Source organism: Pseudomonas sp. TH07 (genome assembly GCF_016651285.1).
Lineage (GTDB): Bacteria > Pseudomonadota > Gammaproteobacteria > Pseudomonadales > Pseudomonadaceae > Aquipseudomonas.
Window position 1 is genome coordinate 6528694 of the sequence record NZ_JAEKED010000001.1, and the last position, 57173, is coordinate 6585866.

At 62.8% G+C, this 57173-nt stretch carries 51 protein-coding genes (2 of these 51 only partly in view); 23 read left to right on the top strand and 28 right to left on the bottom strand.

Translation table 11 applies throughout. From position 1 onward, the window contains the following. On the top strand, nucleotides 1-2019 hold the 3' portion of the coding sequence (locus JFU57_RS29870; RefSeq protein WP_242487445.1) for a TonB-dependent siderophore receptor. 360 nt of this gene lie to the left of the window's left edge; only the last 2019 of its 2379 coding nucleotides appear in the window; its start codon lies off the left edge, out of view; its stop codon occupies nucleotides 2017-2019. 265 nt (nucleotides 2020-2284) lie between these two features. After that, nucleotides 2285-2677 carry a VOC family protein gene (locus JFU57_RS29875; RefSeq protein ID WP_201131746.1) on the top strand — a complete coding sequence of 131 codons (393 nt, stop codon included), beginning with the start codon at nucleotides 2285-2287 and terminating at the stop codon, nucleotides 2675-2677. Between the two features lie 10 nt (nucleotides 2678-2687). Here the strand turns inward: JFU57_RS29875 and JFU57_RS29880 are convergent, their stop codons facing one another. From JFU57_RS29880 to JFU57_RS29890, 3 genes are read right to left on the bottom strand one after another with little or no spacing between them, the layout of a single operon-like run. Further along, entirely contained in the window at nucleotides 2688-3428 is a 741-nt protein-coding gene (locus tag JFU57_RS29880; protein ID WP_242487443.1) for a hypothetical protein, read from the bottom strand. A 9-nt stretch (nucleotides 3429-3437) separates the two neighbouring features. Then, on the bottom strand, nucleotides 3438-3809 hold the full coding sequence (locus JFU57_RS29885) for a DUF1801 domain-containing protein (RefSeq protein WP_201131747.1): 372 nt from the start codon (nucleotides 3807-3809) through the stop codon (nucleotides 3438-3440). After that, on the bottom strand, nucleotides 3806-5362 hold the full coding sequence (locus JFU57_RS29890; RefSeq protein ID WP_078473366.1) for a hypothetical protein: 1557 nt from the start codon (nucleotides 5360-5362) through the stop codon (nucleotides 3806-3808). Before JFU57_RS29890 ends, JFU57_RS29885 begins: the two co-directional genes overlap by 4 nt. Nucleotides 5363-5541: 179 nt before the next feature. Between JFU57_RS29890 and JFU57_RS29895 the strand changes: the two genes are divergently transcribed. Together JFU57_RS29895 and JFU57_RS29900 are read left to right on the top strand one after the other, a co-directional pair. After that, nucleotides 5542-5940: a hypothetical protein gene (locus JFU57_RS29895; protein ID WP_201131748.1), complete on the top strand. Its 399-nt coding sequence runs from the start codon at nucleotides 5542-5544 to the stop codon at nucleotides 5938-5940. Further along, nucleotides 5937-6557, top strand: a complete 621-nt coding sequence (locus JFU57_RS29900) for a LysE family translocator (protein ID WP_201131749.1) — start codon at nucleotides 5937-5939, stop codon at nucleotides 6555-6557. Before JFU57_RS29895 ends, JFU57_RS29900 begins: the two co-directional genes overlap by 4 nt. A gap of 24 nt (nucleotides 6558-6581) precedes the next feature. On the opposite strand, the gene JFU57_RS29905 is transcribed toward JFU57_RS29900, so the two are convergent. Then, a complete protein-coding gene (locus JFU57_RS29905) occupies nucleotides 6582-9038 on the bottom strand; it encodes a hybrid sensor histidine kinase/response regulator (protein WP_201131750.1) in 2457 nt (818 codons plus the stop codon). Nucleotides 9039-9289: 251 nt separating this feature from the next. Here JFU57_RS29905 and JFU57_RS29910 point away from each other — a divergent pair, with 251 nt between their 5' ends. The 7 genes from JFU57_RS29910 (at nucleotide 9290) to JFU57_RS33390 (ending at nucleotide 19097) form a co-directional block, all read left to right on the top strand. After that, nucleotides 9290-10111 (top strand): 5'-nucleotidase, lipoprotein e(P4) family, encoded by an 822-nt coding sequence (locus JFU57_RS29910; protein ID WP_201131751.1) that lies wholly within the window; start codon nucleotides 9290-9292, stop codon nucleotides 10109-10111. A gap of 262 nt (nucleotides 10112-10373) precedes the next feature. Next, a complete protein-coding gene (locus JFU57_RS29915) occupies nucleotides 10374-12446 on the top strand; it encodes a type VI secretion system Vgr family protein (RefSeq protein ID WP_201131752.1) in 2073 nt (690 codons plus the stop codon). Continuing rightward, a complete protein-coding gene (locus tag JFU57_RS29920; protein ID WP_201131753.1) occupies nucleotides 12443-13387 on the top strand; it encodes a DUF4123 domain-containing protein in 945 nt (314 codons plus the stop codon). The genes JFU57_RS29915 and JFU57_RS29920 overlap by 4 nt, the downstream gene beginning before the upstream one ends. After that, nucleotides 13384-16596 carry a T6SS effector BTH_I2691 family protein gene (locus JFU57_RS29925; protein ID WP_201131754.1) on the top strand — a complete coding sequence of 1071 codons (3213 nt, stop codon included), beginning with the start codon at nucleotides 13384-13386 and terminating at the stop codon, nucleotides 16594-16596. Before JFU57_RS29920 ends, JFU57_RS29925 begins: the two co-directional genes overlap by 4 nt. Nucleotide 16597: 1 nt before the next feature. Further along, complete coding sequence (locus JFU57_RS33385; protein ID WP_242487370.1) at nucleotides 16598-17368, top strand: DUF6708 domain-containing protein; 771 nt, start codon at nucleotides 16598-16600, stop codon at nucleotides 17366-17368. Between the two features lie 275 nt (nucleotides 17369-17643). Then, a complete protein-coding gene (locus JFU57_RS29935) occupies nucleotides 17644-18330 on the top strand; it encodes a DUF6708 domain-containing protein (protein WP_242487371.1) in 687 nt (228 codons plus the stop codon). Next, entirely contained in the window at nucleotides 18327-19097 is a 771-nt protein-coding gene (locus tag JFU57_RS33390) for a DUF6708 domain-containing protein (protein WP_242487372.1), read from the top strand. Before JFU57_RS29935 ends, JFU57_RS33390 begins: the two co-directional genes overlap by 4 nt. A gap of 324 nt (nucleotides 19098-19421) precedes the next feature. On the opposite strand, the gene JFU57_RS29945 is transcribed toward JFU57_RS33390, so the two are convergent. After that, a complete protein-coding gene (locus tag JFU57_RS29945; protein WP_242487373.1) occupies nucleotides 19422-20375 on the bottom strand; it encodes a GlxA family transcriptional regulator in 954 nt (317 codons plus the stop codon). Nucleotides 20376-20473: 98 nt separating this feature from the next. Between JFU57_RS29945 and JFU57_RS29950 the strand changes: the two genes are divergently transcribed. The 4 genes from JFU57_RS29950 (at nucleotide 20474) to JFU57_RS29965 (ending at nucleotide 25388) form a co-directional block, all read left to right on the top strand. Further along, a complete protein-coding gene (locus tag JFU57_RS29950) occupies nucleotides 20474-21268 on the top strand; it encodes an MBL fold metallo-hydrolase (protein ID WP_201131755.1) in 795 nt (264 codons plus the stop codon). A 78-nt stretch (nucleotides 21269-21346) separates the two neighbouring features. After that, nucleotides 21347-21856 carry a sigma-70 family RNA polymerase sigma factor gene (locus JFU57_RS29955; protein ID WP_201131756.1) on the top strand — a complete coding sequence of 170 codons (510 nt, stop codon included), beginning with the start codon at nucleotides 21347-21349 and terminating at the stop codon, nucleotides 21854-21856. Beyond that, entirely contained in the window at nucleotides 21853-22836 is a 984-nt protein-coding gene (locus tag JFU57_RS29960; RefSeq protein ID WP_201131757.1) for a DUF4880 domain-containing protein, read from the top strand. Before JFU57_RS29955 ends, JFU57_RS29960 begins: the two co-directional genes overlap by 4 nt. 134 nt (nucleotides 22837-22970) lie before the next feature. Next, nucleotides 22971-25388: a TonB-dependent siderophore receptor gene (locus JFU57_RS29965; protein WP_201131758.1), complete on the top strand. Its 2418-nt coding sequence runs from the start codon at nucleotides 22971-22973 to the stop codon at nucleotides 25386-25388. Between the two features lie 809 nt (nucleotides 25389-26197). Here JFU57_RS29965 and JFU57_RS29970 read toward each other — a convergent pair. From JFU57_RS29970 to JFU57_RS30075, 22 genes are all read right to left on the bottom strand, one after another. Next, complete coding sequence (locus JFU57_RS29970; protein WP_201131759.1) at nucleotides 26198-26725, bottom strand: fimbrial protein; 528 nt, start codon at nucleotides 26723-26725, stop codon at nucleotides 26198-26200. 8 nt (nucleotides 26726-26733) lie between these two features. Further along, complete coding sequence (locus JFU57_RS29975; protein ID WP_201131760.1) at nucleotides 26734-27228, bottom strand: fimbrial protein; 495 nt, start codon at nucleotides 27226-27228, stop codon at nucleotides 26734-26736. Next, a complete protein-coding gene (locus JFU57_RS29980) occupies nucleotides 27225-27689 on the bottom strand; it encodes a fimbrial protein (RefSeq protein ID WP_201131761.1) in 465 nt (154 codons plus the stop codon). The genes JFU57_RS29975 and JFU57_RS29980 overlap by 4 nt, the downstream gene beginning before the upstream one ends. Before the next feature lie 31 nt (nucleotides 27690-27720). Then, nucleotides 27721-28299 carry a fimbrial protein gene (locus tag JFU57_RS29985; RefSeq protein WP_201131762.1) on the bottom strand — a complete coding sequence of 193 codons (579 nt, stop codon included), beginning with the start codon at nucleotides 28297-28299 and terminating at the stop codon, nucleotides 27721-27723. 35 nt (nucleotides 28300-28334) lie between these two features. Continuing rightward, entirely contained in the window at nucleotides 28335-29090 is a 756-nt protein-coding gene (locus JFU57_RS29990; RefSeq protein ID WP_201131763.1) for a fimbria/pilus periplasmic chaperone, read from the bottom strand. Nucleotides 29091-29112: 22 nt separating this feature from the next. Continuing rightward, entirely contained in the window at nucleotides 29113-31599 is a 2487-nt protein-coding gene (locus JFU57_RS29995) for an outer membrane usher protein (RefSeq protein ID WP_201131764.1), read from the bottom strand. A gap of 41 nt (nucleotides 31600-31640) precedes the next feature. After that, a complete protein-coding gene (locus tag JFU57_RS30000; RefSeq protein WP_201131765.1) occupies nucleotides 31641-32195 on the bottom strand; it encodes a fimbrial protein in 555 nt (184 codons plus the stop codon). A 71-nt stretch (nucleotides 32196-32266) separates the two neighbouring features. Continuing rightward, nucleotides 32267-32821 carry a fimbrial protein gene (locus JFU57_RS30005; protein ID WP_201131766.1) on the bottom strand — a complete coding sequence of 185 codons (555 nt, stop codon included), beginning with the start codon at nucleotides 32819-32821 and terminating at the stop codon, nucleotides 32267-32269. 529 nt (nucleotides 32822-33350) lie between these two features. Next, nucleotides 33351-33974, bottom strand: coding sequence for an NIPSNAP family protein (locus tag JFU57_RS30010; protein ID WP_201131767.1), 624 nt, complete (start codon nucleotides 33972-33974; stop codon nucleotides 33351-33353). Between the two features lie 96 nt (nucleotides 33975-34070). Further along, complete coding sequence (locus tag JFU57_RS30015) at nucleotides 34071-35063, bottom strand: 3-hydroxybutyryl-CoA dehydrogenase (protein WP_078473996.1); 993 nt, start codon at nucleotides 35061-35063, stop codon at nucleotides 34071-34073. Continuing rightward, complete coding sequence (locus JFU57_RS30020; protein ID WP_201131768.1) at nucleotides 35060-36178, bottom strand: NAD/NADP-dependent octopine/nopaline dehydrogenase family protein; 1119 nt, start codon at nucleotides 36176-36178, stop codon at nucleotides 35060-35062. The genes JFU57_RS30015 and JFU57_RS30020 overlap by 4 nt, the downstream gene beginning before the upstream one ends. A gap of 102 nt (nucleotides 36179-36280) precedes the next feature. Further along, nucleotides 36281-37468, bottom strand: coding sequence for an alpha-hydroxy acid oxidase (locus tag JFU57_RS30025; RefSeq protein WP_201131769.1), 1188 nt, complete (start codon nucleotides 37466-37468; stop codon nucleotides 36281-36283). A 105-nt stretch (nucleotides 37469-37573) separates the two neighbouring features. Next, entirely contained in the window at nucleotides 37574-38851 is a 1278-nt protein-coding gene (locus JFU57_RS30030) for an OprD family porin (RefSeq protein ID WP_201131770.1), read from the bottom strand. A gap of 326 nt (nucleotides 38852-39177) precedes the next feature. Then, the gene (locus JFU57_RS30035) at nucleotides 39178-39669 is read right to left on the bottom strand and encodes a flavin reductase (protein WP_078473992.1); all 492 of its coding nucleotides are present in this window, start codon (nucleotides 39667-39669) and stop codon (nucleotides 39178-39180) included. Between the two features lie 19 nt (nucleotides 39670-39688). Next, complete coding sequence (locus tag JFU57_RS30040; protein WP_201131771.1) at nucleotides 39689-40648, bottom strand: PDR/VanB family oxidoreductase; 960 nt, start codon at nucleotides 40646-40648, stop codon at nucleotides 39689-39691. A 76-nt stretch (nucleotides 40649-40724) separates the two neighbouring features. Further along, nucleotides 40725-41465 (bottom strand): SDR family NAD(P)-dependent oxidoreductase, encoded by a 741-nt coding sequence (locus tag JFU57_RS30045; RefSeq protein ID WP_201131772.1) that lies wholly within the window; start codon nucleotides 41463-41465, stop codon nucleotides 40725-40727. 10 nt (nucleotides 41466-41475) lie between these two features. Then, nucleotides 41476-41952: an aromatic-ring-hydroxylating dioxygenase subunit beta gene (locus JFU57_RS30050; RefSeq protein WP_078474010.1), complete on the bottom strand. Its 477-nt coding sequence runs from the start codon at nucleotides 41950-41952 to the stop codon at nucleotides 41476-41478. A gap of 19 nt (nucleotides 41953-41971) precedes the next feature. Further along, nucleotides 41972-43246: an aromatic ring-hydroxylating oxygenase subunit alpha gene (locus tag JFU57_RS30055; protein ID WP_078473989.1), complete on the bottom strand. Its 1275-nt coding sequence runs from the start codon at nucleotides 43244-43246 to the stop codon at nucleotides 41972-41974. A gap of 46 nt (nucleotides 43247-43292) precedes the next feature. Then, complete coding sequence (locus tag JFU57_RS30060) at nucleotides 43293-43817, bottom strand: nuclear transport factor 2 family protein (protein ID WP_078473988.1); 525 nt, start codon at nucleotides 43815-43817, stop codon at nucleotides 43293-43295. Between the two features lie 15 nt (nucleotides 43818-43832). Continuing rightward, the gene (locus JFU57_RS30065; protein ID WP_078473987.1) at nucleotides 43833-44192 is read right to left on the bottom strand and encodes an IacB protein; all 360 of its coding nucleotides are present in this window, start codon (nucleotides 44190-44192) and stop codon (nucleotides 43833-43835) included. A gap of 30 nt (nucleotides 44193-44222) precedes the next feature. Continuing rightward, a complete protein-coding gene (locus JFU57_RS30070) occupies nucleotides 44223-45395 on the bottom strand; it encodes an acyl-CoA dehydrogenase family protein (RefSeq protein WP_078473986.1) in 1173 nt (390 codons plus the stop codon). Between the two features lie 26 nt (nucleotides 45396-45421). Further along, nucleotides 45422-46534, bottom strand: coding sequence for an amidase (locus JFU57_RS30075; protein WP_201131773.1), 1113 nt, complete (start codon nucleotides 46532-46534; stop codon nucleotides 45422-45424). Between the two features lie 792 nt (nucleotides 46535-47326). Between JFU57_RS30075 and JFU57_RS30080 the strand changes: the two genes are divergently transcribed. From JFU57_RS30080 to JFU57_RS30110, 7 genes are all read left to right on the top strand, one after another. Continuing rightward, complete coding sequence (locus tag JFU57_RS30080) at nucleotides 47327-48478, top strand: ABC transporter substrate-binding protein (RefSeq protein WP_201131774.1); 1152 nt, start codon at nucleotides 47327-47329, stop codon at nucleotides 48476-48478. A gap of 107 nt (nucleotides 48479-48585) precedes the next feature. Beyond that, nucleotides 48586-49623: a branched-chain amino acid ABC transporter permease gene (locus tag JFU57_RS30085; protein WP_201131775.1), complete on the top strand. Its 1038-nt coding sequence runs from the start codon at nucleotides 48586-48588 to the stop codon at nucleotides 49621-49623. After that, nucleotides 49620-51422, top strand: coding sequence for a branched-chain amino acid ABC transporter ATP-binding protein/permease (locus JFU57_RS30090; RefSeq protein WP_201131776.1), 1803 nt, complete (start codon nucleotides 49620-49622; stop codon nucleotides 51420-51422). Before JFU57_RS30085 ends, JFU57_RS30090 begins: the two co-directional genes overlap by 4 nt. Before the next feature lie 23 nt (nucleotides 51423-51445). Continuing rightward, complete coding sequence (locus JFU57_RS30095) at nucleotides 51446-52249, top strand: ABC transporter ATP-binding protein (protein ID WP_078474009.1); 804 nt, start codon at nucleotides 51446-51448, stop codon at nucleotides 52247-52249. Nucleotides 52250-52331: 82 nt separating this feature from the next. Next, complete coding sequence (locus JFU57_RS30100; RefSeq protein ID WP_078473981.1) at nucleotides 52332-53318, top strand: ketopantoate reductase family protein; 987 nt, start codon at nucleotides 52332-52334, stop codon at nucleotides 53316-53318. A gap of 25 nt (nucleotides 53319-53343) precedes the next feature. Beyond that, on the top strand, nucleotides 53344-54120 hold the full coding sequence (locus JFU57_RS30105; protein WP_201131777.1) for a class II aldolase/adducin family protein: 777 nt from the start codon (nucleotides 53344-53346) through the stop codon (nucleotides 54118-54120). 13 nt (nucleotides 54121-54133) lie between these two features. Continuing rightward, the gene (locus JFU57_RS30110) at nucleotides 54134-55705 is read left to right on the top strand and encodes a methyl-accepting chemotaxis protein (protein ID WP_201131778.1); all 1572 of its coding nucleotides are present in this window, start codon (nucleotides 54134-54136) and stop codon (nucleotides 55703-55705) included. 20 nt (nucleotides 55706-55725) lie between these two features. Here the strand turns inward: JFU57_RS30110 and JFU57_RS30115 are convergent, their stop codons facing one another. Next, nucleotides 55726-56706 (bottom strand): AraC family transcriptional regulator, encoded by a 981-nt coding sequence (locus JFU57_RS30115; RefSeq protein ID WP_078474008.1) that lies wholly within the window; start codon nucleotides 56704-56706, stop codon nucleotides 55726-55728. Between the two features lie 321 nt (nucleotides 56707-57027). Here JFU57_RS30115 and JFU57_RS30120 point away from each other — a divergent pair, with 321 nt between their 5' ends. After that, nucleotides 57028-57173 carry the 5' portion of a spinster family MFS transporter gene (locus tag JFU57_RS30120; RefSeq protein ID WP_078473978.1) on the top strand. The gene runs 1198 nt beyond the window's last position, so the window shows 146 of its 1344 coding nt (coding positions 1-146); it begins with the start codon at nucleotides 57028-57030; its stop codon lies off the right edge, out of view.

Sequence of the window (57173 nt, forward strand, 5' to 3'; positions counted from 1 at the left end):
ACCCGCAGCGCCACCGGGACCAAGACCGACACCCCGCTGCTGGAAATCCCCCAGGCCATCAACGTGGTCACCGCCGACCAGGTCCAGACCCAGGGCGCGCGCAACCTGACCCAGGCCCTGCGCTATACCCCGGGCCTGGCGGTGAACGGTTTTACCGACCGCAACAACATTGCCGACGAGATCACCAGCCGCGGTTTCGCCCCGACCCCGCTGTACCTCGACGGCGCCTACCTGCCCTACGCCGGCAGCCTCGGCGGTGCGCCGCAGATCGACCCCTATACCCTGGAACGGATCGAAGTGCTCAAGGGCCCGTCATCGGTGCTCTATGGGCAGAACCAGCCCGGCGGCCTGATCAACATGGTGTCCAAGCGCCCCACCAGCGAGCAGCGCAACCAGGTCAAGCTGGGCGTCGGCAGCTACCACCGGGTCAATGGTGCGTTCGACCTCAGCGGCCCGCTGGATGAACAGAAACAGTTTTCCTATCGCCTGGTCGGTCTGAGCAAGAAAGGCAACGACCAACTGGACCACACCAACAGCCAACGCAGCCTGCTGGCGCCGAGCCTGACCTGGAACCCCAACGACGCCACCAGCCTTACGCTGTATGCCCAGGCCCAGCGCGATGACGGCCTGGCCGACTACCAGGCGCTACCGGCCATTGGCTCGCTGACGCGCGGGCCCAACGGCAAGAAAATCGACCGTGACCTGTTTCTCGGCGACTCCCATTACAACAACTACAAGCGCGACCAGTACGTGCTCGGCTATGACTTCAGCCACGCGTTCAGCGACGACCTGAAATACCGCCAGACCGCGCGCTATATCGACACTCGCGACGCTTACCGGGGCTTCTACCTCAGCCGTTTCGTGGTCAACGGCGGCGTCACCGACTACACCCAGGCCACCCGCACCAAACTCGACTGGCAACAGCACAACAGTGCCTACACCCTCGATAACAACCTGGAGTACCACTTCAATACCGGCCCCCTGGAACACACCACGCTGGTGGGCCTGGACTACCGCAACTTCAACCGCAAGTACACCGGCTACAACGCCTACGGTGTGCTGCCGATCAACCTCTACGGACAGAACAACAACTACAACACCGACAGTGTGACCCCAAGCCTGACCACCCAGTGGGACAACACCATCCGCCAGACCGGCCTCTACGCCCAGGACCAGATCAAGCTCGATCAGTGGATCCTCACCGTGGGTGGGCGCAAGGACTGGGCCGAAGTGGAAAACAAGGACCTGCTGGCCCACTCCATCGTCGAGCAGAAGGACCAGAAGTTCACCGGCCGCGTCGGCCTGACCTACCTCACCGACTTTGGCCTGGCGCCCTACGTCAGCTACTCGCAGTCGTTCCTGCCGACCATCGGCACCAGCGCCCCGGACCGCGGCGGCCAGCCCTTCAAGCCGACCGAGGGCGAACAGTATGAAGTCGGGGTGAAATACCAGCCGTACGACAAGACCCTGATGACCGCCTCGGTGTTCCAGATCACCCAGAAAAACGTCAAGACCGGCGACCTCGACTACCCCGAGTACGAGATCCAGGACGGCGAAGTGCGCTCGCGCGGGGTGGAGCTGGAGCTCAAGTCCAGCATCGACAACATCGACATCCTGGCCGCCGCGACCTACATCGACGCGTTCTACACCAAGACCAATTACCCCTCCGACAAGGGCAACCGCAGCGAGGCCCAGGCCCCGGTCTCGGCCACCTTGTGGGGCAACTACCACTTCACCCGGGCGTTGCTCAACGGCCTGACTGTGGGCCTGGGTGCGCGCTACACCGGGAAGAAACCCGCCGACTCGGCCAACAGCTTCACTACCCCGTCCTTTGTGGTCTACGACAGCACCATCAGCTACGACATGGGCAAGCTGACGCCGAGCCTGCGCGGCTTGCAGACCAGCCTTAACGTGCAGAACCTGTTCGACCGCGAGTACATCTCGGACTGCAACTACTCGTTTGGCTGCTACTACGGCCAGGAACGCGTGGCCTCCCTGGAAATGACCTACGACTGGTAAACCACGGGTTTCAACGACGCGGCAAGGGTGTCAGCATGGCCTCCTTGCCTCATGCCAGCCAGTTAAGGGCAAGCACTGTCATTGTGGCGAGGGAGCTTGCTCCCGCTGGGCCGTGTAGCGGCCCCAAAAATGGGACTGCTACGCCCCGGAGCCCCGGCCGGCACCACGGGAGCAAGCTCCCTCGCCACAGGTCATGTTTCGTTCGCTCTAGCGCTTAACTGATCGGCATTAGCCCCCTTGCCGCTGTCATTTCAGGAGAAGCCCCATGCTGTCCCATGTATTTATCGGCGTGAACCAGTTCGAAAGCGCCCTGGCGTTTTATCAGCCACTGATGGCGGCGCTGGGCCTGGAAGTGAAGTTTGTCGATCACCAACACCCCTGGGCCGGCTGGAAACACCCCGAGCACGAGCGGCCACTGTTCGTTATCGGCCGGCCGTTCGACGGTGAACCGGCTGCTCCCGGCAACGGCCAGATGTTTGCCCTGCTGGCCGCCGACCGCGCCACCGTCGACCGCGCACACGCCCTGGCCCTGAGCCTCGGCGCCCACTGCGAAGGCCCGCCGGGCCTGCGCCCGCACTACCACGCCGAGTACTACGGCAGCTATTTGCGCGACCCCGAGGGCAACAAGCTGTGCCTGGTGTGCCACCACGACCGCTGAGGGTTGGCGGCTACTGCGGGAACAACTCGATATGGCCTTCGACCAGGGCCAGCAGCGCCGCGTCCAGGCTTGACCGCAGGCGCTGGTAGGTCTGCTCGCAGGCGGCGAACAGCGGGTCCTGGCTGATGTTTGATACGGGATCAGGCTGCTGCTCCCGCATCTGGCGCTGGCGCAGGTCGGCCTGTTCCAGGGCAGTCGCCAGCTCATCGAGTTGCAACCGACGCAGCTCGGCCAGCACCAGGGGCAGATGGAAGTACAGGGCACAGTCGAAGCCTTCCCACTCTTCGTAACTGAGCCATTCATGCAGGGTCATAAAGCTGCGCAAGGGCACTGGCAGCGCCTGCAACTGATCCAGGCACAACCAGTACTCGCGCTTGAGGCCATGCACCGTTTCGACGGCGCCGGCGATCAGGCCCAGGGCCCGATCCGGGTCGCGGTGATGGGTCCGCAGCATGCGCTGGGTCAGGCTGAAACGCGCTTCCTCCAGGGCCACCAGGGCCCGCGGCAACTCGTAGCCAGCCGCACGCAGGTACGCCTCGGCTTGTGCGGCAGGCAAGCCTGACTGAGCCACCAGATGTTGCACGGTCTCGGCCCGGAAGCGCTCGGCGGCCAAGGCCACATCGCCGGCACAATGTTGCAGCAGGGTCCGTGCATGGCGCACGCCCACCGGCACCGCCTGGCGCAGTTGCTGCAATGCCTGGAGTTGGGTGCTGTCCATCGCTCTGTCGGCCTCGTTATCGGATGCAGTCATGGGCCCGCCCTAGCCCGCCAGTTGCCAGGCCTGGGCCAGGAAGTCGGCCAGCCGTGAGTCCCGGGCGTCATCCAGGGTGCGCACCTTGCGATGCCGGCGAAACTTGCCGCCGCCCTCCAGCAACTGTTCCGGGTCTTGCAACAGATAGCCCTGGCTGAACTCCAGCGTCACATGCTCGCGGTAGGCATAAATGCCGCAGAACGGCTGCGCCTGGCTGAACAGGATGCCGCCGTACTTCACCGTTTCACTGGCCATCGGGCACACCTTCAGCACCTGTTCCCGCAGGCATTCCACCAGGGCCAGCAGCTCGGGCTGGGCCAGGCGCAAGTCATGCAGCAGGGCCTGCAGCGGATCCTGGGGCAAGTCGGTGTCCTTGTTCATCGAGCCCCCGGCTCCACAAAAAGCGGCGCGCCGTAGCGCTTGAACGAGCGCGTGGAAGATTCCCCGACCTGGTGCCACCAACTGAGTTCCATGGCACCCCGGGCGTCCATGCGCGTGGCGATTCTTTCGGCAATCAGCGGCTCGCCGTCGAACTGCCGGACCACCGTCAGCGGCGGGCTCCAGCTCTGCTTGTCGGCGCTGAAGCGGGTGACTTGCACCTCATCCATCGGTGCGCTGCCAGGCCGTGAGCCCGAGGCGTTCCAATACCCGATCAGGTTCCAGACCAGCATGATATTGCCCGCTGCATCGACCTCGGGCGTGGTGAAAAACGGGGTCTGCCAGCGCTGCAGAGACGCCAGGGTCAGGGGCGCGCTCCAGGCCTGGCGCGCCGCCTCATAGCGGGTGACCTGGATGCCCGCTTCCGGGCTGTTCCAGAGCGTCACCGCATTGCCCGCCGGGTCCATGGCCAGGGGTGGAAAACCGTCGAGGTTGCTGCGCTCGCGCTGTGGGTCATCGAGCTGGGTCTGCTGCCATTTGTCCGTACGCGGGGTGTAGTGGGCAGAAAACAGGCCGTCGGTCTGATACCACAGCACCGCCACATCGCCACGCCGGGCGCCCGCCACTACCGGTCGGCCCACCATGTAGTCGGACGTCGCGAGCGATCGCGGGCGGCTCCATTGCTTGGCTTGCGGGTCGTAGCGCGCCACCAGCAACGATGCCTCGAACGAGCGGGAAAACAGAAACGACTTCACACTTTGCTGACGCCAGGCGAGCGTGGCGAAACCGGAATCATCCACCACCAGCCGCTGCGCATCGACGCCGTAGGAGCGACTGCCGATATCGCGATTGACCTTTTGCGGTTCGCTCCAGGTCTGCTGCCGGGCGTCATAGCGGGTACTGCGCAGCTCATGGGGGATGGGCGAACCCGGGGTCGCTGAGCCTCGGGGCTGCTGGTCCCAGGCCACGAACACATTGCCCTGGGCGTCGATGCCGGTCACCGGGCCGATGGACTTGTTGGTCGTGTCCCCCGGGTAGTTTCGATCCAGGCGCAACGGCGCGCCCCAACGCCCGCTGTCGGCCTGGTAGCGCACGCTGAGCACGGTATTGCCGATCTCGCTCTCGGGGCTCCAGACCACGGTCAGGTTGCCTTGCCCGTCGGCCACCAGCGAAGGCGCGAACACATGGAAGCGTTCGTTGCCCTGGGCCAGGATGGTCTGCTCATCGCTCAAGCGGCGGCTGCCGGCCTCATAGCGCGCGGTCTTGAGCAGAAAACGCGCACCGCTTTCAGGGAACTCGAACCAGACCACCATGACCTTGCCATCGCCACCGAGCGGCGACTGGTACTGGAACTGACGCGAATAGTCGCCGTGGCCGACCTGCTCGCTCCAGCCTTGGCCGGCTGTCTGTGCCTGCATGGACACCGGGGTCGGGCGCGGCGCGGGGGGCGACTGTTCACTGGCCTGGAGCGCCGCCGGCAAACAACAGCTCAACAGGCCCAGCAACATCGGCAGGGCGGCTCTGGCCGAGGCCCGGTAGGGTGCGATTCCTTTCACTTGAACATCCTGTCTGAGGGGGGGCACCGATAACGACCGTCATCCGCGCGCCGAGGGATTCTCCTGAAGTCGGGGGCAAGAGGCAACCCGGGACTGTCGACAGCGCAACGCTATAGACGGGCCGAGGGTGCAGCGGCGAGTATTGGCCCTTTCGCCGCACACACCTGGATTGATCCCTTATGAGCAAACTCGCCTGCTGCTGTGGACATGTGATCGTCGACCAGACCGACGACCTGCCGTACAAGGCCAGCCTGCTGCGGAACCAGGAAGAATCCATATTCCAGGAGCGTACCCAGGACAGCGTCAAGCGCTTGCTGAAGGCGGTCGGCAACAATGGACTCGACCAACTGGTCGTCGAGCAGTACGGCAACACGCCCTGGAGGCCCCGACCCGATGAGCTGTTCCAGGATCAATTCACCAGCATCCAGGTCGCCTCGATGACCAGCCTGTATGAGTGCCAGAACTGTGGCCGCCTGTGGGTCCAGCGACCGGGCAGCCAGCAGTTCGCCTCCTTCACGCCCGACAGCGGCCAGTACCTGGCCGTGTTGGCCAACCCCGTGCCCGAGACACCTGAATGAACACCGCCACGCTGCTGCTCTACACCACCAGTTGCCTGATCGGCGCACTGATTCCCGGCCCCACTTCCTTGCTGGCCATGGCCAACGGCACCTCGCGCAATGGCCGGCTGGTGGCGGTGGGCATGGCCGGTGCGGCGCTCTCGGATATCTTGATCATCGCCGCCGTCGGCCTGGGCCTCGGGGCGATGTTGATGGCTTCGCAGAACCTGTTCCTGGCCCTGAAATGGTTTGGCGTGGCGTACCTGGCCTGGCTCGGCATTCAGTTGTGGCGCAGCCAGCCCCGGGCCCTCGACCCCGCGGCCATGGCCGGCGGCAGCCGCGGCGGCGAGGTGTTCTGGCGCAGTTTTTCAGTGGCCCTGACCAACCCCAAGGTGCTGCTGTTTTTCACCGCCTTCCTGCCGCAGTTCATCGACCCCAGCCAACCGACCCTGGTGCAGTACGCGCTGCTGGCGCTGGTCTCGGCAGTGGTGGATATCTTGGTGATGGGGCTCTATGCCGCAGGCGGGGTGCAGGCGGCGAAGGTCCTCACGCAAACCGGCATGCGCCGGCTCAACCGCTGCTGCGGCGCGACCATGCTTTCGCTGGCGGCGTTCCTGGCGGTCTACCGCAGGAGCTGAAAACGCCTGACGGGCCCCTGCGCCTCAGGCGTCCTGGCGCGCCCCGCCGGACTGGATCGCCACGCTCAGCGCCTGGGCCAGGGCGTCCACCGAGTAGGGTTTCTGCAAGAACACGAACTCCCGCGACCCGCCCTGGGCCAGGGCCGGGCTGTAGCCACTGGTGAGGATCACCGGCAGCCCGGGGTACAGCCGGCGAATTTCCTCGGCCAGCTCGATGCCGCTCATGCCGGGCATCAATACATCGGAAAACACCGCTTGAAACGGCGTGGTGCCCTGGGCCAGCAGCTTCAGGGCCTCGGCGGCGCTGGTGGCCCATTGCGCGCGATAGCCCAGTTCAACCAACGCCTGGGCCAGCAAGCCGCCGACCTCGGTATTGTCCTCGACCATCAGCAGGGTCGCGCCCTGGCCGTCGATCCGCTCCGGGCTGGCTGCCCTCGGTAGCGCGGCTTCCGGCGCCTGCAGCGAACGCGGCAGGTACAGGGTAAAACGCGTACCCTGCCCCGGCTGGCTGTCGACCAGCAACTCGCCACCGGACTGCTTGGCGAAACCGAACACCTGGGACAAGCCCAACCCCGTGCCCTTGCCCACTTCCTTGGTGGTGAAAAACGGCTCGAAAATACGCTCGATCTGCGCCGGGTCGATGCCCGAACCGGTGTCGGCCAGGGACACCGCGACAAACTCCCCCACCACCCCGGCATACAACCCCTTGGCCGGGGTGCAGTGCGCCCGCTCGACAGTGATCACCAGCAAGCCCTCGCCCTGCATCGCGTCGCGGGCGTTGACCGCCATATTGATCAGCGCGGTATCGAACTGCCCGGCATCGGCATGAATGAAGCACGGCTCGGCGGGCAGCTCGATCCGCAGCTCGATGCAGGCCCCCAGCAACGGGTTGAGCATATCGGCCACGGCTTGCACGCTGTGACCGACGTCAAATGTGTGAGGTCGCAGGTTCTGCTGCCGGGCATAAGCCAGTAACTGCCCGGTGAGCTTGCTGGCCCGCTCGACGGTGTCGGAGATCGCCTCGATGTAGCTCAGCCGCCGCTGCTCGTTGAGGGTGCGCCGCAGCAGGTCGGTGGAAGACTTGATCACCGTCAGCAGGTTGTTGAAGTCATGGGCCACACCACCGGTGAGCTGCCCCATGGCTTCCATCTTCTGCGCCTGGCGCAGCACGTCTTCGGTCTTGCGCAAGGCTTCGGCGGCTTCGCGCTCGCCCTGGACGTCACGGCCCACGGCATGAATATGGGTGCGGTCCGGCACGGCCGACCAAGACACGCTGCGGTAGGAGCCGTCCTTGTGCCGGTAACGCCCCTCATAGCTGGAAAAACTCACCCCGCGCGCCAGCTCAGCCACCACCTGGGCCGCAGCCACCCGGTCCTCCGGGTGCAGCAGTTCGTAGGCGCTTTGCCCCAGCAACTCGGCCTCGCTCCAGCCCAACAACTGGGTCCAGGCCGGGTTGGCGGCGACAATCGTGCCGTTGAAATCGGCAACGATCATCAGGTCGGCAGACAGGCGCCAGATCCGGTCGCGCTCCTGGGTGCGCTGCTGCACCCGTTGCTCCAGGGAATCGTTGAGTTGCCGCAACTGCTCCTCGGCCTGGCGCGTGGCGCTGATGTCGCGGGAGATGCACAGGATCTTCTCCGGCCGGCCCTCGGCATCGAGCATCGGCGTGACTTGCACGTCCCACCATTTGCGAGTCCCCAGCAGGGTTTCGGCCACGCCCTGGAAGCGCGCCGCGCGGCCTTCCTGGGCCGCCGCAATCGCTGACCGCGCATCGGTGTTGCCCTGGTCCTGCCAGAAGTCGGGCCACGGGCAGCCCCGGATCGCATTGAAGTCACTGACCTCCATGACCCGCATCCCGCCTTCGCTCATAAAGGACAGCTTGCCGTCCAGGTCCAGGACCTTGATGCAGTCATTGCTGCTGGCCAGGACGCGGGTATTGAGTTCACGGGTCTCGCGCAGCGAGGACTCGGTCAGCCGGGCATGCTCGGCCAGCAGCACCTGATCGCTGGTTTCCACGGTGCAGCACAACAGGCCGACCACCGTGTGTTGCTGTTCGTCGTAGACCGGGCTCATGGAGAACGACCACCAGGTCTGATCTTCTCCGGGAAAGCGCTGCATGCGGATCGGCATGTCTTGCAAGCGACAGGACTGGCCGCGATAAACCTGCTCCACCAATGGCTGGACCTGAGGCCAGGCATCGGCCCACAGGGTCTCGATGGTTTGCCCCAGCGCGGTGTCCAGGCGCGGGCCGAGCACCGGTTCATAGGCGTCATTGAACAGGAACATTTTTTCCGGCCCCCAGAGCAGGTACATGCTCTCGGGCGACTCCAGCATCAAACTCAAGGTGCTGCGCAACAGGCTCGGCCATTGCTCGATAGGCCCCAGGGGCGAGGTCGACCAGTCATGGGCACGGATCGCAGCGCCCGCCTTGCCGCCGCGAGGGACTGGGTTGCTGGGGATGGCGGGAGAAGACTCATTCATGGACGGAACACTGCAAAGAAGGAGGTATGGACGCTGTGGACCGCTGGTGCAGCGCAGAATACCCGAGCCGTAGGGCCGACGATAGTTAATGCCGCCGCCTGATGGCCATTGGCTTCGCCATAGCGCCCGCAGCAGATTGCGTCGCGATGTTATGCAAAGGCGACCCGGGCATTGAGTGGCCCGCCCGCTTGCTATAGAACCCATTGGCGGCCCGCGCCGCGCCTGCGCTCATTTGCCCTGAAGGTTCGCCCATGACACTCAATAACAAGAAGATCCTGCCCCTGGCCCTCTCACTCCTGCTGCTTCAAGGCGGCGCCGCATTCGCCGCCGAGGCACCGGCCTCGAACCTGCTGACCGCCGCTGTGGCCTGGAAGCAGACCGCCGCCGAGTTCCAGGCCCTGTATTACCAGGGTTTCAACATCGCCCGCCTGCGCCTGGACCAGGCGTTGCAAGCGCACAAGGCCGGCGACAAACCCCTGGCCATCATCAGCGACATGGACGACACCGTGCTCAGCAGCAACAGCCACTGGGGCTACATGATCAACGCCGACCAGGAGTTTTTCGACGATGCGGCCTGGGATAAATGGGTCGCCGAAAACGGCCCGGTGGCCACCCCGGGCGCCGTGGAGTTTCTCGATTACGCCAAGTCCAAGGGCGTCGAAGTGTTTTACGTCACCAGCCGCGATCAGGGCGAAAAAACCTACGAATACGCCCTGGCCAACCTGCGCAAGAACGGCCTGCCGTTCGCCGACGAGCAGCACCTGACGGTGTACCGCGACAGCTCGAACAAAGAGCCGCGCCAGCAGGAAATCGCCAAGGACCATCAAGTGGTGGTGATGCTCGGCGACAACCTCAACGACTTCAAACGAAAATACTACGTGGCCGACGTCGAACAACGCCGCGCCCTGATGACCGCCGACAAGGCCCAGTTCGGACAGCAATTCATCCTGTTCCCCAACCCCACCGACGGCCATTGGCTGAAAGCGATCTTCGGCGACTCCGAGCCCCCGGCCAGCGCCGAAAACCGCGCCAAGTTCAAGGCCGCGGCGGCGTCTACGGCGTGGAAGCCGTGAGGGGTTAAGCAGCGGCTCTTGGCCAATGCGCCCGTGCGTGGCTCAGGATGACGAAGGGCTAAACAGCAGAGAGTCAGACTAAATATCGCGCGATTTAAGCGACATTTCTCTGTGTTTTTCAGTGACTTCTGATATCCACGAGCCCCGTAAAACCTGCACGCTCCTGCCCGCTAAACCCAAGCACGTCCACTTTGAGTGACGTGCAGTCAAGCACCGATTGTTCTTTCGCTTGATGTGGGTGACAAGTTGCCGGGAGCACACCATGCCAAGCCAATCCGATCTGCGTTTTACCTTCAGCGTTGGCAACGAGTCCTTTGACGTTGTTGAGTTCACCTTGCACGAAGGCTTGTCCGAGACCTTCCACCTCGCGGTTGAACTGACCAGTGCCAATCCGGCCATCGACTTTGGGCAGGTGCTGGATCGGTCCGCGCTGCTGACCCTCTGGCACGGCGAGACGCCCGTGCGCTATGTGCATGGCGCCGTGTCCTCCTTCGTGCAGCACGACAGCGGCTTCAGGCGTACGCGCTATTCGGCGGTGGTCGAACCGCGTCTGGCGCGACTTAAACTCAGCTCCGACTGGCGCATTTTCCAGACCCTTACCGTGCCGCAGATTACCGAGGCGGTGCTCAAGGCCCATGGTCTGACTCACGACTACGAGCAACGTCTCACCACCGAACACCAAGCCCGCGAATACTGCGTGCAGGCCGGCGACACCGACTACCACTTCGTCGAACGCATCATGCGTGAGGAAGGTTTCTTTTATTCCTTTCGGCACAGTGCCGAAGGCCATCAACTGGTCCACAGCGATCGCCTGTTTATCCACGGTCGGGTGGGCGATGAGCCGGTGCAATACAACCCCACGCCCGGCGGTGATCAGCCTCAGCCTGCACTTCGCCGATTCGCCTATAGCGAAAACGTACGCACGGCGCGCCAGACCCAGCGCGATTACACCTTCCACCATCCGCGTTACAGCCATCAGCACAGCCGTGATGGCGTCGATCTGGACCATCAAGGTCGCCAATACGAACGCTACGATTACCCGGCCCGAGCCAAGTTTGACGAGGCCGGCAAACCCTTCGCTGAGAACCGCCTGCGTGGTCACCGCCGTGATGCGCGCATGGCCCTGGTCGAGGGCGATGATCCGCGCCTGCAACCGGGCATTTCCTTCACTCTCGCGGGCCACCCACGGGAAGACATGAACCGAGGCTGGCGCCCGGTGAGCATCGTTCACCATGGCAAACAGCACACCAGCCAGGCTGAAGAAAGTGCCGAGACGCAACTCGGCACTCACTACAGTTATGAAGCCGAACTTGTGCCGGACGATGCCGAATGGCGCGCTGAGCCGCTGCGCAAACCCCGTATCGACGGCCCGCAGAACGCCACGGTAGTCGGCCCAAAAAATGAGGAGATATTTACCGACGAATACGGCCGAGTGAAGGTTCAATTCCCCTGGGATCGAGAAGGGAAAGAGGACGAATACAGCTCCTGCTGGATCCGCGTTTCGCAGAACATTTCGGGCGCCACCTGGGGCCATATGGCCATCCCGCGTATCGGCCAGGAGGTTATCGTCGACCATTTCGACGGCGACCCGGACCAACCGATCATCACCGGCCGCACCTACAACCGCCTGCAACTGCCGCCCTACGAACTGCCCCGGCACAAGACCCGGATGACCCTCAAAAGCAAAACCCACAAGGGCGAAGGCTTCAACGAACTACGTTTCGAGGACGAAAAGGACCAGGAGGAAATCTACGTCCACGGGCAAAAAGACCAGAACATCCACATCAACCACGACGAAACCACCTTCGTTGGCCATGATCGCAGCGAACAAGTCGAACACGACGAAACCATCAGCATCGGTCACGACCGCAAAGAGACGGTCGGCAATGACGAACAAGTGAACATCGGCCAAGACCGCCGCCACGATATCGGCCAGGACGACCACCTGAGCATCGGCCGCAACCACAGCATCCGCACCGGCAAAGACCGCACCGAAGAGGTCGGCAATCACCGCCGCGACAAGACCACCGCCAACCACTGGGTCAGCATCGGCGGGCATCAGGAACTCACCATCGAAGGCCGATCCGAACTGCAAGCAGGCCAGGCGATTCGGCACCGAACCAAGGACTACGAGTTACAGGCCGCAGATGAACTGCTGATCAGGGGGCCGGGGGGCAGCATCCGTATCGACGGCTCCGGCATCACGTTCAATGGCATCAACATCGTGGTCAAGGGGCCGCTAAATCTACAGGGCGGCGCTGGCAGCAACAGCCTGTCCCTGATCAATCAGGTGCTCGATGGGCTCGAAGCCGATTGCGTGGAGCGCAATCGATGACCGCGCGCCCTGTCATACACTTCGCCGAGCAGTATCGAGCGCCCGGTGACTACCTCTATGTGCTGGTCGATGGTTTGGCCGAGTGCGATCAGGAGCACCCGCTCAGCATTCCGTCACTGACTCAGGCGCTGGGTGAGTCGGCTATTGCCCGGGTCCTGCGGCCGGACCTGGCACACTCTCCCGAAGCCTGCCCTGCACTGGTCCAGTTGGCGGCACCGGGTGAAACCCCAGCAGCGCGCTACCTGGAACTGGGAGCCCATTACGCCCTGGACGATCTGACGCGCAACAAGCGCTATGTCTGCGGTTGGTTACTCAGCCCACAACCGCTGGCGGCGGTCGCCGATCACCTTGTCGCCCAATGCCACGCCACTGCGCCCGGTCGAGGCCGGACGCTGTCGCCGTGGTATGAGCCCATCCGGCTGGAGCTCCTGATCGCAGCGTTGCGCAGCCAAATAGCTGAAGTGCTCGGCCCCATCAGTGCCTGGCTCTGCCCCACAAGCTGGGGCAGCTTTACCGTGTTGCGCGGCAGTACCGTTCCTCAGCAACGGGAGCTGCCCCCGTTAGTTCGTGACACCCAGCACCTCGCCCCTTTGATCAGCGACTTTCTGGGCGTGTGGCGCCATGCCCTGAAGCAACCACCGCGCTACGCCCCCTGGCGCTGGAAAGGCACCAGCCTGCTGCCACCACAAGCGGGCACCCACGCCTTCCGGTTGGTCCGCGACGCCAGGGACCGAAAACTCAGCGACAGCCACGACATCATCAGCCTCTGCCTGCACCGGGTATTCATCCATCCCCACCTGCCGCAGCACCCCGACATCCAGCGCGACATCGCCCAAGCCGCCGCCGGCAACCTATCCCTGCAGGCACGCTTCGACGCCTATGACGACGCGGCCTGGGCACGCATCGCAACCTCCTTGCCCCGCGCGGAGAACTACTCATGAGCACCAATACCGCCCTCGGCATTGCCATCAATGAAGCCGCGCCCAACCCCACCGGAGCCTGCAATGCCTGCCAGCGCACCGGCCTGCCGATCCTGCCGCTGCGGGCGGCCTATGCGCCAACGCGTTTCGCCATGCACAAGAAGACGCCCGTGTCCGGCTCGGGGCCGGCGTCGATCCCGATGATCCTCGACCAGCCGCGGATACTTCGTCAGGGCTACCTCTACGTGCTGCTGGACCAAAAAGAATGGCAGGCCTACCAGGTGACGCCGGAAGGTGCGTTGCGCCAGTTCCGCCCTTACCAGGTCCCGCGCGAACAACCAAGGTCGCTGAGCCCTTCCTGCATCGCCCAGGACCACGACTTCAGTGCGTCCTTTATCAATATCGACGCCGACACCTACTCGACTGCGTGGATTGCCTTCGCCAACGATCCATGGCCGGAGAGCGTGCTGGATCAGTACCGGCGTGGCACGGCGGATGACGGTACGGCGCTGGACGGTCGATTCCACAAGCTCGACCTGAAGGCGGCGCGCGACAACCCGAGCAGCGTCGGCATCGTGATGACCGAGCAACACCTCGAGATCACTCAAGTGCTGGAGTACTCGGAGGCCAACCCCGGGGACTTCGTCAGCGTCCACGGCTTCTACAGCCGCCATCACCGAGGTGGGCTCTTTTTACGTCACGTGCGGAACTTGGTTCAGCGGGAAAACCTGCAGGAGGGGGGAGTGCTGGCGGTGGTGCTGCCCGACCCGATTGGCCGGGTGCAGGAATGCAATGCCCAGCGGGTGAGCGGGGTCAGGGCCCTGCAGGAATGGCGCGCCGAGCCGAAGCGGCGTTTCGAGTTCTTCACCTCCCAGGCACTGCTCGGCATCAAGGAGCTGCGCGCTGCCTGGGCGGTTGCCGAGGCCAGCGAAGAGGCCAAGGCCCTGGACGAACACCATCGCCGCTGGAACAACAGCGCGGCAGGGCTCAGGGCACCGCTGCCGCCCATCGATGTCGAGGCCGAAACCCAACGCGGGACCCGACTCAAGCAGACCGAGGCCCGTGAACGGCTCGAAGAGCGGTACGACGAAGCCCAACGGGCGAGTTTCGAGCGGGCCTACCTGGCCGAGCAAAAGGTCTGGCAGCAGGCCATCGACCGCGAGGGCGAGCTGTACGCCCGGGAATACCAGGCCGCGCCTTTCCAGCTCGCCGCCCGGTATGACTACAGCGTGACCTCCACCCGCTCCGTAGAAGGTTTTATTCGCATGATGAGCCTGTGCCTGGTGGGCGGCCCCAGCGAAGTCATTCATCCAGACACCGAGACCCTGGGCGCGACCCAGCGCCTCTGGAAAAACCTGCTCGAAGACCGCCAGAGCCTGCTTTATCAGGCCTTGCTGGCCAAGGACCAGGCGCTGTTCGACCAATTGAAAAGGGCGCTGGCAGGCGATGATCTGGGCAAGCTCTACGACACCCTGAAAAGCATCATTGCCACCCACGAAGGCAAGGAGCTGATGATCGCGCCGGTCAAGCACGCCATCGGCCAGATACTGGCAGCCACCACCAACGCCAGTAATGCCCTGATGCAACAGCTGTCGGCACAGACCCAGACGCTGATCGGCCATGTGCACAGCGCGGCCTTTCTGCGCTACGCCGGCCAGCAGGTGACCCAGGTTGTGGTGTCCCTGAGGCTCGGCGAATACCTGTCCCTGCTCAACGAGGCGATGCAAGAACGCACCGATCAATTCATCACCCAACTCGACCAGAAATTTCGCAAACCCGCAGAACGAAAGATCCGCGCCATGGTGGTGAGCGGCGCCATTGCCATCGCCGTCTCCGGCAACCACGGCAAATTGGTCGACGTCATGCTCTGGTCCCTGGAAAGCGCCCAAGACCTGCAAGCCCGCCTGGAAAAACTGCGGGCCAATGCCAGCACCAACGTTACAGAGGCGCTGCGCAGCGTCAGCATCGGCGCCGCCACGCTCCACAGCGGCAGCACCCGGGTGATGCATACGCTGGCTATTGGTGTGGACGACGCCCAAGCGCTGGCCAGAGGCGCCATGCAACGGATGCGCAATACCGCTATCTCCGCAGCCCCTGCCGGCGCCGACCTGCTGCTGGGCCTGGGCAGCCTCTGGTTCCAGCAAGACAGCCTGCGCAAAAACTTTGAAACCTTCCTCAACACCCCGGGCAGCGGCAATCCCGAAGCGCTGGCGGCGGTGTGGTCGTCGTCCATCGGGGTGATGGGAGTGGGAGTCGAGATTGCGGGTGTAGGGACCCAGCTATTGCGGCCGGGGCTGACGACCACGGTGCGGGTGGCAGGGCAGGTGCAGACGGTGATGATGGGGGCGCGAATTGCGCAGTATGGGGGGGCGATTGCTGCGATTGCGGGGGTGATGGATGGAGTTCAGTATGTTTTTGCTGCTAGCCGCTCTGCCAATCAGGGAGACATCAAAGCATCTAAAGGGTACACACTCGCAGGATTGATCTCCTTAGGAGCTGCCTACTCGGGTGCTGTAGGCGCCCTTGCATTGAATGCGACACTCCTGGGCCCAATTGGAATTGCAATTGCTCTGGGCTTGACAGCATATGCCATAGCATCATTGGCCCAAAAAAATGAATCATCCTCCCTTGAAATGTGGGCCCGTTATAGTCGATGGGGCGTGCCATCGAAGCATAGGCTATGGATAACTGAATTGGATTTCGACACATCCATCGGAGCCCTAAATGCAGCGGTGCTCGGGATGACCGCAAAGTTAGCAATCAATACCAACCTTGATACCAATGGCGATACGCTGGAGGAGTTACCAGTCTTTGCTATCAGAGATGGCTTTTCGGTGCCGGCTGCTAACTATCTGGAGTACAAAATAGTTCTTCCCGGGTATGTCGCACAGACATCTCGTTATGAGTGGATTTTGAGAGTACATCGCCCGGGTCAGGCGCATGGCCAAATTATCGCCGCCGGAAAAAATAATAGCCCACCTGCAGCAACACCAGCGCCTACAAGCTTAAAGAGCCTAGATTACAACCCAAAAACAACAACACCTAATATCTCGCTCAATCCAGCATCGAAAACCCTTACCGTAGAAGGTGCAATTGCATTGCATATGTTCAACAGCATTACTGCAATGGATCTTGAGATTTGTTTTTGGCCTGATAAGAGCGATGAGTCGGGCCATGCCAAAATATCAGTCAAAGAAGACAAATTAGATTATAAAAGTGGCGATCACTAACATGACCAAACCAAAACTTGACCCTCCATGTGCGGCTTGGCAGTCGGACCTGCCGGGGCCTACCTGCTCTCCAAATGCGGCCGCTTTACTCGAACTTCCCGCCAATCACATGGATGAACTCTATTTGGAAGTATCGCGAAAATCATCTCTGGCCAGAGGGGCAACTCTATGGTTTTCTCCGATTCTAGCGGCAGGTGTTGCAATAGCTTTTTATACCTTACTACCAAGCGATGAATCGCCAAATGATTATAACACTCTGTTTATCGGCATCTTCGCACTCACTATAGGTATATATGCTCTCTTGCATTCACTCAGACAAAGTATAAGTCCTCCCCGCGACTTACCTATACGTTTCAATCGAGTCCGGCGTCGCATCTACGCCTACAACTTCAACTACCGCTGGTGGAACCTCTTCGAACGTTGGCGAGTTATCCCCGTAGCCTACGATTGGTCACAAGTCCGCGCCGAACGTTGGAAGCAACGTGGGACTACCGCCCAAGGCGCACTCATCATCAAATGGGGCGTGGTCCTGTCCATCGTCGAACCCGGCACCAATAAGGTCATTGATCGCTTTCCCCTGAGCACCATGGGCGCCGATGAGTTTGCCTGGGCCTATATCTGCACTTACATGCAGCAAGGTCCCTCGGCCCTGCCACCGCCGGGGCCACCGCACGACCATAACGATGTGCCCTGGTACAACTTGGCCCTGCGCCTGGCACCGAAGGTGAAGTGGCCTGCCGAGATGGACCGTGAATCGCGGACGGCGCCGTGAGAAGAAGTTCATACCTTAAAGAAGATGCCAAGTCACACACGTTGAGCATCAGTGGCTCCATTGCTGAAAACCCAGCTCATAACATCCATGCCGTTGAACTACAGGTCTCATCTTGGCCAGATGTAAGTGATGAATCTGGCATGACTCGCATAGTAGTCACAGAAGAGAAAATAGATAATTAAACCAAGGAAAATACAGTGGTATTACCCCGACTAAAACCACCTTGCCCTGGTTGGCAAGAAGACCTTCCCGGGCCAAACGAGCCATCTGCTGCAATGATATATTTTGATACTCCAAACCATCAGAACGATATTTATCTAGAGATTTGTCGTGCCAACTCTAGAGCAAGAGGAATTCTAATATGGTTTGCATTTTTATCTTTCTTTTCGCTCATTGATACAGCAACAACACTACTAACAGGGAGTCGCCCATATCATTCAACTATATCTCTGCTTAGCCTGTGCGTTATCGCACTGACCTTTTGGTCTTCACTTTTATTTTTGCGTTTTGATATTGCACCACCACGAGATGAGCCAATTCGTTTCAATCGAGTCCGCCAACGCATCTATGCCTACAACTTTAAATACCGCTGGTGGAACCCTTTCGAGCGCTGGCGAGTAGTCCCCGTTACCTATGATTGGTCACAAGTCCGTGCTGAACGCTGGAAACTACGCGGAGCCACCGCCCAAGGTGCACTCATCATCAAATGGGGCGTGGTCCTGTCCATCGTCGAGCCCGGTACCAATAAAGTTATCGACCGCTTTCCCTTGAGCACCATGGGCGCCGATGAGTTTGCCTGGGCTTATATCTGCACTTACATGCAGCAAGGTCCTTCAGCCCTGCCACCGCCAGGGCCACCGCACGACCATAACGACGTGCCCTGGTACAACTTGGCCCTGCGCCTGGCACCGAAGGTGAAGTGGCCTGCCGAGATGGACCGTGAATCGCGGACGGCTCCATGACAAAAGCGTTACTTAATCCTCCATGTTCCGGATGGCAAGAGGATCTTCCCCATCCCGTTGCGCGTCCAGTCGTGGTTCCAGATCTCGGATTCGATACACCGAATCATCTGGACGACGTTTTCTTCGAGCTACACCGGGCCTCCTCGCTTGACAGAGGAGTGATGATTCTGTTCGTGCCAGTTATAAGCATTCAACTCATTACCTTATCTATTCTATTTTTGTCAGATTGGAAGGCACTAAGTGCTACGGAATGGATGCTGTTCATCTTCATGCTATTGATTTCAATTTGGTCAGTCTTGTTCGCCCTGAAGATTGATACAGCCTCACCAAGAGATTTACCCATCCGTTTCAACCGCACCCGCCAACGCATCTACGCCTACAACTTCAACTACCGTTGGTGGAACCCTTTCGAACGTTGGCGAGTTATCCCCGTAGCCTACGATTGGTCACAAGTCCGCGCCGAACGCTGGAAAAAGCGCGGCGCCACCGCCCAAGGTGCACTCATCATCAAATGGGGCGTGGTCCTGTCCATCGTCGAGCCCGGCACCAATAAGGTCATCGATCGCTTTCCCTTGAGCACCATGGGCGCCGATGAGTTTGCCTGGGCTTATATCTGCACTTACATGCAGCAAGGCCCTTCAGCCCTGCCACCGCCAGGGCCACCGCACGACCATAACGATGTGCCTTGGTACAACTTGGCCCTGCGCCTGGCGCCGAAGGTGAAGTGGCCGGCCGATATGGACCGTGAGTCGCGGACGGCGCCGTGAATTGAAGGTCATGAGGGTATCGGACAGGCGTTAGTCGGGGCGGTGGTTTCCTGTAGTTCGATGGAGTCTGGCAAAAGCAACAAGCCACTTTGTATGGGTAATGAAGTGCTTATCACACAGTCAAAAAGCAGCGGCCATGGGCTAATGCCAATCAGTTAAGAATGAACAGGGTATTTGTAGTGAGGGAGCTTGCTCCCGCTGGACCGGCCGGTGCGTCGGTGCGTGGCAGTCTCATTGTTGGGGCCGCTACGGGACCCAGCGGGAGCAAGCTCCCTCGTCACAGGTTACTTTGCGTTCGATCTATCGATTAGCATCACCCGCACCCTACTCGCCACCCCCGTATCGCTGCCGATAATCCTGCGGTGCCAGGCCGGTCAAGCGCTTGAACATGCGGCTCAGGTTGGAGTCGCTGCTAAAGCCCAGTTGTTCGCTGATCTGGCCGATGGAGGCGCGGCTGTACAGCAGGCGCTGGCTGACCTGGTTGAGTTTGATCGTGCGCACCCAAGTCGCCAGCGGCTGGCCTTGTTCGGCAGCGACGCGGCGGGCCAGGGTGCGCTCGGCCAGGCCCAGGGCGGCGGCCAGGCGCGCGACCGTGGCCTGTTCGGCCGGGGTGTCTTCGACCCACAGCTGCACCTGGCGCAGCAGCGGGCTGGCGTGTTCGATCAGGCTCAGGCCCTGGAAGGCCGGATGGGCCTGGACCGGGCGTGGCAGGACCATCAGGCGCTGCAAATCCTGGAACACCTCGGCCCCCAGATGCTGCTGGATCAGCTCGCTGGCCAGGGGCAGGTAACCGTTGACCCCGCAGGCGCTGGCCACGTCCTGGTCGATCACCCACAAGCGTTCGTTGCGCCACTGCACCTCGGGGAATTGCCGACTCATGGCGTCCACCAGCCACCAGGTCAGGGTTGCGACCCGGCCCTGCAAGCGACCACTGGCCGCCAGCAAGCAGACCCCGGTGCAATAGCTCCACAGCGGTACCGGCAAGCGTGCCAGTTGCCGCAGCAAGGGCTGATTGTCGGCCAGCAAGGTACTCACCTGCTGCACCGATTCGGCCCAGAAGCTGGGCACCAACAGTGCATCCAGGGCCGCGTCATCCAGTCCTTCGGCAGCGCTCAGCACCACGCCATGGGCGCAGGCGACCGCGCCGGGTTGGCGGGCGACGTAGCACAGGCTGAACGCTTCATGCCCGGCGCGGCGGTTGGCGGCGAGCAGCAGGTCGGCAAACGCCAGCAGGCCGGCGGGCATGCAATCGGGGTAGAGCAACAGGCCGATTTTCATCGCGCCTCCGGCAGAATTTGAATGAGATCTGTCAAAGCTGGCCATTCTGCAAGCCGTCGCCGCTGTCGACAATAGGCGCTCTGCCACGGAGGTCTTTGATGCGTATCCACCAGCTTCGCAATGCCACCCTGATCATTGAGTCCGGCGCCTTTCGGATTCTGGTCGACCCGATGCTTGCCGCGCGCCATGGCCTGCCGCCGCTGTGCCTGCGTGGCGGCTGGCAACGCAACCCGCTGGTGGACCTGCCGCCATCCGCCGCGGCGGCGCTGGACGGGGTCACCCATTGCCTTATCACCCATTGCCGCAAGGGCCATTTCGACCACCTGGACCGGGCCGGCGTGGAGTTTTTGCGGGAACGGCAGATTCCGCTAATATGCACCCCACACGACGCCCCCTACCTGGCCCGACGCGGTTTGCGGGTGCAACCGCTGCCCCGGGATCACCAGCGGCCCAGCGCTTTTCTGGGTGGGCAGATTCGCACCCTGCGCTGCACCCATGGCCGGGGCCTGGTGGGACGGTTGATGGAGCACGGGGTCGGCTACTTTATCCAACTGCCCGGCGAACCCAGCCTGCACCTGTGCGGCGATACCGTGCTCAGCCCGGCTTTGCGCCGGTTCCTGACCGAGCAGCAGCCCGATATCTGCGTGGCCCCGGCCGGTGGCGCGCGCCTGGACCTGGGGGGCGAGATCATCATGGGCCTGGACCAGGTGCTCGAACTCACCACTCTGCTCAAGGGCCAGGTCGTGGCCAACCACTTGCAAGCCCTCAACCACTGCCCGGTAACCCGCAGCGCCCTGCTGGCGGCAGCCCGCGAGGCCGGCCTGAGCCAGCGGTTGTGGGTACCTGAAGATGGCGAGGTGCTGCATTTCGAAGCACGCGAATCAAGGCGCTGAAAAATCCCGAGCGCAACTTAATGAGAAGCATTACCATAAACGCCATTGTCGCTCGCGCTGGTCATGGAATCTTCTTCAATGCTGTCCACCCCTTCCCTGCATCGCGTCGTCGGTGAGCTGTACGCCCAGCACCATAGTTGGGTGGTGCAGTTGCTGCGGCGCAAACTCGGTAATCAGGATCAGGCCCTGGACCTGGCCCAAGACACCTTTGTGCGGATCCTGCGCAGTGAGCAGGTGCCGCTGCTGCGTGAGCCCCGGGCCTACCTCAATACCGTGGCCAGCCGTTTGTGCGGGCAGTACTTCCGGCGCCAGGCCCTGGAGCGGGCGTACCTGGAATCCCTGGCGGCGCTGGAGCCGCAGTACCTGCCCTCGCCGGAAACCCGATTGCTGGTGCTTGAAGCCCTGGACGCCGTGGGCCAGGTGCTCGACGGCCTGGGCGCGCGGGTGCGCGAAGTGTTTTTGCTGTCGCAGCTGGACGGCCTGACCTACCCGCAGATTGCCGAGCGCCTGGACCTGAGCGTCAACGTGGTGCAGAAAGCCATGCTCAAGGCCTTCCGCCATTGCTACACGGCGGTCTACGAAGCATGAAACCCTTCCCGTCGCTGGACCCTCGGCAACGCCTCGATCCGCAGGTGGTGGAGCAGGCGATGCTATGGATTGTGGCCCTGCAATCGGGCACCAGCGACGCATCGGAACACGCCGCCTGCCTGGCCTGGCGCCGCCTGGATGCGCAACACGAACTGGCCTGGCAACGGCTGGCCGGGCTCGGCCATGGCCTGCGCGAGAGCGTCGGGCCCTTGCCGGCCGCCGGCGCACGCAAGCTGCTCCAGGCACGCGGGGCCAGCTCGCGGCGCAACGTGCTCAAGGGCCTGGCCGGCCTGGGCGTGGTGGCGATGGGCGGGCTCAGTGTGCGCGAGCGCCTGTTGTTGCCGGAGCTGTTCAGCGACTACCGCACCGCCACCGGCGAACGCCGCGACCTGCAATTGGCCGCCGATGTGCGCCTGCAACTGGACACCCACACCGCCCTCGATATCCGCGGCGACGCTGCCCAGCGCGAAGTGCTGTTGAGCCTGGGCCGGCTGCTGCTGGAGGTCGGTGCCGGCACCCCGCTCAGGGTCCGTACCGAAGATGGCTGGGTACACCCGGCGCCCCTGTCGAAGTTGATGATCAGCCTCGCCGAGGGCAACCCGTCAGGCACCCGGGTCCAGGTGCTGCTGGGCAGCGCAGCGATCAGCCCTCGCCAGGGCACCAGCGTGCAACTGGCGGCGGGCCGGCAATTGCTGTTCGACCCGCACGCTGCTGGCCCCAGCGAGGACCTGCCGGCGTCCGCCTCGGCCTGGACCCGTGGCCTGCTGATCGCCGAGCGCATGCCTCTGGGCCAGGTGGTGGCTGAACTCAACCGTTACCGCAGCGGCGTCTTGCGTTGCGACCCGGCGGTGGCGGCGCTGCCGGTCTCCGGCTCGCTCTCCCTCGACCTACCCGATGCCAGCCTCGATCTGCTGGCCCGCACCCTGCCGATTCGCATCCAGCGTGTGCTCGGTTACTGGGCCAGCGTGGTGCCGGCCTGAGCACCTGCCCCCGATCCGAGGCGCAAAACTTTTTTCACCCCGGGCGGCAGTTTTTTCGTTCTCACGCATCAAGACCAGGGAAGACGCTGAAAAACAGCGCATCGCCTTCCCTTCTCAACCTATGGACAGTCTTTATGCACAGCCGCCTCACCCCGCTTGCCGGCGCCCTGCGCCTGGTCCTGTTCGGCCTCTCCCTCGGTGGCGTCAGCCACAGTGCACTGGCGGCCGACAGCAGCGCCCAGCACCAGCCCCAGGCCTATGACATCCCGGCCGGCAGCCTGGACCAGGTGCTGGGCGCCTTCGGCCAGCAATCCGGGGCGATGATCGCCGCCGATTCGGCACTGACCCAGGGCCTGCACAGTGCCGGCCTCAAAGGCCGGATGGACGTGACCCAAGGCCTGGAGCGGCTGCTCGCGCCACTGGGCTTGGCCGCCGTGGCCGATGGCGCCGGCTACCGCGTGCAGCCGCGCCCGGCAGCCAGCGGCACGGCCCTGGAACTGGGGGTGACCAACGTCGGCGCCAACCAGTTGGGGACCATCACCGAAGGCACCGGCTCCTACACCCCGGGCACCATCGCCACCGCCACGCGCCTGGTGCTGACCCCGCGTGAAACCCCGCAGTCGATCTCGGTGGTCACGCGCCAGGTCATGGATGACTTTGGCCTGAACTCGATCGATGACGTGATGCGCCACACCCCGGGCGTCACCGTCAGCACCTACGACAGCGACCGCACCAGCTTCAATTCCCGGGGTTTTGCGATCAAGAACTTCCAGTACGACGGCATCCCGACCCTGCAGGATGCGTCCTACTCCGCCGGGCAGACCCAGACCGACATGGCGATCTATGACCGCATCGAAGTCCTCAAGGGTGCGCCGGGCCTGCTGGCCGGCGCTGGCGGCCCGGGCGGGGTGATCAACCTGATCCGTAAAAAGCCGACCGACGAGCTCAAGGCCAGCGTACAGCTGGGCGCCGGTTCCTGGGACAGCTACAGCGCGCAGCTGGATGTCGGCGGGCCGCTGACCGACAGCGGCAATGTCCGCGGCCGCGCAGTGGCGGTGCAACGCGACAAGCACTCGTTCATGGACCACTACGAGCGCAAGACCAGCGTCTACTACGGCATTCTCGAAGTCGACCTGGACCCCGACACCCTGCTGACCCTGGGCGCCGACTACCAGGACAACGACCCCAAGGGCTCCAGCTGGTCCGGCAGCGCCTCGCTGTATGACAGCAAGGGCGAGCCCATCAGCACCCCGCGCTCCTACAACAACGGCGCCAATTTCAGTGGCTGGGCCCAGTACACCCGCACCGCCTTCGCCACCCTGGAACACAGCTTTGAAAACGGCTGGGTCGCCAAGGGCCAATACAACCACCAGATCAACGGCTACCACGCGCCCATGGGCAACCTGATGTCGCCCAACGCCAGCACCGGCCAAGCCTCGCTGCTGTCGCGCAAATTCACCGGCGAAACCGTCAGCGACAGCGGCGACCTGTACGTCAGCGGCCCCTTCAGCCTGCTCGGCCGCGAACACCAGTTGGTGGTGGGCAGCTCAGTGTCCAAGGCGGACTGGACCGGCAAGAACTACACCGACGCCATTCAGGTCGACAACAGCTACGACTACTACAACTGGGACGGCAACGGCCGTGTGCCGGACTGGGGCAAGGTCAGCCAGGTCAACGACGAAACCACGCGCCAGAGCGCCGGTTACGTCGCCGCACGCTTCAGCCTGGCGGACGACCTGTCGCTGCTGCTCGGCACCCGGGTCGCCAACTTCCAGGTCACCGGCAACACCGACCTGCAACAGAGCGGCAAGGTCGTGCCTTACGCCGGCCTGGTGTACGACCTCAACGACAATTTCTCGGCCTATACCAGCTACACCGAAATCTTCCTTCCGCAAAACTCCCGCGACCGCAACAACAAGATGCTGCGGCCCAACGAAGGCAAGAACTATGAAGTCGGGATCAAGGGCGAATTCTTCGGCGGCCGCCTGAATTCGAGCCTGGCCTACTTTGAAGTGCACGAAAAAAACCGTGCCGTCCCGGACGAGGCCTATAACGCCAACCCCGACTACAGCGTCATCGACTACGCCGAGATGGGCATCACCTCCAAGACCAAGGGCTACGAAGCGGAAATCTCCGGCGAACTGGCCCCCGGCTGGCAACTGCAAGGCGGCTACACCCACAAGGTCAGCCGTGATGAAAGCGGGGCCAAGGTCGGCACCTCCGAGCCCGAGGACCAACTGAGCCTTTACACCTCCTACAAACTCGGCGGCAGCCTCGACAAGCTGACCCTCGGCGGCGGCACCCGCTGGCAGGGCGAATCCTGGCGCGTGCTGACCAACTACTCGAAAAACGGCGCCAAGGAAAAATTCTCCCAGGACCCGTACTGGCTAGTGGACCTGATGGCACGCTATCAACTGACCGACAACCTCTCGGCCACCCTCAACCTCAACAATGCCTTCGACAAGAAGTACCTGACCAACATCGGTTTCTTCAACGCCGCCTACTACGGCGACCCGCGCAACCTGATGCTCACCACCCGCTGGGACTTCTGACCCCGCCCGCCCCGCGCCGTCCCAAACGGCGCGGGCGCACCTTTCTCGCTACTTGCCGCTGCAAGGGCCCAGGTCAGGAAAAACGGACATGTAAAACGTGCCAGGTACATGCCATTGGTACCCACAGAACGTTCAATGGCACTTTAATTTGGCGATACGGTGATTACGGTAGACCCGGAAAAAGAACCTGGGGCGACAGCCCGTCTTGTTTTTAAAGTCGAGGAGATGTTGATGGGCGTATTCATATGGGCGGCTTTTAAAGGGGCGCAGTGGGTAATAGGCACACTGGCAAGACTGGTTCCAAGGTACAATGCGATGCAAACCTAATTATATGAAAAGCCATCAACCAGCGCCGACGTATTAAAGGGCATATTGTATTCCCCTCGATTATTAAGCTGATGAAGTATCATGCCCATCGTCATCACGACATCGGGGATGTAGATTAATATGCCAACTACCAAGATTCGAATATGATTGCGGCACCGAATCAAAAAGCCTTCGCAGTTATAACGCACCCAGTGCCAAAGTCCGTATCACCGTAAAAAGTGCGCTTGGGGTCTTCAGTCGACCAACCACTGACCGTGTAGAAATACCTTATCACCCGCTCCCTCGTTTTCACTCGAGGTCACGACTATATTTGGGGCTGAATGTGCTTGCGTTAGAACCCCAAACAACAATATGGCCAAAACAATGCAAAGCTCATACGAACAACCTGCCATTGACAACATGTTTTACATATTGCCTTCAATTAACAGTAATACTTCACGTAGACATTGATCCCGGTCAGGACCTCAATCACTTCACCGAGCCTACTCATAACTAATCGTGAAGTTTAGAACCGCATGAAACGCACCCAGACCAATACTTCTTTCTGCCAACGCCTTGGGCTCCCCCTGCAGGTAAGCATTGAAACCTATCAAGTTGTCGCCCTTGACCAGGGTTCCCATGTCATGGGTCTTGTTTAACGCCAGGAGCTTGCCGCCCGCCGTTTCCAGCCCTACCAACAGACCCTGGACATCGGGCACCAGCAGCCCCGGCGGGTCGCTGCTTTCGGTCCCCCCGCTGAAGGTGATGTTGACCTTGCTTTTTCCCGTGCCCAGTTGGCAGTTTTGCAGGCGCAAGGTAATGGCCTTCCCCGCGGTACGACCATTGAGGTAAAGCGTCTTGTCGACCACGCTTTGGAAGTCCAGTTCGAGCAGTTCGTCTTCCACTGCGAGCACACAAGGCTCATTCACCAACGTACCGGAAAAGTACAGGTTGTCTTCCACTGCCGCTGCCGCGGGTAACCACAGGCTGGCAGCCATCCAGAGGCTCAGGTTCAGGGTGCGCTTGCCCATAAATGCTCCTAATAGAACTCGGCCAGCAACAGCGCCGAAGCGGTGAAGTCAATGCTGGGTAGATCGCTGTCGGTAAGCTTGACGGGCACGGCCTCCAGCAACGGCACGGCGTTCGGGATGATCTGAATATATCGAGGCACGTTGGGAATCAGCTCCGCGCCCCCGAGCAATACCTTGATTCCCAGATCCGCCACCGAGGATCGCAACGCCTTGGGCTCGAACACGGCAGGATTGCCCTTGAGGGTCAGGCGCATGCGCCAGGAGCTGCCGGTGTCGGCACCCGGGCAGTTGATTTGGTAAGGGATTGACTTGCGATAGTGCTCGCCATCGATCCGGCTGATGGCGAGGTTGCCAAAACGCACATCGATCCGCGCACCCTTGTCACTGACGGTACAGGTGGGACGCGCCAGCAGGGTGCCGGTGAACTGCATGTTGTCGGCCATGCACGGCAGCGCCAGTGCAGCCAAAGACCAGGCGATCAACATTCGATAAAGGGTGTTCATCGGTACTCCACCACCATCGTTGCGCTGGCCGAGAAGCCGCCACTGACGATCTCGCTATTCTGGGCCCTTTTGATCAACACAGCTTGCAGCACCGGCTTCTTGCTGACGTCGAAGTCGGCCCAGGAATTGAGCGCAAACGCAGCGCCGTCTTTTTTCAAGGCAATACCGAGTTCGCTATTGCCCGGCACCGCCAACGAATCCCATAAAAACCAGGTCGGGTTACCACGAACCTGCATCCGTACTTCATTGGTCACCGCCCGTGAGCAATCAAGGGTGTAACCAATGGTGATGGTTTTGTAGCGGCCATCGATGTCGGCAATTTGCACGTCGCCAAAAGGCGCGGTAATCGGCCTGTCGTTGTTGATCACACAGGGAATACTCGCCATCACGGTGCCGCTGATCGTCACCGTCGTATCGGCAGCATTCGCTGACAACCCGTAGCCAAGCGCCACCACCATCATTGCAACTCTGCGGCTCGGCATTTTGCAGCCCTCAGTCATAAGTCAGGTTCACATTGAGACTGGCGCGAAAAGCGCCCGGGCGCAGCGCGGCGGCGGTGCGCTCGGGGCGAATGTAATAGGTCAACTGGTTGTCACCCGGCGAGACAAACCACACGGGGGCGGCTTGCCCCAGATGCAAGTTGTTGCCTCGTACATCCTGCACGCGCAGGCCGAAGCCACTGGCGCCCGCCACTTTGATCAGTTCCGGGGTGTCAGGATCGGACACCGCGCTGAAGGTCAGCGTGGCCACAGGCTCGCTGGCACTCCAGAGCAGCGTGCCAAGCCGCTCGTCCCGCCGACCTCCTTCGCTGCGTACGCAGTCCTGCAATTTCAGTTGCAGGGTCACGGGGCGACCCTGATCGCCGATTTGCGCGAGATTCGCGGTAGTTGATTGGCCTAGATCCAACGTCTGATGGCCAGAGCTTGTGTCCAGATAACAAGCGCTTTCATGCAAGCTGCCGATCACCTGAAACTCGGCCGTCTGCACCTCATTGCCAGCGGCCAGCGCCAAGGGTGAAACACATGCGCAGCAGAGCAAGGCGGCCAGACAGCCGCGGGTTCCAGGGATCATGGTTTCGACTCACGTGAAAAGGTCATGGCTCTAGGTCATTTGTTGGCAGCAACAGGGCTGGCCGTGCAGGTGCCCGCTACACAGCTGAACTGCAATAGCGGACGGCCGCCGTAGTCATTGACGTAGGTCAGCACCGGTTTCTCACCCAGCACCTTGGCGCTCAAGCCCAGATCCTGCTGAGCCTTGGGTGGAATCATCAGGGGCTTGAAGTCCGCCGGGCTGCCGGTCTTGAGGTCAGACGCGGCTTCGATCAGGGTGATGTAGTAAGGCGTCGGGTTGTTGACCTGATAGCGGTCACCCTGCCGGGTCAAGGTCAGTTTTTCCTGCCAGGGCGCTTCGCTCAGCCCCGACTTGGGCGCAATCGCCAAGGGGCGGTAGAACAGCTTGACCCGCGTCTGCAGGGCAATTTGCAAGGTGTTCGGCTTGTCGCTGCGTGGTGGAATTTCACGCAAGTTGAAGTAGAACAGCGACTCCCGGTCCTGGGGCAGATTGCTCAGTTCCGGCAGGCCCTGAATCTTCACCTGGCTGCTGGCGCCCGCTTCAAGGCGCTGGACAGGTGGCAGCACCACCATCGGGCTGGTGATTTTTTCTGCCTGCTCGTTTTCGATCCAGCCCTGCGCCAGATAAGGCAATTGGGTGTTCTGATTGCTGATGCTCAAGCTGACGGATTTTTCGCCGCCGGTGTAAATGACCCGGGTGCGGTCCAGGGAGACGGCGGCCTGACTAGTGTGTGTCAGGCACACGCCAAGCATGGCCAGGAACATCAGGGTGTAGCGTTTGAAGAACGTCATAGGGGGGTCCTGTGGCAAAGAATTAAGAGGCGGCGTTGTCCACGCCGCCAAGGGGCTGGCAAACCAGCTCCAGGGGTGATTCAGGTGAGTCGACCTTGTTGGGCAGGGTGAAACTGCAGCGCGCGCTGCCACCCCAGTTCAACGACATGGTTTCGCCGGGCTGCATGCCGCTCAGGTACGTCGATCCTTCTTCGCCGACAATCCCGGTGTCCTGACCGCGGCTGTTTTTGGCGGTTGCGCCAAAGGGCGGGGAGTCACGGTCAGCCATCAGAATGGTGACCATGCCCTTGTGGCCGGCGATGACATCGAAGCGACGATAACCAATGGCACCTTCGGTCAACGTGGCCTGGATTACGGATTGGGTCGCTTCCACATCGTCTGGCAATGCATCCAGGTCAATGCTGGTCTGGTTGCGGTAATAGCTGTTGACGTCGGTGATCACGGCCTTGCCGAACTGATTGGTATGGGTCACCCCGCTATTGCCGCGCACCGGCACGCCCGCCACGCCCTGGGTGTCGACGAGCAGCCGGGTGCCGCCCATTACGCTGTTGCGGTGCAGGGCTGCGCCCTTGCCGGTGACCGTCGCACCGCCTTGCACCGACAAACCGGCCGAGGTGTATTGGCCCGTCTGGTAACTGCCGCTGGCAACGACCTGGGCAAGGTCACCCTGGTGGGAGAAGAAACCACTGGCGGTTTCGCCGCTCGATGTCGTGCCGGCGCTGAGCATGTACTGGTTACGCTCGTCGAGGCTGTCGTAGTAGCTCATGGTTTGCGTGTTGTCGCCGCCACTGGCCGACGCGCTGTAGCTCACCGAGCCGGTGCCGCCCCACGGGATATTGACCGAGAGGTACGCACCATCATCGGAGACGCCATTGGAGGTGTTCTTGTAGGCGGTCAGCGAGACACTGAGGTTTTTCACACGGCCGACATCGAAGTAGCGCGACATGGACAGGCTGAAGCGATCGCTGGCCCGGCTGTCCCAGTAGGTCTGGTGGCCGTAGTTGAAATAGACACTCAGGTCCGCATCGCGAAACTGTTTGCTCACCGTCGCGGTGTACATATTCTTGCTCCGGTTCAGCGGCTGATCGCCGCGCCGGGCTTCAATGAACTCGTTCATGCTTATGTAGTTTTCTTCGGAGAATCGATAGCCGGCAAAGGTCACCTGGCTGTCGTACTCATCGAAACGCTTGGAGTAGCTGACACGGTAAGACTTGCCCGTCAGGGCACTGCTGCTGGCCGGTACGGTGGCGCGCGATTGGGTGACATCCACCGACAGCGCACCAAAGCTCATCAGGTCACGGCCTATGCCCACCGCCAGCGAGCCGTAGTCCTTGGCGCCCAGACCGCCGCCATACAGCGACCAGCCGTTACTCACCCCCCAGGAAAATTCACCCGTGGTGAAAACCGCGCCATCCAACTGATGCTCCCAGTCGGAAGGTTTGCCGCTGGCCAGCTTGTAACGCACAGACCCCGGACGCGTCAGATACGGGATGCTGGCGGTGTCGATCTTGAAGTCCTGGACACTGCCGTCCTGTTCTTCGACGCGCACCTCCAACTGGCCACTGACCGCATCGTTGAGGTCCTGGATACGAAAGGGCCCTGGCGGCACCTGGGTGTTGTACAGCACCCTGCCCATCTGGCTGATCACCACGCGAGCGTTAGTGCGGGCTACGCCGACGACCTCAGGGGCGTACCCCCGAAGGTTGGGTGGCAGCATGCTGTCGTTGCTGCTCAGGTTGACCCCGGTGTAGCGAAAGCTGCCGAACAGATCGGAGTCCAGATAGTCTTCGCCGAGGATCAGGCTTGAGCGCAAGGACGGTAAGGCGCGCAGCGCATAAAAGCGGCTCCAGGCGAATTGCTGCTGTGAAGCCTGGCCAGTGCTGCGTTGCATTTGCGATTGCCAGTCGCCACGCAGGCGCCAGGCATCCAGGTTGAAACCCAGCGTACCGTTGCCCGTCACGTTATCGCTGCGGCTGCCTTTGCGGTCGGTGGTCTGGGCGTTGATGTTGTAATCAAACAGCGCCCCGGTGATGCCATCGTCCCAGCGTGAAGGCGGGTCCCAATTCGGTGCGGTGTACTCCAGCTGGTCCTGCGGGACGCTCAGGTAAAGCCCCGAAGTCCCCAGATCACCACGGGCCTGCATGCCGGGAACACTGCCGAGATCCAGACAGGCGCCGTCGCGCCACCAGGTCAGTTTTTTGAGCGTCTGCTCTTTCAGACCCAGTTCACTGACCAGCAGCGGGGAAAGGCAGGCGAGACTGTTTTTCGGATCATCATCCGGGGCAATAAAAGCAACGGAGAATTCCGTGAGCGTATCGCGGTTGAGATGAACCATCAGCGTGTACTCTCCCGGCATGATGAAGTTCGCCGAAGCGAACACGCCAAGATCAAGGTTCTGACGATCCTTAAGGTCCAATACATCGGTATTGAATTGGAACTCCTGGGCAGCACTCGCCCACGTCGCCAAACAACACAATGTAGTGGCTGTCAGTACCTTACGGTGATCCACGCGAATACAATCCTTGATCGATTAACAGTCGACTCAGCCAGTTAGAAGTGCTGAATACTTAACTTTATAGTGGCGTGGTAGTTACCCGCCCGCAGGGAAGTTCCAGTACCTACAAGTTCCAGAAAATAATTAAGTGCCATGTCATCCGTGGAAAGAGCACTGTCGTCGAGTAACATGCCGGGGGTGATCAACTTTCCGCTGGCATTTTTTATCTGCAGTGCCACACCTTCGGCGGCCCCTTGAAGGCCAAAGTATTGGCCATTGCCGTCCCCTTCGAAGGACAACCTCAGCGCCCGCGAAGAAGAGCCATTGCCGCGCGTATTCAACGTGCCGCAACCGCTGAGGAGAATATTCAAAGGCTGTTTGAACGATGCATCGCCACGCACCAAACCGTGCAACGCTGCGGGTTGAAAGGTGACTGTCTGACCTTCATTGCCCACCTGCATGGCGCAGCCGGTTTCCACGATGCTTCCAGACATTTGCACACGCCCCCGTTGCGCCTGGGACGCTGGCGAATCGGCGGCACTCACGGGTGGACCCAACAGGCTTGAACACAGGAACAGGGGCAACAGAAGCAGCACAGTTGAACGACTCATCCACACCTCCGAAAACCCCCACGGAGTACGTATTGAATACGTACCCCGCGGCATCTCAGTAACGGAGCGAGTTATTGATAAGCGAGGGTGAAGTTGGCGAATGTCTCGAAGTCACCCGGGGTAATCTCAACGCCCTTGGCTGGCTCTTCGCCCACACCTGGAATGGTGTCACCTTGCAGATAAGCGTTGAACAACAGGAAGGTATCGCCATCAGACAGGGTTTGTACTGGCGATGCGCTGCCCAACTTGATCAGCGCACCTTTGTGGTCGGCAATGGCCAGGCTCGCGCCCTTGGCACTGCCTTGGATCGCCAACAAATCAGTGTTTTCCGCGGGTGAACCGGTGAAGGTCGCGGTGGCCGACTTCAGGGAACCGAGTTCACAGCCGCGCAGTTCGATTTTGAAAGGGGTCGGACTGGATTTGCCACCGTTCTTCAGCGCAACGTTGGCCACCTGGTTCATTTCAACGGTCTGGTACTGCGATTCTTGAGCAATAGAGCATGGCGCATCAATGATCGAGCCCTTGAAGGTAATAACGCCTTTACCCTGATCGGCAGCCATTGCACTAACAGAAGTTGCAGCAAGCGTAACTGCCATAATGGCGCCAGCCAATTTCTTAACGTTCATTTCATATTCCTAAAATTGATGTTGTCCATGAGGGTGCTCACCGGAACTCTCTCGAAGCTCAAGTATCGATTTACCGTTGAGCTGCAACAATCTTAGGAGGCAGGGGTGTAAAAGTGTGTAGGACGTTGCCGAGACCGCCGTAGGAAATTTCCGAGATCCCTAATGAGTGCCAATTACCTTTCATGGCAATGACCGACATTCACTTAACGTTCATCCGTATGGGCTCGTTAATCGGAATTGACACTTCGCACACGGCATTAAATACAGTCGAGAAGAGTTGATGCAGTGTTATCGCCAATGGACCAAACACACTCGTGCCGATTCTGCATAGACAAGACAAACCTGAAAGTCGGCAATGTATGTTCTCCAAAGACGGCAAAGAGGGGGTTCGGCGCCGCAGCGACTCTCAATCTTTGCTGCAGCCAGAATCGAAATACCTGGCCGCAGTTCTCTGCGGCCAAGGCCTGTGCAGGGCTGCCCGCACCAAGGTGGGCCCAAGCAGCGAGCACGCTATGGAGCCGCTAAAGCCTCACTGCAACGGCGAAAACGCCGCCGGCAAGTAAAGCGTGGAATGCATGTCGCGCAATTGCGGACCGGAGTTTTCCGGCGGCCAGACCCCGTCGCGCACCGCGCGGCTGCGCACTTCCAGGCGTTGTTCGAGGCTGGCGTAGGGCCAGATGTGCAGGTAGCGCGGGGTGCGGCCGTCGGTGGCGTAAAAGGCGGCGTACACCGCTGAATAGCCCTCGCCGGTGCGCGGACCGATGGCCTGGCGCCAGCCATCCAGGGTCGGTGTCAGGCCGGTGGGCACCAGGTCATATACCCGAAACTCGTAGAACGGCCCGTGGGCGCCGGCAGGCAAGGGTTCCAGGAACGGAAACAGGCTGTAGTTCTCGACCCGCATATCCGTGAGCCAGGGCGCTACGCCAAAGGCGTCGGCCGTGTGCAAATAGCGTTCGCGCTCGGCCTGGCGTGCGCGCTCGTCGACAAACCCGCGCAGCACCGCGATCTGGTTCAGCGGGCCGATCTCCGAGGCCCAGCAGCCCATCAATTGCACGCCCTCGGCGCATTCGCCCAGGCGCCCCTGCAACTGCTCCATGGCATGGCCGACAGTGCGCACGCGCAGGGTAAACGTGATCAGTTCATACAGCTTCATGACAACCTCTAGCGGCGTCCGAGGGCCTGCGCCAGCACCCGCGAACCTGGGTAAAGGCCGGCGCAGACAGGCCGCGCCGACCGGATAAAACGGGTTTCAGGGGCCCTCCAGGGCACCGTTGAAACGCGGTGCCAGGCCCATCAGCTCCAGGCGCTGGGTGAAGGTGGCGAGGCGTTCGAGCTTGTAGGCATCGAGGTCGACCTCGCGATAATCGTAAAAACCCTGGCCTTCGCGCAGGCCGTTGCGCCCCTGGGCCATGTGCTCGGCGATCACCTTGGGTGGCAGGAAACGCGGGTCGATGGCGCCGGCCAGGTAATGGGAGGCGTAGTACAGGATGTCGCCGCCGCCCCAGTCGATGAACTCCAGCAGGCCGAGTACCGAGAAGCGCAGGCCGAAGCCGACGCGAATCGCCGTGTCGATGTCTTCAGCGCTGGCCACGCCCTCCTCGACCATGCGCGCCGCCTCATTCATGGCCAGGGCCTGGATCCGCGGCACGATGTAGCCGGCGGCCGGCGCGCATTGCACCGCCACCTTGCCGATGCGCTTGAGCAGGCTCATCAGGCGCTCGACCACGGCCGGGCTGGTGGCCGGGCTGCGGCTGACTTCCACCAGCGGCATCAGCAGTGCCGGGTTCAGCCAGTGGGCATTGACGAAACGCTCGGGGTGGCTGACCAGCGCCGCCAACTCGGTCACCAGGAAGGTCGAGGTGGTGGAGGCAATGATGCTGTCGCTGCCGCAGACAGCGCTGAGCCAGGCAAAGGTCGCAGCCTTGACCTCCAGCACCTCGGGCACCGCTTCCAGCACCAGGGGCGTGGCTTCAAGATCCGCCGCACTGTGCTCGCGGTCGCACAGCCGCAGGCGGCCCATGGCCTGTTCGGCCTGGTGCGCCTGCAGCACCTCCAGGCGCACCAGGCTGGCCAACTCGCTGCGCAGGTGGCAGATCACCTCGGCAAAATAGCTGGCTTGCTGCGCCGCACTGCGGGGCTTGATATCGATCAGGGTCACCTCCAGCCCGGCGTGGACAAAGGCCAGGGCGATGCCCTCGCCCATGCGCCCGGCGCCGACCACGCAGATCCGCGCGCCGTTCACGAGGCCAGGTCCTGCACCAGGCCCTGGCTCAGCAAGCGGGTCATCTGCTCGCGGCTCAGGTGCGCCAGCCCGAGGTTTTCCAGGGTCCGGCCCTGGGCATACAGGTCGATGCCGCTGACCACCGTGGCCAGGCTCAGCAGGCCCTGGGCCACCGGGGTCGGGACCTGCGCCCAGCGCCCGACCGAAACCAGGAACGACAAGCCCAGGCGCGTGTCTTCGAGCATGTAGCGGTGGGTCTGCAGATCGATGTCTTCGCGCCAGTCGCCGCTGTCGGTCAGCTTGCCGTGGGCGCCACGCCCGTACATCCATTCCTCGCCGTCGCTGGCGTAGTGATCGGCCAGGGGAAAGTGCGGCGCGCCGTAGCCCAGGGCTTCGCGGATGGCCATGCGTTCGGCGTCGAGTGCGCTGGTCACGCGCCGGATCGACGGCACCGTGCCTTCGTTGTGGATATCCCAGGCCGGGAAATGCTCCAGGGGCCCGGCGTTCATCAGGATCAGCGGCGGATGGATGATCGGGCCGGCATTCATCAGGGCCCCGCTCAAGGCATCCTCGATCGGCTCGACACTGGGATAGGCCTCGCACAGCACGGCAAACGCCGCGTCGCTCAAGCGGCTGGGAAAGACCCCGGTCGGCAGGCGTGTGGCGTAGCCGCTGATCACCAGGCGCTCGGCGCCATGCTTGCGTGCCAGGTAGGGCAAGGTGCCGGTTTCGGCAAAGGCGACCTCGGCGTGGTTGCCGGCCGTGGCCATGGCCTGGGCAAACACCAGGCTGCCGAACGTGCCGGGCGGCAGGAACACCACCTGGCCCTGTTGCAGCAGCGGCGCCAGCTCATCGGCCAGGGCCGGGTGCGAGGTCGAGGGCAAGGCAATCACCAGCAGTTGCGCGTGGTCCACGGCAGCGGCCAGATCACTGCACAGCTGCAGGCAATCCCCCGGCTGGCCCACGCTCAACTGCCGCTCGCCGCGATAGTCACGGACCTGCAGATGGCCGATGCACTGCAACTGTTCCAGGGCCTGCGCATCGCGCCGCCAGAGCCGCACCTGATGGCCTTTTTCCGCCAGTTCCACTGCCGCCGCGTAACAACCGTGGCCACCGCCGATCACACTGATATTCATAAACACGCTCCTGTAAAAAGAGCCTTGATCCTAGCGACCACGTCCCACCGCGACTGCGCGAAACGCGCAAGCACTGTGCCGATTCTGCAAGCCAATGCGCCCCTAGGCACCCTGGCCGGGACGGCGGAACAAGGCCTCGCGGTCCAGGTGTTCCAGGTGGCTGCACCCCATCAGATTGAGGGTCAGGCGCAGCTCGTCACCGAGCAGGTCCAGGGCCCGTCCGACGCCGGCTTCACCGGCCACCGCCACGCCGTACAGGGTCGAGCGCCCGAGCAGCACCGCGTCCGCCCCGAGGGCCACGGCCTTGGCAATATCACTGCCACGACGGATGCCGCCATCGAGCAGCAGGCACAGCTTGCCGGCCGCCACCGGGGCAATCGCCGCCAGTGCCTCCAGGCTGCTCATGGCGCCGTCCAGCTGGCGCCCGCCATGGTTCGACACCACCACCCCATCCAGGCCCAGGGCGATGGCACGCTCGGCATCGGCCGGGTGCAGCACGCCCTTGAGCAGCAGGCGCTCGCCCCACTGATCGCGCAGGCGCTGGAGCATCTCCCAGTCGAGCAAGGTGTCCATCTGCCGGCCGATAAATGCCATCGAGCCCAGGGCATTGCGCTCGCCCTCGGGCAGATAGGGATTGAGGTTGCCCATGCCCGGCAGGCCGTGGGGCCACATCACCTGCTTCAGCCAGCGTGGGTGGCGCAGCACGTCGAACTTGTTGCGCCAGGCCAGTTGCCGTGGCCGGGCAAAATTGCGCCGGTCCCATTCACGGTTGCCCAGGACCATGGCGTCGCAGGTCAGCAACAACGTCCGGCTGCCGCAGGCCTTGGCCCGGCGCAACAGGTCCGCCTGGACCTTGGGCTCGCCCATGGCATACAGCTGGAACCACAGCTCGACGCCGGGCACCGCGGCGACGATCTGCTCCATGGAGTTGTTCGACGCCGTGCTCAGGCTGAACGGCAGGCCGCGCGCGGTAGCGGCACGCGCCAGGTGGATATCGGCGTCGCGGTGCAGCAGGCCGTTGTAGCCGGTGGGGCCGATCAGCATCGGCAGTGGCAGACTGCGCCCCAGCACATTGCGCCGGGTCGCCGGCCGGTGGCACGGCACCAGCGCCCGGGCGTGCAAACCATAGGCACTGAACGCCGCCTGATTGTCACCCAGGGTCAGCTCGGCCTCGGCGCCACCGCTGAGGTATTCCCAGGCGAAATGCGGCAGGCGCCGCCGGGCCAGTTCGGCCAGCTCGGCAATACTGTGGACCCGACTCAAGTCGGTGCCGGTGTAGAAACGGCGCATAGGCACTCCGTAGACGCGCGAAAAAAAAGACCCGGAGGAGCAATCCGGGCAAGAGGGAAGCGGATAAAAACGCCGCCCGATGCGCGGGCGGCGAGACGCGGTGTTTTAGAACTTCCAGGTGTAGGTGGTGATCAGGCGGTTCTCCTGATAATCCGGGCCCGCGGCCCGACCACTGCCATAGCGGGTCTTGACGTCGATGCGCCGCCATTCGAAGCCCAGGTCCTTGAGGGTGCCGCTCTGCACCACGTAGCCAAGGACGATGTTGCGTTCGCTCTCGACGTTCTGGTCCAGGGCATTGCTGCCACGGTCGACCCCGGTGCCACGGATGTAACGGGTCATCAGCTTCAGGCCGGGCACGCCCATGGCGGCGAAGTTGTAGTCGTAGCGCAGTTGCCAGGAACTCTCGTTGGGCTTGACGAAGGCCACGGTCGACCAGTTCACCAGGTACGGCTGCGGCGCATAGCCGTTGAGGGTGGGAAAGGTCGACTCGCCGAGCATGCGCTGGTAACCGATGCCGAAGGCATGGCCGCCTTTTTTCAGGGTGGTCATCAGCCCGTAGGAGCGGTTGTCGATCTCGCCGTACAAGGCCTTGCCGTCCTCCTTGTTATTGAAGTAACGCAAGTCGGTCTTCAACCCATAACCCGCGCCCAGGTCATGGTTGTACATCAACCCCAGGTAGTGCTGTTGATAGATATCTTCCAACTGCCCATAGAAGTAAGTAGCCGATAAGTTGGGACTGAAGGCATAGGTACCGCCCCCGAAGTTGAGGCCATCACTGCGCCGCTGTATATCCGGGCCGTTAAACAGGTACATCTTTTCCCGATTGGAAGATTCCCGCGAACTGATCTCGGTAAAGCGCCCGCCGGTCAGGGTCAAGTTGTCGATTTCCTTGGATTCGATCTGCACCCCGTGATAGGTGGTGATCAACTGCCGCGAATCATCGATATACGCCACCGGCAAGGTCGGTCGCAGTTCGCCGATCTTGAGTTCGGTCTTGTTGTAACGCACTTTGCCGGTCAGCGCCGCGCGCCCGTAATCGCGAACCTGCTCTCCCTTGCTGTCGTCGTAGGGGATGATGCTGTCGGGGCCGCGACCGCCACCGCCGTCCAGGCGATAGGCGTATTGCGCCGACAGATCGAGGCCAAACTGCAGCGTGCCCTCGGTATAGCCGGAGATGGCGCGAAAATCGAAACCCTGGGTCCAGCTGCCGATCCGCGACTTGGGCGCGTCCGATTGCTTGAAGTCACGGTCGATGTAGAAGTTGCGAGTTCCCAGGCTGATCTGTCGATCATCGACAAAATCGGCCTGCGCAATCAATGGCGTGAAGATCCCCATCACAGCCGTGGTGCAAAGGCCACGGTTAACCCAGCTCTTCTGAAACATGGAACTTTCCTTTCTTTTTATGACATGCACAAAGGCACGACGAGTGGAAGCAGATCAAATGAGCAAAAGAGTAACTTTGGCAGTCAACCTGCAATATTGTTTTTATAACCACTAGAAATGAAAGCAGCTGCAAGTTGCCAGCCTCAACCTTCGAGCTGAAAGAGGCAAACTTACAACATGACACTCACTACTTTCACGCAGCTTATAGAGCCTGCTTATTGTTCTTGTTTCTTGTTTCTTGTTTCTTGCTTATTGCTTATTGCTTATTGCTTATTGCTTATTGCTTATTGCTTATTGCTTCCAACTTGCAGCTTGTAGCTGGCAGCTCAAATCTGCCTCTGCCCTATTTCGTGATAAGCACGGTTGAAATAGACCAGGCCCTGCTGTCCTTCGCTGTTGCGAATCCCCAGGACCTCGCAATAGAAAATCGTGTGCGACCCCACTTCATGGGCCTGGGCGATGCGGCAGTCGAAGCTCACCAGCGCTTCGTCCAGCAGCGGTGCGCCGCTTTCCAGGGTGGTCCAGCGGGCGCTGGAAAAACGCTGTTCGGCGTCCAGGTCGCGGTTGGCGAACACCCCGGACACGTCGCGCAGTTCAGGGGTCAGGACGTTGACGCTGAGCACGCCATTGCTCTTGAAGTGCACATTGGAAAACGACGAGCGATTCATGCACACCAGCAGCGTCGGCGGCTGATCGGTAACGCTGCACACTGCCGAAGCGGTGAAGCCGAAACGACCGGCGGGACCGTCGGTGGCGATGATGGACACCGCGCCGCCGAGCATCGCCATTGAGTTACGAAATCCAGTTGTATCGACCATGGTATTAACCTCCGGTGTATCAGATATCCAGCACCAGCTTCTTGGACTTGGCCCGCGAGCAACACACCAGAATCTGGTCGTTGGCCTGTTTTTCTTCATCTGTGAGGTAGACGTCGCGGTGGTCCGGCTCGCCTTCCAGGACGTCGCACAGGCACGTGCCGCAGACCCCCTGTTCACAGGAAATCTCGATTTTTATCCCGACCGCGCCCAGGGCCTCGACGATGCTCTGGCCCTCGGCCACCTGCACCGTCTTGCCGCTGCGCGCGGCGTGCACTTCAAAGCCCGCACCCGAGGCATCGACGTCGACCTGGAAGTACTCGCGGTGCACATGGTCGTCGGCGTAACCCTGGGCGATGGCCTGGGCGATCACCCAGTCCATGAAGCCCGCCGGGCCGCAGACATACACGTGCACACCGGCTTGCGGGCTGCCCAGGACCTTGGCCAGGTCGAGCTTTTGCGCATCCGCTTCGTCATCGAAGTGGGTGTGCAGGCGCGGGGCGAAGGCGGCGTTGCCCAGCTCCTCGAGAAAGGCGCTGCGGCTGCGGGAACGTGCGCAGTAGTGCAGTTCGAAATCGCTGTCGCGGGCATTCAGGGCATAGGCCATGGCCACCATCGGGGTGATGCCGATGCCGCCGCCGATCAGGATCGAACGCCGCGCATCCGGTGCCAGGGGGAAGTGGTTGCGCGGCGCGCTGATCTCGATTTCACGGCCTTCAAGCAACAGCTCGTGGACCGCCAGCGATCCGCCGCGCGAGGCCGGGTCCTTGAGCACGCCCAGGCGATAGGCCAGGGGCTGGGCCGGGTCGCCGCACAGCGAGTACTGGCGCACCAGCCCCGGCTTCAAGTGGACATCCACATGGGCCCCGGCCTCGAACGCCGGCAACGGCTGCCCCAGTGGGTCGGCCAGATCCAGCACGACGACGCCGTCGCCCTGCTCTTCGCGCTTGCGCACGACGACTTTCAATACTTGATCGCTCATACAGGATCATCCAGATTTCGTGGTAACGGGCCGCGCCATGGCGGCCCTGCGTGTGGGTTCGCGACCCCGATCGGGGTCAGCGCATAAAGAGCCCGCCGTTGACATCCCAGGTTGCGCCGGTGGTGAAGAAGGCCTCTTCGCTGGCCAGTTGCACCACCACGCGGCCGATAAAGTCGGCACTGCCCAGGCGCTGCACCGGAATCCCCTTGATCAGGGTTTCCAGGCGCTCGGGTGGCACCGCCGCACGCACCGCCGGCGACTCGATCGGCCCCGGGGCAATGGCATTGACCGTGACCCCGGACGCCGCCAGCTCCTTGGCGAAGATCTTGGTCAGGGTGATGATCGCGCCCTTGGAGGCGGCGTAATGCGCGCCGGTGGCGGTGCCGCCGTTCTGCCCGGCCAGGGACGCCATGTTGATGATGCGCCCGTAGCCCTGGCTGGCCAGGTAGCCGCCCAGCACCTGGCAACCGACGAAAGTCCCGCGCTGGTTGACGCTGGTCACCCGGTCGAACTCCTCCGGGCTGATCTGCATCAGCGGCGTGGTCATGGTCATCGCGGCGTTGTTGACCACCACGTGCAGCACGCCCCAGGTGCGCAGCACCGCCGCCAGCGCCGCCTCGAAATCGGCCTTGCTGGCCACGTCCAGTTGCAACGCCAGGACCCGCTCGCCGCTGGCGTCGAGCTCCCGGGCGGTGGCCTGGGCCGCGGCCAGCGAAAGGTCGCTGAGCACCACCCGGTACCCTGCCGCCAACAGCTGTTCGGCGATGCTTGCACCCAGCCCGCTGGCGGCGCCGGTGACCAATGCTACCTGTGTCATGCCTGGCTCCTCAGAGGATGTAGCCGATACCGGCGAGGGTGTCGGTGGAGTTGATCAACTGGATCAGCTTGCGCTGGATCTTGAAGCTGTCGCCGCTGCGCACCAGCTGGAAAGTGACATCGGCGGTGTACTGCTTGAGCACGTCCTTGCGGAACTCGCGCAGGTTCTGCGCGCAGCGCACGGTGACCACCCCGCCCTCGTCGGCCAGCAGGCGAAAGCGCGACTGGCTGCGCACGGTACGCGCCCGTGGCGTGGTCGAGATCGACTCGCCACTGGTCAGGCGGGTGACCCGCAGCTGGCGCATATGGTGGTTGTCATAGGCGTAGTTCAGGGTGTTCTCGAAATCGGTTTCCAGCGGGTCGATGGGGATGATGTAGGTCGCATCCTCGGTCCACAGGTCGAGCCAATCGACGAAATCGCCATGGTCGAGCATGTCCGCTTCCTGCCAGATGAAGGCAGTGACTTGGTTGAGCAATTGCAGATTGATCATGGGGTTCTCCGTCGACTCAGGCCGACATCATCTTTTTCCACTGCTGGTAACCAGCGCGCATTCCGGTCTCGGCACTGACGTCGCTGACCAGGCCATCGGCGCTCGGGGTTTCGCCCGGCAGGCCACGGTTGAGCATGATCCACAGGTCGGTGCCAGCACTGGCGCCACGCTGTACCCGCTCCCAGGCCTCGGAGTCGTCCGGGGTGCCAAAGCCCATCGGGCCCTGGAAGTGTTCGTGCAGGCGCAGGCGGTAGCGGTTGGCCACGGCCGGGCCGCCGTCCATGGTGATCACTGCGTGATGGATCTCGGTTTCATCCACCGCGATCGGTTGCAGCACGCGGAAGAACGCCATCGAGCAGGCGATGTTGGGGAAAAGATTGAGGTTGAACCCGGAGCCACCGACCGCCCGCACGATGCGGCGCACGGCCTCCTCGTCCTGGCCTTCGGCGCGCAATTGCTCGGCCAGTTCCTGGAAGCGTTCCGGGATCGGCAGGTCGAGGTTGGCTTCCAGGTCCACCAGATCGGGGATCATCACCATCACGCTGTGGCCGTTGCCCAGGTCTTCGACATAGCCCGGGCCTTCGACGAAATCGAACAGTTCCAGGGTCTGTTCATCCACCGAGGACAGGAATGACTTGTGCACCAGCGGGAAGTGGTAGGCATCGGTGGTGTTTTCGAGCTGGATCTTCCAGTTGCCCGGGAAGCGGAAACGGTGTTCGCCGCCGACTTTGACCGGGTAGCCGGCGCCCTGCTTCATGAACAGATCGATCCACTTTTTGGCCGGGCCGAGGAAGTCCGACAGTGGTTCGATGTCGTCCTTGAAGGTGGCGAAGATCATGCCGTTGTACTGCTCGACCCGCAGGCTCACCAGGGGCAGCTCGCTTTTGTCCAGGCAATCGCCATAGCTCTCGGGATGCGGCACGCCGCGCAGGCTGCCGTCCAGGGCGTAGCTCCAGCCGTGGTACGGGCAGACGAAGCTGTTGGTCTTGCCCTTTTTGTGCTCGCAGACCGTGGCCCCACGGTGGCGGCAGCGGTTGAGCAGGACGTGCACATCCTTCTTGCGGTCGCGCACCACGATCACCGGCTGCTTGCCGACGTAGGTGCTCTTGTAGCTGCCGGAGTCGGGAATCTCGCTGGCGTGGGCGACCCAGATCCAGGTGCTGTAGAAAATCTTGTCCAGTTCCTGGTCGAAGATCCGGCCATCGGTGTAGAGCGAGGTGTGCACGCGGTCGTGCAGCACCAGGTCGGCCGGGCTGGATTCCAGGGTTACGGTGTTTATCAGGTTATTCACGATCACTCCTTGTCGGCGTGTGGCGCCGACTCTAAGAATTCTGGGGCTATGCCTTGGCCGGCACCGGCAACTGGGCGTCGCTGTTCCAGCGGTCCACCGGACGGCTGAACAGGTTTTCGGTCTGGAAATGCGCCATGCGCCATTGCCCCTGTTCCCGGGCGAAACGCACCGTCAGGCGCGCGCTGTTGAGGTGCGAGGCGCCGCTGGCGAAGGTCGAGGTCTGCAACATCACCCAACTCGCGTCTGCGGCATCGCCCTGGACCTGAATCAGCTCCGAGGTCAAAAAGTGCACGTTGAGGGCAAAGTGCGCGGGCTCGACCATGTAGGTGGCGAACATGGCGCTGATCGCCTCGCGCCCCCGGTAGCCACCGAAGCTGTCGCGGTACTTGGCGCCCTTGCCTTCCCACACCGCGTCGAGGGTAAACAGCCCCGCCAACTCGGCGAGCGGCGAACCGACACCCAGTTCGTCGCACAGCAGCATGTAGCGGTTCATGCAGGCCCGGATCGCGTGCTCGCTTTGCAACTGGTCAAGTTGCTGCTCCAGGGCCTCGATGCGCTCTTGTGATGACATGGGGTCGGCCTCGGCTCAGCGCTGGATGATCAGTTCGCGGCCGGTACGGGCCTCGACCTTGCAGTACTTCCAGAGTTTGTACGGGCCATCGCCCACCGACGTGGTACGGAACAGGTTGCAGGCGGCGTGCACGGTCTCGATGTCCGGCACGTCGGCCAGCAGGTAGGTGGTCCAGGGCCAGCCGGCAGACGGCCCGACCATGCTCTGGTCGTCGTCCATGTTGCCGAGCACGGTGACCCCCGGCAGGTCGGCGATGCCGTGCCACATTTCGCCGAAAGCGGCCCAGACCTCCAGGGCCTCGGGGCGCGGCGCGTCGAAGAAGTTCTGGTTGATGCCAATGCAGAACAGCACTCGCAGGGCTTTTTTATCGGTCATGAAATTCACCAGTCAAAGGTTGGAAAAAAATTACAGGTAACCCGGCAGCGGCTTGTTGCCGAAGAAAATGGCGCCGGCGTTCTGGTAGGTCATGTCGCCCATGAAGGCGTGCTGGGTGATGACCTGGGTGTCGTTGACGAAGCGCGACAGCGGGCTGCTGCGATACACCCCGCTCATGCCCGAGAGCATCTGCGCGGTGCGTGCCACTTCGGCGGCGACGCGGGTGGCGTGGGTCGACGACAGGCGCAGCATGTTGGTCTGCTCAAGGGTCACCGGGTCGCCGGCCAGGACACTGCTCCAGGCGTCATCGATGGCCTGGTAGAACCAGGAACGCGCGGCGCGCAACGAGGCTTCGGCCTTGGCCATCTCGACCTGGGCCAGGGGCCGGTCGGACAACGACGGCGCACCGGTCACCGAGATGCGCCCGGAGGCCATGCCGCTCAGTTCATCCAGGGCCGCGCGGGCCACACCGAGACCGACCACCGACAACACCTGGGTGGCGAACGACAGCGACGGGTAGCGGAAAAACGGCTCATCCAGGTTCGCCGGCCCGCCGCGGACGAAGGTCCACTCTTCGGGCACCACCACGTTCTCCACCACCACGTCGTGGCTGCCGGTACCGACCAGGCCGACCACGTTCCAGGTTTCCTCGATCCGCACCTTTTCCCGTGGCATCACGGCCAGGCGCGGCAAGCCGAGCATCTCGCCGTTTTTCGGGGCGATGCCGACGCCGATCAGCGAGGCGCCCATGCAACCGCTGGAGAATTTCCAACGGCCGTTGACCTCCAGGCCACCCTCGACAAAGGTCGCCGGCTGCGGCGGGAAGATACCGCCGGCGAACACCACGTCCGGGGAGTCGGCGTAGATTTTCTTGATCGTGTCCAGGGGCAGCGCCGCCAGGTACACCGGGCTCATGCCGAAGCTGGCGACCCAGCCGGCCGAACCGTCGGCGATCGAAATGTCTTCGACCATCTGGCAGAACTCGGCAGGGGAACGCTCGTCGCCGCCAAAGCGCTTGGGCACCAGGGCGCGGTACACGCCGAGGGTGCGGAAACGCTCGATCACGTCGGCTGAAATGAACTTCTGGCGATCGAATTCTTCGTCCCGGGCCCGGGCACGGATCTCCACCAGCAATTGCTGGAATTCTTCACCCGCGGTGATCGGCGCGCCGCGCTGATGGTCCAGCTCGCTAAGCACAGTCATGGGTTTCTCCAATGTAAGCATGACGATTAGTCTTCCAGACGCCGGACCAGCTCGCGGGCCACTGCACAAAGCAGCTCGTCCGCGCCGTGGGCGGCAATGAGTTGAAGGCCTACCGGTAGTCCTGAAGCGCCTTCCAGGGGAAGACTCAGGGCCGGGTGACCGGAAAGGTTGAACGGCCGCACCAGGGCGGTCATGCCCAGCACCGCACGGGTGTCGGCCGCATCGGCCAGGGCCAGCGGGTAGTCGGGCATGGTCGGCATGGCCAGGATCGGGAAGCGCGCCAGCGCCGCATCGACCTCGGCGCTAAAGGCCTGGCGCACGCGTTCGGCCTCGGCCAGGGCGGCGGCGCTGGTCTGGCTGGCGGCCTGCAGGCGGCCGGCGATATCGGCGCCAACCCGCCCACCGGGCAACAGATGGCCACAGGCGGCCCAGGTCTCGCCATTGATCACCACCATGCCGGCGTCATAGGCCGCCGCCATGCCGGGCAATGGTTGCTCGCCGAGGTGCAAGCCGCAGCGCTCCAGGGCCTGGTTGACGGCCGCCTGGATCTCGGCGGCAGCCACCACCGGCACCACGCCGATGCTGATGTGGTCGACGGTTGGCAGTGGGCCAAAGCTGGGGTCGATGACCTGCATGGCCTCGATCAGGCGCTCGATGCTGGCGGCCAGCGGGCCGACGCAGTCCAGGGTGCTACGGGCCGGCATCACGCCTTCACGGCTGACCCGGCCAAAGCTTGGCTTGAGCCCGAACACCCCACAGCAGGCGGCCGGGATGCGCACCGAACCACCGGTGTCGGTGCCCAGGGCGAAATCACACAGGCCGGCTGCCACCGCAGCGGCCGAACCGCTGGATGAGCCGCCGGGAATACGCCCCGGGTAACGCGGGTTCGGCGGCGTGCCGACCCAGGCGTTGATCCCGGTGGTACCAAAGGCCAGCTCATGCAGGCTGGTCTTGCCGCTGATCCGGCAACCGGCCGCGAGCAAGGCCTGCACCACCTGCGCATGCTCGGTGGCAGCCGGCGCATCGGCCAGTGCATAACTCGAAGCGCGGGTCGCATAGCCGGCGATATCAATGGTGTCTTTGACCATTACCGAGCTGCCGCTCCCACCTAACGCTAATTCTTCGACGACGATCGACATGCCTTTCACCTGCTTCCTAGATCACTGGCCCACTCTCGCCAGAACGGATGTACCCGACCGCAACCGGGGGGCAATCGCTTAAATCTAAAATCATAATATTTACGTGAAATGTCAATTGAATTTTCCCAAATAAAAGAGTGTGTATTTTCGGTGCATTTTTTACCCGATCGCACCAGTGGCGTGCACTTTGGTAACAGACCTTAAAAAACCCTAAAAACCCCTAAATCAGTCTTTTTATCGTTATTTATCAATAATATATGAACATGATGAAAATCACTCTCAACAAACAAAAGGCGAAGACACAGCTCGAAACACGCAAAAAAATACGTTCCGATTCAATAAAAAACAGGGCTCAAAACAGGCCATTTTCAAGCCCTAAAAAACACAATTTTTTGCACTTTTCAGAGGCCGTCTCCAACCCTGAAAATGCCCTTCCTTGATCCAGATCAACGCCTTGCTCCACACGGTGTGCATGGGCTTTTTGCGGGCCCGCCAGACACCTCGATCCAGCCCCCGCCACCGCCCCCTCAACCGACCCTCGATTGCCCCATCGTCAGCAAGGCGCGGTAACACCCGAGGCGCCGTGCTTCAGATTTTTCTGGCATGCAATCTGCTTTTGCCGTCCTCGCCTCCTGGCCGATGAGTCATCGGTCGGTCAGCACAGGCGGCGTCAGGTGAGCCACCACGACGCCCATGCCACTCGATAAAAACAGGCCACCCCCGTCGCCCTCGGGCGTCGGGAGGGCTAGCCACTCGCCCCTTGCATCGCCTTGCAACGCTTCGGAGAAAGTCATGTTCTTCAGAAAAGCCGTGTCCACGTTGTTGTTGAGTGTCGCCTGCGCCAGTGCCGCGCAGGCTGAAGTGAAAGTCGGGGTGATCACCTCCTCCACCGGCCCCATCGCCCTGGTCGGCTTGCCGCAGAAGAACACCGTCGCCCTGCTGCCGACCCAGGCCGGCGAGCAGACGGTGAAGTACATTTCCCTGGATGACGCCAGCGACCCGACCGCCACCGTCAAGGCGCTGAAGAAGCTGATCGACGAAGAAAAAGTCGACGCAATCATTGGCCCAAGCGGCTCGCCCAACGCCATGGGGGTGATCCAGTTCGTCGCCGAAGCCGGCGTGCCATTGCTGGCGCCAGTCGGCACTGCCGCAGTGGTGCTGCCCATGACCGAGCAGAAGAAATGGGTGTTCAAGACCACCCAGAACGACGACCTGATCGCCAAGGCGCTGTTTGAGTACATGAGCAAAAAGGGCGTGAAAACCCTGGGCTTCATCGGCACCGCCGACCCCTACGGCGAGAACTGGGCCAAGGTCATGGGCGGCCTGGCGGCCGAGCACGGGATCAAGGTGGTGGCCAATGAGCGCTTCCAGCGCCAGGACACCTCCGTCACCGGGCAGAGCCTGAAAGTACTGGCCGCACGCCCCGACGCGGTGCTGGTGGCGGCCCCCGGCAGTTCGGCGGTGATGCCTCAGACCACCCTGTTCGACCAGGGCTATCGCGGCCAGGTGTACCAGACCCACGGCGCCGCCCTGCCGGACTTCCTCAAGCTGGGCGGGAAGAAGGTCGAGGGCACCATCCTCGCGGCGAGCCTGATGCTGGTGCTCGACGAAATCCCTGATTCCCACCCGTCGAAAAAGATCGCCAGCGACTACACCGCCGCCTACCAGAAACTCACCGGCAGTGCGCCCGCGACCTTTGGCGGCAACACCTTCGACGCCGGCCTGCTGTTGCAGAAGGCGATCCCGATCGCGGCGCAGAAGGCCGCACCCGGCACCCCGGAATTTCGCGCGGCACTGCGTGATGCCCTGGAGCAGAGCCACGAACTGGCCGGCACCCAGGGGGTTTACAACATGACCCCGCAGGACCACAGCGGCTTCGATGAGCGCGGTCGCGAGCTGATCGTGGTCAAGAACGGCAACTGGACCCTGTTGCGCGACAACTGATCGAACCCGGGGCACGTCATGCCTGACGTGCTCGACCCGCCTCGCGGCCGACCCCGCCGAGGCCGGTCCAGCGTGATTTTCAACCGGTAGAAAAAAGAGCTCTCATTATGAATTTCCAGATAGCCATGCTGCTGGGCCAGGACGGCATGACCAATGGCGCAATCTATGCGCTGCTGGCCTTGTCGATCCTCCTGGTGTTCACCGTGACCCGGATCCTGCTGATCCCCCAGGGTGAATTCGTGACCTATGGCGCCTTGACCATGGCCAGCTTGCAGGCCGGGCAACCGACCGCACTGATCTGGCTGCTGCTCGGGCTGACGCTGATCGACTGCCTGCTCGACCTGTGGGCCGCCGCGCGTTCGAGCCGGGCCTTTGCCTTTCCGAAACGGATCCTGCTCAAGCTCGGCTATGCCCTGCTGATCGCCGGGCTGATCCGCACCCTGCCCCTGGCCGAACTGCCGATGGCGATCCAGGCCCTGCTGACCCTGGCGCTGGTGGTACCGCTGGGCCCGCAGATCTACCGCCTGGTGTTCCAGCCGATCGCGTCGGCCAGCTCCCTGGTGCTGCTGATCGTGTCGATTGCGGTGCACGTGAGCATGGTGGGTATCGCTCTGCTGCTGTTCGGCCCTGAAGGCGCGCGCACCGCGCCGTTCTCCGAGGCCGGCCTGGAGCTGGGCCCGGTGACGTTCAACAGCCAGACCCTGTGGGTGCTGGCGGTGTCCCTGGGGCTGATCGTCGGGCTCTACCTGTTCTTCGAACGCACCCTGTACGGCAAGGCCCTGCGCGCCACCGCGGTGAACCGCATGGGCGCGCGACTGATGGGCATCTCGCCGACCCTGGCGGGCAAGTCGACCTTTCTCCTGGCGGCGCTGATCGGCACCTTGTCGGGGATTCTGATCGCGCCCATCACCACCCTGTATTTCGACTCGGGCTTCATCATCAGCCTCAAGGGTTTCGTCGGCGCCATCATCGGCGGCCTGGTCAGCTACCCGGCGGCCGCCCTCGGCGCCCTGGCGGTAGGCCTGATCGAAGCGTTCTCGATGTTCTGGGCCAGTACCTACAAGGAAATCATCGTGTTCACCCTGATCATTCCGTTCCTGCTCTGGCGTTCGCTCACCAGCCGTCATGTGGAGGAAGAAGAATGAACCCGCGCTACCTGTTGCTGGCCCTGGTGCTGATCCTCGGCATTGCGCCGCTGGCCTTGCCGCCCTACTACGTGACCCTGCTCAATTACATCGGCCTTTACACCCTGGTGGTGCTGGGGCTGGTGCTGCTGACCGGCGTCGGCGGCATGACCAGCTTCGGTCAGGCGGCCTTTGTCGGCCTGGGCGCCTACACCTCGGCCTACCTCACCACCACCGAGCAACTGCCGGTGTGGCTGGCCTGGGCCGGCAGCTCGCCGTGGCTGAGCCTGCTGGTGGGGGTAGTGCTGACTGCCGGCGTGGCGCTGCTGCTGGGGGCGCTGACCCTCAAGCTGTCGGGGCATTACCTGCCGCTGGGCACCATCGCCTGGGGCCTGTCCCTGTATTACCTGTTCGGCACCCTGGAGTCCCTGGGCGGCCACACCGGGGTCAGCGGCCTGCCGTCGATCTCGCTGTTCGGCCTGCAACTGGACAAGGGAGAAAAGATTTTCTACCTGATCTGGGTGATTCTGCTGGTGGCCATCGTCATCACCCAGAACCTCCTCAACTCCCGGGAAGGCCGGGCGATCCGTGCCCTCAAGGGCGGCCAGTTGATGGCCGAGTCCATGGGGGTCAACACCTTCCGCTCGAAGATGGTGATCTTTGTCATCTCCGCCGTGTTCGCGGCGATCTCCGGCTGGCTGTACGCCCACACCCAACGCTTCGTCAACCCGACCCCGTTCGGCCTCAACATGGGCATCGACTACCTGTTCATGGCGCTGATCGGCGGGGTCTCCAGCGTCTGGGGGGCACTGCTCGGCGCCGGCATCCTGACCATGCTCAAGCAGTGGCTGCAGGACTTGCTGCCGCACTTGCTGGGTAACACCGGCAACTACGAGACCATCGTCTTCGGCGTGCTGATCGTGCTGTTGATGCAACGCGCCCCGGGCGGCCTGTGGCCCATGCTGGTGAGCTGGCTGCCGGCGCGTCTGAAGATGCGCCGGGCAGCACCTGCGGTCGACCTCAACGCCGCCGCCCTGCCGCGCCGCGAGTTGCCGGCCCATGGCCAGAAGATCCTCGAAGCGCTGCATGTGACCAAGCGCTTTGGTGGCCTGGTGGCCAACAACGACATGAGCCTGGCGGTGCACAGCGGTGAAATCCTGGCCCTGATCGGCCCCAACGGCGCCGGCAAGAGCACCCTGTTCAACCAACTGTCCGGGGTCGATACCCCGACCTCCGGCGATGTGCTGTTCATGGGGCGCAAGGTCAACGGCCTGAGTTCACGGCAAGTGGCACGCATGGGCCTGAGCCGGACCTTCCAGCACGTCAAGCTGCTGCCGGACATGAGCGTGCTGGAGAACGTCGCCATCGGCGCCCACCTGCGCGGCCGGCAAGGGGTGATGGCGGCTGCGCTGCACCTTGAGCGGCGTGAAGAAGCCGAGCTGCTCAACGAAGCACGGCGCCAGCTGGAACGGGTCGGCCTCGGCGACTGCCTGCATGAACCGGCCGGCAGCCTGGCCCTGGGCCAACAGCGGATCCTCGAAATCGCCCGCGCCCTGTGCGCCGACCCATGCCTGCTGCTGCTCGACGAGCCGGCAGCCGGCCTGCGCCTGAAAGAAAAAGAAGCCCTCGGGGTGCTGCTCAGCCGCTTGCGCAGCGAAGGCATGGCGATCCTGCTGGTGGAGCACGACATGGACTTCGTCATGGGCCTGGTGGACCGGGTGGTGGTCATGGAGTTTGGCCAGCGCATCGCTCAGGGCCTGCCCGAAGACGTACAGAAAGACCCGGCCGTACTCGAAGCCTATCTGGGAGGCGTGGAATGAGCAGCGCAATGATCAATACGCCGATGTCGGTGCCCTCTGAGCCCCACGGTGCAGCCCTCGCGCAGCCGCGTAACCTGGTCAGCGATGCGGTGCTGGAAATCCGCGACCTGAGCGTGGCCTACGGCAAGGTCGAAGCCCTGAGCAACGCCAGCCTGAGTGTGGGCAAGGGCCAGATCGTCACCGTGATCGGGCCCAACGGCGCCGGCAAGACCACCCTGCTCTCGGCGATCATGGGGGTCCTCGGTTCCCGGGGCCAGGTGCACTTCGACGGCAGCCTTGAAGGCCTGCCGGAGGTCGAGGTCATGGTCGCGCGCGGGCTGGGCCTGGTGCCGGAAAAACGCGAGCTGTTCACCAGCATGAGCGTGGCCGACAACCTGCTGCTGGGCGCCTTCCAGCGTCATCGCCGGGGCGATCGCGATTACGCCGCCACCCTCAAGGAGGTCTATGACCTGTTCCCCCGGCTGTGGGAGCGCCGCGAGCAACTGGCGGCGACTCTTTCAGGTGGCGAACGGCAGATGCTCGCCGTGGGCCGGGCGCTGATGGCCAAGCCCAAGCTGCTGATGCTCGACGAACCGAGCCTGGGCCTGGCGCCGCTGATCACCCGCGAGATCTTCCGCATCATCAGCGCCCTGCGCGAACAGGGGGTGTCGATCCTGCTGGTGGAACAGAACGCCCGCGCCGCGCTGCGGGTCGCCGACTACGCCTATGTGCTGGAGACCGGGCAGATCGCCATGCAGGGCCCGGCCCGGCAACTGGCCGACGACCCTCGGGTGATCGAGGCCTACCTGGGGCTGGCCAGCAAACACCAGGAAATGCTCGCCACCTGAGCCACCCTGGCGCCGCCCCCTTGCAGCGCCCGCCCTGGCCAGTCATCGGCCAGGGCGGCCTGCCCTTGAAACTGGAGTCGCAATGAACACGTCCCCCATGCGCATCTGCATCGCCGGTGCCGGCGCCATCGGCTGTACCCTGGCCGCACGCCTCGCCGCCAGCGGCCAGGCGGTGAACGTGCTGGCCCGTGGCACCACCCTGGCCAGCATCCAGCGCGACGGCATCCAGCTGTCGGACCTGGACGGCGAGCACCGGGTCCGGGTCAATGCCAGCGACGATCCCCGGGCCTTCGGCGAGCAGGACCTGGTGCTGCTCTGCACCAAGGCCCCGGCGCTGGCCCAATTGCTGCCGCAGATCCAGCCGCTGATCGGCGCCGACACCGTGGTGGTGCCGGTGATCAACGGCGTGCCCTGGTGGTATTTCCACGGCCAGGAGGGGCGCTTCAGCGGGCAGCGGGTGAAGGCCGTCGACCCGCAGGGCCTGTTGACCGACGCCCTGGACCTGCGCCATGTGCTGGGCTGCGTGGTGTTTATCACCGCCCACTGCCCGACGCCTGGGGTGGCCCTGGCGAACAACCCGCACCTGATGATTTTCGGCGAGCCCGACAACCGCCTCAGCCCGCGTCTGGAGCGGGTACGGGCGCTGATGGAAAGCGCCGGCATCGAGGCCCGGGCCACCGACCGCATCCGCGACAACCTGTGGACCAAGATCATCGCCAACATCACCTCCAACCCGTTGTCGGTGATCACCGGCGCCACCCTCGAACAGCTCTACAGCCTGCCGGAACTGCGAGCACTGGTCAGCGCCTCGCTCCACGAAACCCTGCTTACCGCCGCCGCCCATGGCGCCCGGGTCAGCATCGACCCGCAGACCTTTCTCGAACTCGGGGCGGGCATGGGCCCGGTGCGCACCTCGATGCTGCAGGACTACGACAAGGGACGCCCGCTGGAGCTGGCGGCGATTGGCGACGCGGTACTGGAACTGGCCGAGCACATGGCCATCGCCATGCCGATCACCCGCAACCTGATTGCCCTGGCGCGTTTTCGCGGCGACCAGGCGCGCCACTGAACCTCACCCGCACAAGGACTTCTACATGTCGCAACTGACTTCCCCCACCGCCTCGCAGCCCACGCAAAATTGCAGCACCGAAGAATGGGCCCTGCGGGTTCAACTGGCCCACTGTTACCACCTGGTGGACTTCTTCGGCTGGACCGAAACCATCTTCAACCACATCTCCGCGCGCCTGCCCGGGCCGGCGCACCATTACCTGGTCAACCCGTTCGGCCTCAACTACAGCGAGGTGACCCCGGCCAACCTGCTCAAGGTCGACCTCGACGGCAAGAAGCTCGAAGACTCGCCCTACGACGGCAACCCCGCAGGCTTCGCCCTGCACAGCGCGGTGCACGGCGCACGGGACGACATCCAGTGCCTGATCCACACCCACACCACGCCGATCTCGGCGGTGGTGATGAAAAAAGCCGGCTTCGGCCACAACGATTTCTACGGCGCGCAACTGTACGGCCGCGTGGCCTATCACACCTTCGAAGGCATCACCCTGTTCGACGACGAGAAGAGCCGGATGATCGACAGCCTCGGCGACAAGCACATCCTGGTGCTGCGCAACCACGGCATCGCGGTGGGCGAAAGCAGCATCGCCAAGGCGTTTTTCCTGTTGTGGACGGTGCAGCGCGCGGCGGAAATCCAATGCCAGGCCGGCGCCCTGGGCGGCGAAGACAACCCGTTGAGCGCCGAGATCGGCGAGAAATGCGCCGACCTCACGGCCATGCTGATCCGCGACAGCGGCTTTGCGGTCAAATTCTTCGACGCCATGGTGCGCAAAATGCACGCCGAGCGTGGCCCGCGCCGCTGACCAGGAGCCTTGTATGGCCAACCCTTTATTGCCAGCAGTCAGCGGCACGTCCCTGGCCGAGCCGGAGATGCCGATCTCGCGCCTCGACCCCCAGGGCACGCTGCTGTGGTGCAACGACGCCTACCTCGACCTGTGCGGCTACAGCCGCGAAGAGCTGCTGGGCCAGCCGCACCAGATGATCAACCACCCGCAGATGCCGCCCCGGGTGATCGAGCGCATGTGGCCCACTTTGCGCAGCGGCACACCCTGGACCGCGCCGCTGATGGGCCGGCACAAACAGGGCGGAACCTTCTGGTGCAGCCTGTATGTGGTGCCGCTGTACGACGCCGGGCAGTTGACCGCACTGGGCACCACCTACCACCCGCTGCCCGGCGAACTGCTGGCGCCGACGCAACGCCTCTACCGCCGCCTGGGCGCCGGGCAGCACCCACAGGGCCTGGGCGCGCGCCTGGTGCAACACGCCCGCAGCCTGGGCCTGAGCTGGCTGCTGGCGCTGACGGTGGGCGGCGCCGTGCTCGGTGGCTGGCTTGCCCCCGGTGCCGGGCTGCTGGTCCTCGGCGGGCTGCTGGCCGCCAGCTGGCAATGGCGCGCCCGGCAACGGGCCGATAGCCGCCAGGTATTCAGCCGCCACCCACAGGTCTACAGCGATGGCCTGCTGGCCGCCCTGCACGGCGACCACCCAGGCCACGCCAGCCGCTTCGGCATGGCCCTGGACACGCAGAAAACCCGCATGCGCACGGTGATGGCGCGCATTCGCATCAACGGCCAGACCCTGCGCCAAAGCGCCGAGGAATCGTCGCTGCTGGTCCAGGCCCAGGCCGGGCAGTTGCAGCGCCAACTGCAAGAAGCCGAACAATCGGCGGCGGCGATCCACCAGATGAGCGCGACCATCCAGGACCTGTCGCGCAACCTGCATCAGGCAGCCCAGGCCACCCAGGCCGTGGACCGCCTGGCCCACGACGGCGAGCGCATCGCCGAACAGAGCCAAAGCTCGATGACCGGCCTGGGCACCTCGGTGGAAGACATCGGCCAGGCCGTCAGCCAACTGGCGGAGTCCATCGAGTCCATCAGCGGCATCGCCCAGGTGATCCGCAGCATCGCCGAACAGACCAATCTGCTGGCCCTGAACGCCGCCATCGAGGCCGCTCGCGCCGGGGAAACCGGGCGCGGCTTCGCAGTGGTCGCCGATGAAGTGCGCAGCCTGGCCACCCGCACCCGCGAGTCCACCGAACAGATCCAGCACTCCATCGAGCGCTTGCGCAGCGGCAGTGCTCACGCCCTGGCTACCGCCCAGCGCGGCCAGTCGGCGACGCGCCAGTCACGCAACGATGTGGAGCAACTGCAACAGGCGCTGCACCGGATCGGTGGCGAGGTCGGGCAGATCACCGGCATGAGCTTGCAGATGGCCACGGCCATCGAACAGCAGGGCCAGGTCGCGGAGCAGATCAACCAGCAGATCACCCAGATTGTCAGCCTGGCGCAAACCAGCAGCGAGCAATCCCGGCGCAGCACCCAGATCGGCCAGGAACTGCACCGCCTGGCCAATTCCCAACTGGAGCTGGCGGAGCGTTTTATCGACGGTTGAGGCGCTGCCGACAGCGCAGGTCAGGCCTGGCGACGCAGGGTCGCGGACGGCAGGCAACCGTACTGGCGGCGGTACTGGGTAGCGAAATGGCCGAAGCTGCTGACCCCGTGGTTGAGCAGGATATCGGTGACGCTGCCCGCCGGCCCGGCCTGTTGCAGGGCGGCGTGCACCAGGGCCAGGCGCCGGGTGCGCAGGTAGTCACTGGGGGTTTGCTGGAGGAACCGGGCGAAGCCGTTTTGCAAGGTGCGCACCGAGACTTCGCAATGCCGCGCCAGCTGCGCCAGGGCGATCGGTTCCCCCAGGTGCTGTTCGATGTAGTCCCGGGCCTTGATCACATGGCGCGGCATCGGTTGGCGCTGCTCTTGCAGCAGGTCCGCCGAGTAGTTGTGGGGCAACTGGGTCAGCAGCACCGACAGCAGGTAGTCCGACAGGCCGCCGCCCATGGCCGAGGCCAGCAGGCTCTGGCTGGCCTCGCCATGCAGGCGGCAGATGTAGTCCAGGGTGGCGCGCACCACGGCCAGGCCCGGGTGCCCGGGGTCGACCTGGATCTCGAACACCAGGGGCTGGCGCAAGCGGCGGTTGAGCAACTGCTGCAACTGGCGCTCCAGGGCTTCGCGCTCGATGCGCAGGATCAGGTTGCGGCAGTCCTTGTCGATGCGGATAAAACTGCGCTGGGACGGCGAGGAGATGGTCAGCCCACCCTTGTGCAGCACCGCACTCTGCTTGCCCAGGGAGACCATGCCGCCCCCTTCGAGGGTGACCCGGATCAGGTAGAAACTGGTGATGTCGCCGGCGTCGATATCCACCGGCGCGCCGTAATGCAGATCGAACAACGCCGAGCTGCCGAAGAACACCCCGTACAGCCGCGAGTGCAAGGCCCCGCCCTGCTGCATGCGCATGTGGTGCGGCCACAGGTAGTGGCTGACCTTGTCCCTGACCTCGCCAAACCCGGCGGAATTCAGCAGGCAGTGACGGTCGAGCAGGGACAGGTCATCGAGCATGGAAAAAACCTCGGCAAGCCGCCGGCCAGAGCCAGCGAACAGGTAAAAAATTACTGGAAACGGAAAGCAATTTTCACGCCACGCCACGGCTTTTTGCATCTGCGGAACAGGCCCTGCGCCTGGCGCATAGAGCCGCGCCCGGCAAGGGCCTAAAAAGGTTCCGGGCCCGCTGCCAATCCCTCGCAGCCCCGCCCATTTGCCCAATAACAACACTCCCGTGCACCCGGCACAGGCACCCGGGTAACGCCGACGTCACCGATTCACCCATTGGCAAGACCTGCTGCCGCCGACCGCTCAGCCACCCACAAGGGGCCAACGTACATGACCAGCACCGCCACCACCCGGGTCACCGCAAAAAGCTACGCCTACGAATGGTACGTCGTTGCCATTTGCATGCTGGCCTACATGTTTTCCTTTATCGATCGCCAGATCCTGGCGCTGATGATCGAGCCGATCAAACAGGATAT

What these genes read in the sequence shown, in the direction of transcription:
- JFU57_RS29875 (WP_201131746.1), top strand. Translation starts at nt 2,285, where the DNA reads ATGCTGTCCCATGTATTTATCGGCGTGAACCAGTTCGAAAGCGCCCTG.
- JFU57_RS29880 (WP_242487443.1), bottom strand. Translation starts at nt 3,428, where the DNA reads ATGACTGCATCCGATAACGAGGCCGACAGAGCGATGGACAGCACCCAA.
- JFU57_RS29885 (WP_201131747.1), bottom strand. Translation starts at nt 3,809, where the DNA reads ATGAACAAGGACACCGACTTGCCCCAGGATCCGCTGCAGGCCCTGCTG.
- JFU57_RS29895 (WP_201131748.1), top strand. Translation starts at nt 5,542, where the DNA reads ATGAGCAAACTCGCCTGCTGCTGTGGACATGTGATCGTCGACCAGACC.
- JFU57_RS29900 (WP_201131749.1), top strand. Translation starts at nt 5,937, where the DNA reads ATGAACACCGCCACGCTGCTGCTCTACACCACCAGTTGCCTGATCGGC.
- JFU57_RS29905 (WP_201131750.1), bottom strand. Translation starts at nt 9,038, where the DNA reads ATGAATGAGTCTTCTCCCGCCATCCCCAGCAACCCAGTCCCTCGCGGC.
- JFU57_RS29910 (WP_201131751.1), top strand. Translation starts at nt 9,290, where the DNA reads ATGACACTCAATAACAAGAAGATCCTGCCCCTGGCCCTCTCACTCCTG.
- JFU57_RS29915 (WP_201131752.1), top strand. Translation starts at nt 10,374, where the DNA reads ATGCCAAGCCAATCCGATCTGCGTTTTACCTTCAGCGTTGGCAACGAG.
- JFU57_RS29920 (WP_201131753.1), top strand. Translation starts at nt 12,443, where the DNA reads ATGACCGCGCGCCCTGTCATACACTTCGCCGAGCAGTATCGAGCGCCC.
- JFU57_RS29925 (WP_201131754.1), top strand. Translation starts at nt 13,384, where the DNA reads ATGAGCACCAATACCGCCCTCGGCATTGCCATCAATGAAGCCGCGCCC.
- JFU57_RS33385 (WP_242487370.1), top strand. Translation starts at nt 16,598, where the DNA reads ATGACCAAACCAAAACTTGACCCTCCATGTGCGGCTTGGCAGTCGGAC.
- JFU57_RS29935 (WP_242487371.1), top strand. Translation starts at nt 17,644, where the DNA reads ATGATATATTTTGATACTCCAAACCATCAGAACGATATTTATCTAGAG.
- JFU57_RS33390 (WP_242487372.1), top strand. Translation starts at nt 18,327, where the DNA reads ATGACAAAAGCGTTACTTAATCCTCCATGTTCCGGATGGCAAGAGGAT.
- JFU57_RS29945 (WP_242487373.1), bottom strand. Translation starts at nt 20,375, where the DNA reads ATGAAAATCGGCCTGTTGCTCTACCCCGATTGCATGCCCGCCGGCCTG.
- JFU57_RS29950 (WP_201131755.1), top strand. Translation starts at nt 20,474, where the DNA reads ATGCGTATCCACCAGCTTCGCAATGCCACCCTGATCATTGAGTCCGGC.
- JFU57_RS29955 (WP_201131756.1), top strand. Translation starts at nt 21,347, where the DNA reads ATGCTGTCCACCCCTTCCCTGCATCGCGTCGTCGGTGAGCTGTACGCC.
- JFU57_RS29960 (WP_201131757.1), top strand. Translation starts at nt 21,853, where the DNA reads ATGAAACCCTTCCCGTCGCTGGACCCTCGGCAACGCCTCGATCCGCAG.
- JFU57_RS29965 (WP_201131758.1), top strand. Translation starts at nt 22,971, where the DNA reads ATGCACAGCCGCCTCACCCCGCTTGCCGGCGCCCTGCGCCTGGTCCTG.
- JFU57_RS29970 (WP_201131759.1), bottom strand. Translation starts at nt 26,725, where the DNA reads ATGGGCAAGCGCACCCTGAACCTGAGCCTCTGGATGGCTGCCAGCCTG.
- JFU57_RS29975 (WP_201131760.1), bottom strand. Translation starts at nt 27,228, where the DNA reads ATGAACACCCTTTATCGAATGTTGATCGCCTGGTCTTTGGCTGCACTG.
- JFU57_RS29980 (WP_201131761.1), bottom strand. Translation starts at nt 27,689, where the DNA reads ATGATGGTGGTGGCGCTTGGCTACGGGTTGTCAGCGAATGCTGCCGAT.
- JFU57_RS29985 (WP_201131762.1), bottom strand. Translation starts at nt 28,299, where the DNA reads ATGATCCCTGGAACCCGCGGCTGTCTGGCCGCCTTGCTCTGCTGCGCA.
- JFU57_RS29990 (WP_201131763.1), bottom strand. Translation starts at nt 29,090, where the DNA reads ATGACGTTCTTCAAACGCTACACCCTGATGTTCCTGGCCATGCTTGGC.
- JFU57_RS30000 (WP_201131765.1), bottom strand. Translation starts at nt 32,195, where the DNA reads ATGAGTCGTTCAACTGTGCTGCTTCTGTTGCCCCTGTTCCTGTGTTCA.
- JFU57_RS30005 (WP_201131766.1), bottom strand. Translation starts at nt 32,821, where the DNA reads ATGAACGTTAAGAAATTGGCTGGCGCCATTATGGCAGTTACGCTTGCT.
- JFU57_RS30010 (WP_201131767.1), bottom strand. Translation starts at nt 33,974, where the DNA reads ATGAAGCTGTATGAACTGATCACGTTTACCCTGCGCGTGCGCACTGTC.
- JFU57_RS30020 (WP_201131768.1), bottom strand. Translation starts at nt 36,178, where the DNA reads ATGAATATCAGTGTGATCGGCGGTGGCCACGGTTGTTACGCGGCGGCA.
- JFU57_RS30025 (WP_201131769.1), bottom strand. Translation starts at nt 37,468, where the DNA reads ATGCGCCGTTTCTACACCGGCACCGACTTGAGTCGGGTCCACAGTATT.
- JFU57_RS30030 (WP_201131770.1), bottom strand. Translation starts at nt 38,851, where the DNA reads ATGTTTCAGAAGAGCTGGGTTAACCGTGGCCTTTGCACCACGGCTGTG.
- JFU57_RS30035 (WP_078473992.1), bottom strand. Translation starts at nt 39,669, where the DNA reads ATGGTCGATACAACTGGATTTCGTAACTCAATGGCGATGCTCGGCGGC.
- JFU57_RS30040 (WP_201131771.1), bottom strand. Translation starts at nt 40,648, where the DNA reads ATGAGCGATCAAGTATTGAAAGTCGTCGTGCGCAAGCGCGAAGAGCAG.
- JFU57_RS30045 (WP_201131772.1), bottom strand. Translation starts at nt 41,465, where the DNA reads ATGACACAGGTAGCATTGGTCACCGGCGCCGCCAGCGGGCTGGGTGCA.
- JFU57_RS30060 (WP_078473988.1), bottom strand. Translation starts at nt 43,817, where the DNA reads ATGTCATCACAAGAGCGCATCGAGGCCCTGGAGCAGCAACTTGACCAG.
- JFU57_RS30065 (WP_078473987.1), bottom strand. Translation starts at nt 44,192, where the DNA reads ATGACCGATAAAAAAGCCCTGCGAGTGCTGTTCTGCATTGGCATCAAC.
- JFU57_RS30070 (WP_078473986.1), bottom strand. Translation starts at nt 45,395, where the DNA reads ATGACTGTGCTTAGCGAGCTGGACCATCAGCGCGGCGCGCCGATCACC.
- JFU57_RS30075 (WP_201131773.1), bottom strand. Translation starts at nt 46,534, where the DNA reads ATGTCGATCGTCGTCGAAGAATTAGCGTTAGGTGGGAGCGGCAGCTCG.
- JFU57_RS30080 (WP_201131774.1), top strand. Translation starts at nt 47,327, where the DNA reads ATGTTCTTCAGAAAAGCCGTGTCCACGTTGTTGTTGAGTGTCGCCTGC.
- JFU57_RS30085 (WP_201131775.1), top strand. Translation starts at nt 48,586, where the DNA reads ATGAATTTCCAGATAGCCATGCTGCTGGGCCAGGACGGCATGACCAAT.
- JFU57_RS30090 (WP_201131776.1), top strand. Translation starts at nt 49,620, where the DNA reads ATGAACCCGCGCTACCTGTTGCTGGCCCTGGTGCTGATCCTCGGCATT.
- JFU57_RS30095 (WP_078474009.1), top strand. Translation starts at nt 51,446, where the DNA reads ATGTCGGTGCCCTCTGAGCCCCACGGTGCAGCCCTCGCGCAGCCGCGT.
- JFU57_RS30100 (WP_078473981.1), top strand. Translation starts at nt 52,332, where the DNA reads ATGAACACGTCCCCCATGCGCATCTGCATCGCCGGTGCCGGCGCCATC.
- JFU57_RS30105 (WP_201131777.1), top strand. Translation starts at nt 53,344, where the DNA reads ATGTCGCAACTGACTTCCCCCACCGCCTCGCAGCCCACGCAAAATTGC.
- JFU57_RS30110 (WP_201131778.1), top strand. Translation starts at nt 54,134, where the DNA reads ATGGCCAACCCTTTATTGCCAGCAGTCAGCGGCACGTCCCTGGCCGAG.
- JFU57_RS30115 (WP_078474008.1), bottom strand. Translation starts at nt 56,706, where the DNA reads ATGCTCGATGACCTGTCCCTGCTCGACCGTCACTGCCTGCTGAATTCC.